The sequence below is a fragment of the Modicisalibacter sp. genome, from assembly GCF_055145905.1.
Map to the genome: position 1 here is coordinate 1 of NZ_JBSREH010000045.1, position 55,404 is coordinate 55,404.

Genomic DNA, 55,404 nt, shown 5'->3' on the forward strand with positions numbered 1-55,404 from the left:
GCTTCGCCTTGTCCCCGGCGCCCACCATTGCTGGAGTTTGGAGGAGATGAGCTCTAAGCGGTGCTAGCGCAACCCACGCAGGACCCCGACGGGACGGCCGAGGCCGTCCCGTCGCTGGTTCAGGGGGCGTCGCCCGCGTCAGTCCTGCCGGGGGCGCACCAGGAACACCGAGGCGCGGGTATGGGTGGCGACCTTGCCGCCGTGAGAGGGGATCACCACATCCAGATGCTTCGGCGGGTGCGTCGGCATGATCACCAGGTCGGCCCCGTATTCGTCGATCGCGTCGATCAGCCGGTCATCCAGGTCGGCGATGGGGTCCGGGCAGATGATGAGCCGGGTGGTGACCGGCTGGCCATGCACCTCGGCGCGCTTCTGGGCAAAGGCGTCGAGTTTCTGCTGATGCTCCTCGGGAGTGCGCGCCACGGCCCCCGGGGTGTTGGCGGCGACCGCCACGTAACAGACCTCCGCATCGTAGAACTTGGCCTGGTCGGCAACCACCTGCAGCGAGGGCTCGATCACGTCGAAATGGGCGAGATCCACTGGCACCAGGATCTTCTTGAACATGCCTGTGCTCCTTGCGGCTTGCGAGAGTATCCACGAATGACCCTCTCAGTGTGGCTGCTGGATGAGGAATCGGGCAATCGCCTTTTCAACGCAAGCCGGCGGCCGGGCCGCTCTCAGATCAGGCCGGCGGCCTTGAGCAGGAAGACCCCCGCGCTGATGGTGAACAATGACACGAAGGTGGTGATGACGATGACGTTGGCGGCGAGCTGGGCGTTGCCGTTCACCGCCTTGGCCATCACGAAGCTGGCGGCGGCGCCGGGGCTGCCCAGGAACAGGAACAGGATGCCCAGCTCGGCGTCACGAAAGCCCAGGGCCAGGGCACCGAGCACGCCGAGCAGGGGGATCCACACGATCTTCCAGAGGCTGGCGTCCAGCGCCAGGCGGCTGCTGCGCTTGACCGACGTGAACGACAGGGTGCCGCCGATGCAGACCAGGGCCAGGGGCAGGGACATGGCGCCGAAGTAGTCGCCGGAGGTCATCAGCCAGGAGGGCAGATCGATGCCGAAATAGGCGAAGGGGATGGCCAGCAGCACGCTCAGGATCAACGGGTTTCTGGCGATGTGCTTGAGTATCGAGCCGATCCCGGATTTCGCGCTGGCGCTGTAGTAGGCGAGAATCGCCGCCGCCAGCACGTTGTAGACGATGATGATGCCGCCGGCAAGGATACCGCCCAGCGACAGGCCATAGTCGCCGTACTGGCTGGCGGCGAGCGCCAGGCCGACGATGCCGCAGTTGCCGCGGAAGGCGCCCTGGGCGAACACGCCGCGATCGGCGAACGGGCAGCGCAGGATGGCCCAGCCCCAGGCCAGAAAGAAGCTGAACGCCGAGAACCCCAGAAAATAGAGGATCACGTCCGGCTTGAAGGCGACATCCAGGTCGGCGCGGACAATACTCAAAAAGATCAGCGTCGGCATGGTGGCCTTGAACACCAGCGTCGAGGCGGTGGAGACGAACTGGGCGTCGATCCAGCCGATGCGCTTGAACAGCACACCCAGGAAGACCATGGCGAAGACCGGCAGGGTGACATCGAGGGTGTGCAGGAAGACCCCGAGAAGATTCATCGAGTCGTCTCCTAGCGAACCAGCCAGAAGCCGACGATCAGCGCCGCCGCGACGGTGGCGATGAACAGGGTATTGCGTAGGCGGGTGGGGCGGGGGGCTCGGGGCACGAGGAGCTCCTGGGTGGGTTTGGAAACAGTGAGGCCGATGCTGGCATGGCCATGATAAACCCGATAGCCTGCTAAACCCAGCTGTTGCCCGTCACTGTGCCATCGAGCACCGTGCCGTGGCGCCGGCGATTTCATACAGTCGTTTGAGGAAGAGCCATGATCTGCGAGGAACTGAGTCTGGCCGACGGCCGGCTGGCGGCGTTGAGCTGGGGGCACGACGGTGCGCCCGTGTGGCTGGCCCTGCACGGCTGGCTGGACAATGCCGCCAGCTTCACGCGGCTCGCCCCGCGCCTGGCCGAAGCGCTGGATATCCGGCTCGTCGCCCTCGACTTCTCCGGGCACGGCCGCTCCCGCCATCACCCGGCGGGGAACGACTATGCCATCTGGGACTACCTGCACGATGTGCTCGATGCCATGGCCGATCTGTCGCTCGAGTCCGCCGTGCTGATCGGGCATTCCATGGGGGCCGGAGTCGCCGGGCTGATGGCGGCGGCCCTGCCCGAGAAGGTGACGCGACTGGTCCTGCTCGATGGCATTGGAACCCTGACCACGCCGGACGAGGCCACCGCCGACCAGCTGCGTCGCGGGCTGCTGGGGCATCGCAGGCCGCCCCGGGGCGTGCCCACCTACGCCGGGCTCGACGAGGCGGTGGCGGCGCGGGTCGCCGGTGGCGTGACCCCCATCGACGCGGCGACGGCGCAGCCGCTGGTCGCGCGCAATCTGGCGCCGCTGACCGAGGGCGGCTATCGGCTGCGCACCGATTCACGGCTGATGCGCCCCTCGCTGGTGCGCTTCAGTCCCGGGCAAGCGCTGGGGCTGCTGGCAAGCATCGAGGCGCCGGTGCTGCTGATCGAGGGCGATCGCGGCATACTGGCGGAGCGGGCCTTCGCGCGTCGGGCGCGGGAGGCCGTGACGAACCTGACACAGTGCGTGATGCCGGGCGGCCATCACCTGCACCTGGAGCCGGAGCGAGTCGATGCCGTCGCCGCGGCTATCATCGATTCGGTGGCAGCGTCGCCCTGAGCAGCTGGCAGGAGGCGGTCATGAGCAAGCGAGTTGCGCTGGTATTGGGCAGCGGGGGCGCCCGAGGCTATGCGCATATCGGCGTCATCGACGAGCTGGAGCGGCGTGGCTACGAGATCGTGGCCATCGCCGGGTGCTCGATGGGTGCGGTGATCGGTGGCGTCCATGCGGCCGGTCAGCTGGAAGGGTACCGGGAGTGGGTCACGCAGCTGGATTATTTCGACGTGCTGCGCCTGGTGGACGTGACCTGGAGTCCGATGGGCGCGATGCGGGCCAGCAAGGTCATGGCCCGCCTGGCCGGCCTGATCGGTGAGCAGCAGATCGAGAGCCTGCCGATTCCCTTCACCGCGGTGGCCACAGACCTGAAGCGCCAGCGCGAGGTCTGGTTCCAGACCGGCTCGCTGCTGCGGGCGATCCGTGCCTCCATGGCCGTGCCCGGCCTGATCACCCCCGTGCACCAGGGCGACCAGGTGCTGGTCGACGGCGGGCTGCTCAATCCGTTGCCGATCATTCCCACCGTGGCGGCGCATGCCGACCTGATCCTGGCGGTCAACGCCACGGCGCAGACCCACCAGCCTGTCACGCTCGAGGAGCTGCTGCCCGACGCCGAGGCGGCCGAGGAGCGTGAGCGCGAGGCGCGGCTGGAGGCCGAGGGTCGGGGTCTCGGCGAGTGGTTCAACGGCGTGCGCGATCGTGCCCAGAAGATGTTCGGCAATGGCAGTGACAACGGCAACGAAGCGGGCTGGAGAGAGGAGAAGGCGCCGCCGGGGCGCGACAGCGTGCGAGCCTGGGGCAAGCTCGATATCATGCTCACCTCCTTCGAGATCACCCAGGCGGCCCTGGCCAAGTACAAGGTGGCCGGCTACCCGCCGGACGTGCTGGTGGAGATTCCCAAGACGGTGTGCGGCGCCTACGAGTTTCATCGCGCCAATGCCCTGATCTGTCTGGGTCGGCATCTGGCCGCCCAGGCACTGGATCGCTACGAAAGCCTCGGTCGCGGGCGTGCCGAGGGCGGGTAAGTGATGGTCAGCGAGCCGGCCACCGGCAAGCCGGCCAACTGACGGCGGTCACTCGCCGCCGCGGCGACGCAGCAGGACATAGACCGCGCCGGTGCCGCCGTCGGCATCGGTGGCCGAGCAGAACGCCAGCACGCTCGGCCATTCGCGCAGCCAGGCGTTGACGTGGCTCTTGATCACCGGGTAGTCGGCCATCCCGGTCCAGGCCTTGCCGTGGACCACCAGCACGCAGCGCTGGCGCTGGTGACGGGCATCGTGGAGGAACTGCTCGAGCTGCTCGCGGGCCTCCTCGAGGGTGTAGCCGTGCAGGTCGAGCCCGGCCTCCCAGGCGATGCGGCCGCGCTTCAGGGCACTGTGGGTGCGATAGGGCAGGTCGGGCACGGCGAAGTCGAGCGGCGAGCTGGGACGAACCGGTTCCACGCGGCCGTCGCTGGTGCGGCTGGGGCCGGCATCGGTCGCGGCGGAGACGGCGGCATCGCGGCGCGCGGCCAGCCGTTTCGGGTCGTCACGGCGCGGCGTGCCGGGGTCGGCGCGATCGCTGAACAGGCGCTGGACGCCGGCGTCCTGCAGGGCCTGGCGGAACAGCGATACTTCGTCGTCTGGCGTGCCGCGTCGACGGCTCATGCGACCCTCTCTGTCCAGTCGGGGGAACGGTTGCTCGAACGGCGCCCCAGTATAGCGGCTGACGCGCGACTGTGAAGCGCGCCGGCGGCCGGTTACAATCGCCGTTCACTCTTGGCACCCCGACAGGTTCTATTCCGTGGATGTTTCCCCGCTTCCCGCCGCTTCCACCCTGACGCTGGACGACCAGCGCCTGGCCGACCAGCTGCTGACCCTGCGCGACTGCCTGCGCTGGGCGACCAGCGAGTTTCATGTCGGTCGGCTGCATTTCGGTCATGGCACGGCCAGCGCCTGGGACGAGGCGGTGGCGCTGGTGCTGGGCGCGCTGCACTTGCCCTGGGATGTCGATCCCGCGGTCCTCGATGCCCGCCTGCTGGACGTGGAGCGGGCGCGGATCGTGGCGCTGGTACGTTCGCGCATCGAGACGCGCACGCCCTTGCCCTACCTGCTGGGCGAGGCGTTCTTCGCCGGTTACCCCTTCACGGTGGACGAGCGCGTGCTGATCCCGCGTTCGCCGATCGCCGAACTGATCGAACACGACTTTGCGGCCTGGTTCCCCGAGCGGCCGCCGGCACGAGTCCTGGACCTGTGCACCGGATCGGGCTGCATCGGCATCGCTACCGCGCTGCACCTGCCGACCGCCGAGGTCGATCTGGCCGACATCAGCCCCGAGGCGCTGGCCGTGGCCAAGGCCAATATCACCCGCCACGACGTCGGCGCGCGCGTGCGTGCCGTGGCTTCGGACCTGTTCGAGGGCCTGGCCGGGCAGCGCTATGACCTGATCGTCGCCAACCCTCCGTACGTGGATGCCCGCGACCTGGCCACCATGCCCGCCGAGTTTCGCCATGAACCGACCCTGGCGCTGGGGGCCGGCGCGGATGGCCTGGATATCGTGCGCCGCCTGCTGCGCGAGGCGCGCGACTATCTCACCGACGAGGGTGTGCTGATCGTCGAGGTGGGCAACTCCGACTCCCATCTCGAGGCCGCCTATCCCGAGGTGCCGTTTCTGTGGCTGGAGTTCGAGCGTGGCGGGCATGGCGTGTTTGCGCTGACCGCCCGGGAACTCGACGACCACGCCGCCTGTTTCGTCTGATCGATAGCGAGGAACGCTGAATGTCCGGCAACACCTTCGGCAAGCTGTTTACCGTTACCACCTTCGGCGAGAGCCACGGCCCGGCGCTGGGCGCGATCGTCGACGGTTGCCCGCCGGGCCTGCCGCTCAGCGAGGCCGACCTGCAGCGCGATCTCGATCGCCGGCGGCCGGGCACGTCGCGCCACACCACCCAGCGTCGCGAGCCCGATCAGGTGCGTATTCTGTCCGGCGTCTTCGAGGGCGAGACCACCGGGACGGCGATCGGTCTGCTGATCGAGAACACCGACCAGCGCTCCAAGGACTACTCCGAGATCAAGGACCGCTTCCGGCCGGCCCACGCCGACTACACCTACCACCACAAGTACGGCCGGCGCGACTACCGGGGCGGCGGTCGCTCCAGCGCCCGCGAGACCGCGATGCGGGTGGCGGCCGGGGCCATCGCCAAGAAGTACCTGGCCAGCCAGGGCATCGTCGTGCGCGGCTACATGAGCCAGCTCGGCCCCCTCGCCATCGACTTCAAGAGCTGGGAGGCCGTCGACGACAATGCCTTCTTCTGCCCGGACCCGGAACGGGTGCCCGAACTCGAGGCCTTCATGGACCAGCTTCGGCGTGACCAGGATTCGGTGGGTGCGCGGATCAGCGTGGTCGCCGAAGGGGTGCCGGTGGGACTCGGCGAGCCGGTGTTCGACCGCCTCGACGCGGAACTGGCTCACGGCCTGATGAGCATCAATGCGGTCAAGGGGGTCGAGTTCGGCGACGGGTTTGCGGCGATCACCCAGCGTGGCAGCGAGCATCGTGACGAGATGACCCCCGAGGGCTTCTTGTCCAACCATGCCGGAGGCGTGCTGGGTGGCATCAGCTCGGGGCAGACGCTGATCGCCCATCTCGCCCTCAAGCCCACCTCGAGCATCACTGTGCCCGGCCGTTCGATCGACGTCGACGGCAATCCCGTCGAGGTGGTCACCAAGGGGCGTCACGACCCCTGCGTGGGGATCCGCGCCACGCCGATCGCCGAGGCGATGATGGCACTGACGCTGATGGACCACCTGCTGCGTCATCGGGCCCAGAATCTCGACGTCGAGGTCGTCACTCCCCGCCTGCGTTGAACGCCGGCCGGGTCCGGTCGAGCGACCGGGCCCGGCTCCCGCCCGACGTTCCTGCACACGCCTCCCGGTCACGCGCCATTCCCCGAAGCGAGCCTGCTACACTCAGGGCAACCCAAAGCGACCGAGTGCTGCCATGAAAATCCATGTCGAATTCGATCTGACCCCCGCCGAGTTTCGTCAGGCGCTGGGGTTGCCCGATGTCGATGCCTTTCAGCGCGAGATGCTCGCGCGCATTCAGGAACAGATGGAAGCCGGGGTCGAAGGCTACGATCCCTGGAGCCTGATGCAGCCCTTCTTCCAGCAGGGCGTGACCCAGGGGATGAGCCATTTCGGCAACTATCAGCAGATGATGCTCGACCTGCTGCGTCGCGCCGGCACGGCGCGTCCCGCGTCCGATGATTCGTCGGGTGGCGGCGAGAGCAGCGCGTCATCCCGGGAGACGGAGAGCCGTGCCCGGGCCACATCGCGACAGTCGCGCCGCAGCAAGGAGTAATCGAGGCGGTCGGTGCATCCAGGGCCGGCGCCCGGACTTTTTCACCGCTGCCTTTTTGCACTGCAGCAAAAGTGCGCTATTGTCATGTTCACGCCGTTTCCAAAGGGAGGAATGCGTGATGTCACAGGATCCGATGTTCGATGCCTTCACCGATCAGACACAGCGCCTGTTCGAGCCCATGCGCAAGCTCAACGGGCTGATGCTGAACAACCTGGAAAAGCTGACCCAGCACCAGCTCGAGTCCATGAAGCGCTATACCCAGATGGGCACCGAGCGCATGCGGGCGGCGGCGGACGTGCAGAACGCCGACGACATGCGTGATTTCGCCGCGCGTCAGGCCGAGCTGATGAATGAGCTGTCCCGGCAGATGATGGAGGACGCCCAGGCAATGACCGAGCTGAGTCTGGCCTTCCGTTCACAGCTCGAGTCCGCCTTCGGCGAGATGTCCGCGATGGCTACCGAATCGGCCGGCAAGGCCGCCGAGTCGGCCGGCAAGACTGCCGAGAAGGCGGCGCCCACTGCGGCGTCCGGCAGCAAGGACAAGGACAAGGAAAAGGACAGTGCCCAGCCGGCCCGATCCAGCAGCCAGGCGTCGCGTGGCAAGTCGAGCTGATCGCGTCTCGGGGTATCAGGTGTAGCGCCCGGCCCCAGCGGGGCGGGTAGAAGAAGACGGGCGATTCGGGGGCCGCTCAGCGTGGCGTCCGGGTCGTCAGCGTGGGGTGAGGGTGTCGAAGGAGGGGCTATGACCTCGGAGTTGCCCAACGATCTGGATGTGCCGGTCGACCCGGAACTGGCCGCACGGCTGGAGTCCATTGGACAGGATTATCACAGTCTGCTGCAGGAGATGCTGACCCGGATCTGGCCGAGCGATGCGGCGGCCGCCGTGTACAGCGACATGCAACGCAGCCTGCTGGAAGGGATCGAGGCGCTGGCGCAGCGCCCGGATGCCCTGCAGAACACCCAGCAGCAATGGTTCCAGGATCAACTCAGGCTCTGGCAGCAGGCCGTGGGCGACATGAGCGGCGAGCTGGGAGAGCCGGTGGTCCAGCCGGATGCCCGCGACCGTCGCTTTCGGGATGACGCCTGGCAGCGCGATCCCTACTATCGCCACCTCCTGCAGCAGTACCTGCTGTTCTCGCGCTATGTCGACCAGTTGCTGGACGCCGCCGACGGCCTGCCCGAGTCGCGCCGCCAGAACCTGGCCTTCTATGCGCGCCAGATCGTCAGTGCCCTGGCGCCGAGCAACTTCATCGCCACCAATCCCGAGGTGATGCGCCTGACCCAGGAAACCCGCGGTCAGAACCTGGCCGATGGGCTTTCCCGGCTGCGTGACGACCTGGCCAACTCGGCCGAGGGCATCAATGTGGCGATGACCGACCGGGAGGCGTTCGAGGTCGGTGGCAACATCGCCGTCACGCCCGGCGAGGTGGTCTACGAGAATGAGCTGATCCAGCTCATCCAGTACGCGCCGACCACCGAGCAGGTGTTCAAGACGCCGCTGCTGGTGATTCCGCCCTGGATCAACAAGTACTACATTCTCGACCTGCGCAGCGACAACTCGATGATGAAGTGGCTGGTGGATCAGGGCCATACGGTGTTTTTGATCTCCTGGCGCAACCCCGGCCCCGAACAGCGCGACCTGACCTGGGCCGACTACATGCAGTCGGGGCCGATCGCCGCCATGAGCGCGATCGAGCAGGCCTGCGGCGAGAAGTCGGTGAACCTGCTCAGCTACTGCGTGGGGGGCACGCTGGCCGCGACCACGGTGGCCTACCTGACCAGCACCCGGCGTGGCCGCAAGGTGCGCTCGGTGACCTACATGGCCACGCTGCAGGACTTCAGCGATCCCGGCGAGATCGGCGTTTTCATCAACGAGCCCGTGCTGGACGGCATCGAACGCCAGCTGGAGGCCGATGGCTACCTCGACGGCCGGGTGATGGCCTTCAGCTTCAACCTGCTGCGCGAAAATGACCTGTTCTGGTCCTTCTACGTCAACAACTACCTCAAGGGCGAGACACCGGCCGCCTTCGACCTGCTCTACTGGAACACCGACGGCACCAACCTGCCGGCGGCGACTCACGGCTGGTATCTGCGTCACATGTATCTGGACAATCGCCTGATCGAGCCCGGCGGCATTGAACTCGACGGAGTCCGGATCGATCTGCGCAAGATCGCCACGCCCAGCTATTTCGTGTCGGCGCGCGACGACCATATCGCCAAGTGGACCTCCACCTACTACGGCACCCGCTACCCCAAGGGGCCGGTGACCTTCGTCCTCGGCGGTTCCGGCCATATTGCCGGCATCGTCAACCCGCCGAGTCGCAACAAGTACGGTTACTGGACCAACGATTCCCTGCCGGACACGCCGGAAGAGTGGTTCGCGGGAGCCGAGGCGCAGGAAGGGTCCTGGTGGCCTCACTGGCAGGCCTGGATGACCGACAACAAGTTCGCGGACCCCGAGCGCATGGTGGCGGCCCGTCAGCCCGGCGAGGGTGAGCTCGCGCCCATCGAGCCGGCGCCCGGGCGCTACGTGAAGCAGAGCATCCCCGAGGTGCTGGCCGAGCAGGGCGTCGGCGACTGACGCCGAGGCTTGCGAGCACGCGACGCCCGCCCCCGTCATTGACGTCGGCGGGCGTCGTGCGTTCGGGCCTCGTCGAGCATGGCGATCATCGAGCCCGCCGCGTTGGACAGGGTCCGGCTCTTGTGGAACAGGTAGCCCAGCGGCCGTTCGATGGGACGGTGCGGAATCGGCAGCACGTGCAGGTCGTCGTCGATCATCGAGGCCGGCAGCACGCTCCAGCCCAGGCCGATGGCGACCATCATCTTCAGCGTTTCCAGATAGTTGGTCGACAGCGCCACGCGGACCTGCAGCCCCTCGCGGGCGAAGGTCTCGACGACGATGCCGCGGGTGAAAGTCAGCGGGCCCGGCAGCACGGCATCATGATCGGTGAGGGCGGTCAGCGGCAGCGAGGTGCGCTCGGCCAGAGGGTGATCCTTGCCGCAGACGAAGTGGAGCGTGTCGATCCACACCGGCACCACGGTCAGCCGCGGGTCGGGCGAGGGGGCCAGGGTCACCACGGCCAGCTCCAGCTCGCCGTCCAGCACGCCCTGGTAGGCCTGTTCCGAGTCCAGAAAGCGCAGGTCCAGGCGTACGTCCGGGTGGGCCCGGGTATAGGTCTTGAGTAGCGGCGGCAGGCGATGCAGCCCGATATGGTGACTGGTGGCCAGCGTCAGGCTGCCGCCGATATCGCCGGACAGATTGGCCAGCGCCCGGCGGCTGTCGTCCACCATCACCAGAATCTCGCGGGCCCGGGGCAGCAACAGCCGACCGGCTTCTGTCAGGGTGACGCGCCGGCCGATGCGATCGAACAGCCGCGAGCCGACCTGATCCTCGAGGGCGGCGATGCGCTTGCTGACCGCCGGTTGGGTGAGAAACAGGGATTCGGCCGCCAGCGAGAAGGATTCCCGGTCGGCGACGGCGACGAAGGCCTGCAGGCTTTGCGTATCCATGACGACTCTCTTTTTCCTATTCCGCTATGGAATGCAAAGAATAAATAACATGAATTGCTTTCATGCGGGCAACTTCTTAGTCTGTGAGCACAGACAAGGCATGCCGACATGCCGCCGACGCCGGCCCGGCCGGCCCCGTGATGCAAGGCTCATCGAGCACGCTGGAGGAGATCCATGGCAGGTCAGACCCTTTACGACAAATTGTGGTCGCAGCATCTGGTCAAACAGCGCGACGACGGCAGCGCGCTGATCTACATCGACCGTCACCTGCTGCACGAGGTGACCTCGCCGCAGGCTTTCGAGGGGCTGCGTCTGGCCGGTCGCAAGCCGTGGCGCCTCGACGCCAACCTGGCTACCCCGGACCACAACGTGCCGACCACCGTGCTCGAGCGCTCCGAGGGCAACGCCGGCATCAAGGACCCGGTGTCGCTGATCCAGGTCCAGACCCTCGACGACAACTGCGAGAGCTTCGGCATCGAGGAGTTCCGCATCAATGACGCCCGCCAGGGCATCGTCCACGTGGTCGGCCCCGAGCAGGGTGCCACGCTGCCCGGCATGACCGTGGTCTGCGGCGACTCGCACACCGCCACCCATGGCGCCTTCGCGGCGCTCGCCCACGGCATCGGCACCTCCGAGGTCGAGCACGTGCTGGCCACCCAGTGCCTGATCGCCCAGAAGATGAAGAACTTGCGCGTGCGCGTCGAGGGCGAACTGGGCGAGGGCGTCACTGCCAAGGATATCGTGCTGGCGGTGATCGGCCTCATCGGCACCGCCGGCGGCACCGGCTATGCCATCGAGTTCGCCGGCAGCGCGATCCGCGGCCTGTCGATGGAAGGGCGCATGACCCTGTGCAACATGGCCATCGAGGCCGGGGCCCGCGTCGGCCTGGTGGGCGTCGACGACACCACCATCGAGTACCTGCGCGAGCGCCCCTTCGCCCCCGCCGCCGACATCTGGGATGCCGCCGTGGCCGACTGGCGCGAACTGGTCTCCGACGCGGATGCCGTGTTCGACAAGGAGGTGGTGCTCGACGCCGCGGAGATCGCCCCGCAGGTGACCTGGGGCACCAGCCCCGAGATGGTGGCGCCGGTGACCGGTGAAGTGCCCGACCCCGCCGCGGAGGGCGATGAAACCGTGCGCGGCGGCATTTCCCGGGCGCTGGAGTACATGGGCCTCGCGCCGCGTCAGAAGATCACCGACATCCGTCTCGACAAGGTGTTCATCGGCTCGTGCACCAACTCGCGCATCGAGGACCTGCGCGAGGCGGCCCGGGTGGCACGCGGCGGCAAGGTGGCCGACTCGGTCAAGCTGGCGATGGTGGTGCCGGGCTCGGGGCTGGTCAAGCGCCAGGCCGAGGCCGAGGGGCTCGACAAGGTCTTCATCGAGGCCGGCTTCGAATGGCGCGAGCCGGGCTGCTCGATGTGCCTGGCGATGAATGCCGACAAGCTGGAACCGGGCGAGCACTGTGCCTCGACCTCGAACCGCAACTTCGAGGGGCGCCAGGGCTACGGCGGTCGCACGCACCTGGTCAGCCCGGCGATGGCCGCCGCCGCCGCCCTGGCCGGGCACTTCGTCGATGTTCGTGAATTCAACCGTCAGCCCGAGGAGGCCTGAGCCATGCACGCACTGAAACAGCACCAGGGCCTGGTGGCGCCGCTCGACCGGGCCAACGTCGACACCGACCTGATCATCCCCAAGCAGTTCCTGAAGTCGATCAAGCGCACCGGCTTCGGCCCCAACCTGTTCGACGAGCTGCGCTATCTCGACGAGGGCTACCCGGGGCAGGACGCCAGCCAGCGTCCGCTCAATCCCGATTTCGTCCTCAACCAGCCGCGCTATCAGGGCGCCAGCGTGCTGCTGGCCCGGCGCAACTTCGGCTGCGGCAGCTCCCGCGAGCATGCCCCCTGGGCGCTCGAGGACTTCGGCTTCCGGGTGGTCATCGCGCCCAGCTTCGCCGACATCTTCTACAACAACGCGTTCAAGAACGGCATCCTGCTGATCACCCTCGACGAGGCCACCGTCGAGCGGCTGTTCCAGGAGGTCGAGGCTACCGAGGGCTACCGGCTCGACGTCGACCTCGAGGCGCAGACCGTGACCACGCCGAGCGGCGAGGTGCTGTCCTTCGAGATCGACGCCTTCCGCAAGCACTGCCTGCTCAACGGTCTCGATGATATCGGGCTGACCCTGCAGCATGAGGACGCGATCCGCGAATTCGAGCAAACGCATCGGCAGAAGCGCCCTTGGCTGTTCCGCCAGGCTGGGTGATTCGGCTTGCGGACAACCGTAAGACGCAAGGGGGCGTCGATGACAAGGTGAAGCGAGGGTCTTTTGCCAAGGATGGCAAAAGTAGCGCCCAAGGACGGGTTCATAGCGCCCTCGCGAAACCTTGCCATCGAGAAAGCCCACTTCAATTGCCGAGTCTGTAGCAGTGTTGACTAAATAACCACAACGCTGGACGCCAACAGGGACGCCGCCTTCGTGCGGCCGCGCAGGGACAGCGCCCCATTCGCGACACTTCGGCCCGCCAGGGCCGACGCCACTCAGGAAACACGCATGAGCCGCAAGATTCTCGTTCTGCCGGGCGACGGTATCGGCCCGGAAATCACCGCCGAGGCGGTCAAGGTCCTCGAAGCCTGCCGTGAGCAGGGCCTCGATGTCGCCCTCGAGGAGGGCCTGGTCGGCGGCGCCGGCTATGATGCCCACGGCGAACCGCTGCCGGCCGAGACGCTGGACAAGGCGAAGGCCGCCGACGCCATCCTGCTGGGCGCCGTGGGCGGTCCCAAGTGGGACAAGCTCGAGGACATCAGCAAGCGTCCCGAGAAGGGCTTGCTGGGCCTGCGCAAGGAGCTCAACCTGTTCGGCAACCTGCGCCCGGCGCTGCTCTATCCGCAGCTCGCCGAGGCCTCGAGCCTCAAGCCGGAGGTGGTCTCGGGGCTCGATATCATGATCGTCCGCGAGCTGACGGGGGGCATCTACTTCGGTCAGCCGCGGGGCATCGAGGAGCGTGACGGCCAGCGCGTCGGCTACAACACCTACGTCTATTCGGAAGCCGAGATCGAGCGCATCGGTCGCGTGGCCTTCGAGATGGCCCGGAAGCGCGGCAAGAAGCTGTGCTCGGTCGACAAGGCCAACGTGCTCGAGGTCACCATGCTCTGGCGCGAGGTGATCGAGCGTCTGGCCGCGGAGTACCCGGACGTCGAGCTCTCGCACATGTACGTCGACAACGCCGCCATGCAGCTGGTGCGCGCACCCAAGCAGTTCGACGTCATCGTCACCGGCAACATGTTCGGCGATATCCTCTCCGACGCGGCGGCGATGCTGACCGGCTCGATCGGCATGCTGCCGTCGGCCTCGCTCAACGAGCAGGGGCAGGGCATGTACGAGCCGTGCCACGGCAGTGCGCCGGACATCGCCGGCCAGGGCAAGGCCAACCCGCTGGCCACCATCCTTTCGGTGGCCATGCTGCTGCGCTACTCGCTCGGCGAGCCGGCGCTGGCCGAGCGCATCGAGCGTGCCGTGGGCAAGGTGCTCGACGACGGCCTGCGCACCGCCGATATTGCCTATGAAGGCACGCGTCAGGTCAGTACCGTCGAAATGGGCGATGCCGTGGTCGCCGCCTTCCGGCAGGTCTGATGGCGGCAGCGAGCAGGGCAATCGCCGTTGGCTCTGACGAGGGCGCCGGGGGCAGGTTGAAGAGGGGGGGCCTACGCCATGGAGGGCGTAGGTAGCGCCTATGGAGGGGTTTACAGCGCCCTCTCGCAAATCTGCCGACGGATCAGCTCGAGTCATGTTGCAGCTATCTGCAATAGCCCTTCGGCAGCGAGTCGATCGCAAGCATAGCGAAAGATTATCTGTTACCATGCCTTTCACTTATCCCGGTTCACGGGGCAACCCCAGAACGTCAGGAGGACAGTTTCATGTTGAAAGTCGGTTTTGTCGGATGGCGGGGCATGGTCGGTTCCGTGCTCATGCATCGCATGCGCGAGGCCAATGATTTCGCCGGTATCGAGCCGATCTTCTTCACCACCTCCCAGGTCGGCCAGCCCGGCCCGGACGTGGGTGTCGAGGTGCCGCCGCTCAAGGACGCCTTCGACATCGAGGCGCTCAAGGCCCTCGACGTCGTCGTCACCTGCCAGGGCGGCGACTACACCGAGAAGGTCTACCAGCCGCTGCGCGAGTCCGGCTGGAAGGGCTACTGGCTGGACGCCGCCAGCACCCTGCGCATGAGCGACGACGCGACCATCGTGCTCGACCCGGTCAACCGCCACGTGATCGACGCCCAGCTGGCCCGGGGTACCAGGACCTTCGTCGGCGGCAACTGCACGGTCAGCCTGATGCTGATGGGCCTGGGCGGCCTGTTCGAGGCCGACCTGATCGAGTGGATGACCTCGATGACCTACCAGGCGGCCTCGGGCTCCGGCGCCAAGCACATGCGCGAGCTGCTCAACCAGATGGGCTCGCTGCGCGATGCCGTGGCCACCGAGCTTGCCGACCCGGCCAGCGCGATCCTCGACATCGATCGCAAGGTCTCCGCGGCGATGCGCGGTGACGGCTTCCCGATCGACAACTTCGGGGCGCCGCTTGCCGGCGGGCTGCTGCCGTGGATCGACAAGCCGATGGAGAACGGCCAGAGCAAGGAAGAGTGGAAGGGGGGCGTCGAGACCAACAAGATCCTGGGTCACGGCGACAACCCGATTCCCATCGATGGGCTCTGCGTACGCATCGGCGCCATGCGCTCGCACAGCCAGGCCTTCACCATCAAGCTCAAGAAGGACGTGCCGATCGACGAGATCGAGGATCGCATCGCCCGGCACAACGACTGGGTCAAGGTGATTCCCAACGACAAGGAAGCCACCCTGCGCGAGCTCACGCCCGCTGCGGTGACCGGCACCATGAACGTGCCGGTGGGGCGCCTGCGCAAGCTGGCGATGGGCGGTGAGTACCTGACCGCCTTCTCGGTGGGCGACCAGCTGTTGTGGGGGGCTGCCGAGCCGCTCAAGCGCATGCTGGCGATCCTGCGCGAATCGCGGTGAAGCTGCCCGTTGCATCGGGCCGATGAACGCATCGAACGCCTCCTTCGGGAGGCGTTTGCGTTTCCGGAGAAGAAAATCGGCCGGTTTCCTGCGTTGTCGAGGCGTTTGCCGCGGCCGCGACATGATAATGATAAAGTGGCACAACGCTGATTCTCGATAATGACGTCGCTTCATGCCGAAAGCGGCGCACCAGGCGTGGGGAACATGATGAGACGTGTATTTTCCTGGGGGGCGCTGGCCGGTCTGGCGGTGGTCAGCCCCGTGACCCTGGCGCTGGGCCTCGGGGCGCCGCAGGTGGCGTCCACGCTTGATGCGCCGCTTCAGGCGCGCCTGCCGTTGACCGGCCTGGGGGGTATCGATCCATCGCTGATCCGGGTCCACATCGCCGATCAGGCCGCCTTTGCCGAGGCCGGGATCCCGCGTACGACACTGGTCGAGAGCATTGCCACGACGATTGCCCGCAAAGCCGGGAGGCCGGCGGTGGTGCTGTCGACACAGCAGCCTGTCCGGGAGCCCTATCTTGATTTTCTGGTGACCCTGGTGTGGCCGGGTGGGCAGCAGCAGCGCGAGGTGACCCTGCTGCTGGACCCGCCGGGCTACGCGAGCATGCCGGCACTGCAGCCGTCGCCGAATGCGACGACGGCCACCGCAAATGCCGAGCCTGCTGCGTCCCGTGCAGCGCCGGCCGAGTCCGCCACGCCGCCTTCGCGGCTGACCGTGGCCCCCGGCGATACCCTGTGGCAACTGGCCGGCCGGGTGCGACCGGACGGGGCGAGCATGGAGCAGACCCTGCTCGCGCTTCAGCAGGCCAATCCCGAGGCCTTCGTTGATGGCAACATCAATGCGCTGCGGGTCGGCGCAACGCTGGACGTGCCCTCGGCCCGCGTCATCCTCGGGCGTGCGCCGGAAGCCGCCGACCGCCGCGTGCGCGAACAGAATCGCCAGTGGCAGGGAAGCAGGGAGGCGATGGCCACGACCACCGGCCAGGCCGGTGCAGCGGACGGCAATTCCCGGGGGGAGACGCCGGGCGAGGCGCGTCGCCTCCAGGTACTCAGCGACCGGGAGCTGGGCGCGACGCCTCCGGAGCCGGTGCTTTCCACGACCAGTGTCGATACAGCACGGCGGCTGGCTCGAGAGGCGCGACTGGGCACGCTCGAATCGCGCCTGCGCACGACGCAACAGCAGCTCGCCGACGCCCGGGCCCAGCGCCGCGAACTCGCCGACCAGCTGGCGGCATTGGGCAACCAGTTGTCCGCCCTGCGTGAACAGCTGGACTCACGGGCCGCGGCACCGGAGAGTCGGGCCGTGGCAAAGCCTGTCTCGACACCCGAAGCGCTGCCGGCATCCCGAAAGTCCGAGGCGCCGTCGGCATCGCCGGGCTGGTTGAGCCGCCTGCGTGACGTCGCGCCGTGGCTGGGCGGTGGAGCCGTCCTGCTGCTGCTCGCCGCCCTGGCGGTTCTGCGGCGTCGTGCACGTCGGGACGCCCGTGACGAGTCCTGGTCGATGCCCTTTCCTGCACAACGTTCAGCAGCGGCGTTCGCGCCGGTTGACGATGGCTCGTCGACGGAAGACGTGGCCGACGCCCCGGTGTCGGACGACACGCAAAGCGAGACACTGCGCGCCGAAGTCATCAATGAGGCCGATATCTACATGGCCTACGGCCGCTATGACGAAGCCCGGGAGTCCCTGCAGGACATGCTGTCTCGCGCCCCCGAGCGCCATGACTTGCGCCTGAAACTGCTGGCCGCACTGGTAGCGTTGGGGGATCGCCCGGCGGCGACCCGGGAGGCACAGCGGCTGCAGCGTGACGGCGATGAAACCCAGCGCCGGGAAGCCCGGGCGCTGCTGGCCCGTGTCGCCCCGGGGGACGGTGCTGCCTTCTCTGACGCCGACCCCGAGGAACGCGAGCCGGAGACGGCCACCGGGCCGGAAGCTGAAGAGTGGCTGGCCGATGCCGTCTCGGCGGCGTCGACTTCTGCCGAGCCCGAGCCCGAGCCCGAGCCCGAGCCCGAGCCCGAGCCCGAGCCCGAGCCCGAGCCCGAGCCCGAGCCCGAGCCCGAGCCCGAACGAAAGCCGTGTGAGCGGCGAGAGGCAGGGCGACGAGTTGGTGATCGATTACGAACCGCCACGCCTCGATCCGGAGGCGGTAACGGATCGGGAGCCACACCTGGAGCTGCCGGTCGTCGATTTCTCGCCGGATGAGACGGATGCGACCGAGGGGAAAGCGGACGCGACCGAGGCCGCCGACGCGGAAGACGCGGGCTGGGTGCTCGAGGAGGTGGCGTTCGATCCGCTCGATCTGGATAATGACCGCTCCATGGCCCCCGCGCCGGCGAGCGGCTCCCGCTTGCGGCATCGGCACGATGAAGCCTGATTCGGTCTGACGCGAGCAAGGCAGCCGGCGACGGGGGCAGTGAGCGAACACCATGGCCCGCGAGCGAGCCCCGATGGGCGGGCTCCGGGTCGATGAATCACGAGCCGTGGTGGACATGCCCCTTTTCGAGTTCCTCGACGAAAAACACCCGCTGACCGGCCGTCTCGCCATGGCGGTCGAATATGACGGGACCGGCTACTGCGGCTGGCAGCGTCTCAAGCACGCCCCATCGGTGCAGGAGGCGCTGGAAACCGCGCTGGGCCGGGTGGCCAGCGCCCCGGTGCGGGTACTGTGCAGCGGTCGCACCGACTCCGGGGTGCATGCCACCCGGCAAATCGTGCACTTCGATTCGCCGGTACCCCGCAGCGAGAAGGCCTGGGTATTCGGTGCCAACGCCAATCTGCCGCGTGATATCGCGGTGCGCTGGGTCAAGCCGGTGCCCGATGACTTCCACGCGCGCTTTCTGGCCCTGGCGCGGCGCTACCGCTACCTGATTCTCAACCAGCCCAGCCGCCCGGTGCTCGAGCGCGCCAACGCCACCTGGTGCCGCGAGCCGCTGGACGCGCCCCGCATGCACGCCGCCGCCCAGACGCTGGTCGGCGAGCATGACTTCTCCAGCTTTCGCGCGGCGGGGTGTCAGTCGAAATCGCCGACCCGCCATGTGCATTTCATCGAGGTCAACCGCTACGGGCCGCTGATCGCCATCGACATTCAGGCCAATGCTTTCCTGCACCACATGATCCGCAACATCGCCGGGGCGCTGGTGTCGGTGGGGCGCGGTGACCGGGGCGAGGGCTATCTCGCCGAGTTGCTGGCCATGCGCGACCGGGCACGCGGCGATGTCACCGCGCCGGGCTGCGGACTGCATTTCGTCGATTCCGTCTACGATGAGCGCTTCGATCTGCCCCGGGAGCCGCTGGGTCCCAACCTGCTGGCCTTTCTCGGCGAGTGGACCGGCGAACGCCCCTTGCCGGACACGCCGATGGTCCGCTACCGCCGCGGCGAGGCCGGAGCCCGGCATCCGGCGGCGGTCGCCAACGGCGCCGGCTGACGCCGCTTACCCCAGCAAGGAGAGTCGACATGCCGCGAACCCGTATCAAGATCTGTGGTCTCACCCGCGAAGAGGACGTCGATGTCGCGGTCGACGCCGGCGCCGATGCCCTGGGCTTCGTGCTCTGGCCGGGCAGCTCGCGGGCCGTCGATATCGATCGCCTGGCCCATCTCGCGGCCCGGGTGCCGGCCTTCGTGACCCGAGTGGGGCTGTTTGTCGACCAGGACCCGGCGTTCGTCGAACGCTGCGCTCCCTGGCTGGATCTGATCCAGTATCACGGCGACGAGACGCCAGAGCAGTGCCGCCGCTCGCCGCGCGACTGGATCAAGGCGTTGCGCATGCGCGACGATATCGACCTGCCGGCCGCCGCTGCGGCCTATCGCGAGGCTCGGGCGCTGCTGCTCGACGCCTACAAGCCGGGCGTGCCGGGCGGGACCGGCGAGGTCTTCGACTGGTCGCGGATCCCCGCAAGCCTGGCAAAACCTGTTATCCTCGCCGGAGGCCTCGGCCCGCACAATGTCGGCGAGGCGATACGCACGGTGCGCCCCTTTGCCGTCGACGTCTCGGGTGGCGTCGAGCGCGAGCGGGGCGCCAAGGATCCCGCCAAGCTTCGTGCGTTCATTCACCAAGTGACCCTGTCTCAAGACTCTTGAGCCCAAGCGACCCTGTGAGGTGTCTTTCGTGACCAAGTTCAGCGACCTGACCCGACTGCCCGATGCCCGCGGCCACTTCGGCCCGTACGGCGGCCGGTTCGTATCGGAGACCCTGAGCTTCGCGCTGGAAGAGCTGGAGAAGGCCTACCAGAGCCTTCGCGACGACCCGGACTTCCAGGCGGAATTCGACCGTGACCTGGCGACCTACGTGGGCCGCCCGTCTCCGCTGTATCACGCTGAACGATGGTCCCGTCAGCTCGGTGGCGCGCAGATCTGGCTCAAGCGCGAGGATCTCAACCACACCGGCGCGCACAAGGTGAACAACACCATTGGTCAGGCGTTGCTGGCCAAGAAGAGCGGCAAGCCGCGGGTGATCGCCGAAACCGGCGCCGGCCAGCACGGCGTGGCCACCGCCACCGTCGCCGCGCGCCTGGGCCTGCAGTGCGACGTCTACATGGGCGCCGAGGATGTCGAGCGCCAGAAGCTCAACGTCTACCGCATGCGCCTGCTCGGCGCCAACGTGATCCCCGTGGAGTCCGGCTCGCGGACCCTCAAGGACGCCATGAACGAGGCGCTGCGCGACTGGGTCACCAACGTCGACGACACCTTCTACATCATCGGCACCGTGGCCGGGCCGCATCCCTACCCGATGCTGGTGCGTGACTTCAACGCCGTGGTCGGCCGCGAGGCGCGCGAGCAGTCTCTGGTGCAGATCGGGCGGTTGCCCGATGCCCTGGTGGCCTGTGTCGGCGGCGGCTCCAACGCCATGGGGCTGTTCTACCCGTTCGTCGAGGACGAGGACGTGGTCATGTACGGCGTCGAGGCCGGTGGCGACGGGGTCGAGACCGGCCGCCACGCCGCACCGCTCACCGCCAATGCGCCGCGTGGGGTGCTGCACGGCAATCGCACCTATCTGATGTCCGACGAGGGCGGCCAGGTGACCGACACGCACTCCATCTCGGCCGGGCTCGACTACCCGGGAGTGGGCCCCGAGCACGCCCTGTGGAAGGACGTCGGGCGCGTCCAGTACGTGGCCGCCAACGACGACAAGGTGCTCGAGGCATTCCGCGAGCTGACCCGGATGGAGGGCATCATGCCCGCCCTGGAGTCGGCGCACGCCCTGGCGCATGCCAAGGTGCTGGCGCCCACGATGCGTCCCGACCAGCACATTGTCGTCAATCTCTCCGGGCGCGGCGACAAGGATATCCTGACCGTCGCCAAGATCGACGGCGTCGAATTCTGAGAGGGTTAGCATGAACCGTATCGACCAACGTTTTGCGGCCCTCAAGGAGCAGGGCCGTACCGCATTGATTCCCTACATCACCGCCGGCGATCCGGCGCCTGCGCACACCGCCGGGCTGATGCACGCCCTGGTCGAGTCCGGGGCCGACATCATCGAGCTGGGCGTGCCGTTCTCGGACCCGATGGCCGACGGCCCGGTGATCCAGAAGGCCTGCGAGCGGGCGCTGCGTCACCATACGCGCCTGACCGATGTCTTCGAGATGGTGCGCGAGTTCCGGCGTGGCGACGCCGAGACGCCGGTGGTGCTGATGGGCTATCTCAATCCTGTCGAGCGTTTCGGTTATGAACGCTTTGCCGAGCAGGCCGCCGCCGCCGGAGTCGACGGGGTGCTGGCGGTGGACATGCCGCCCGAGGAGGCCGACGAGCTGGCGCCGCTGTTCAAGGCGCACGGCCTTCAGGCGATCTTCCTGGTCGCCCCTACCACCTCGCGTGCGCGTGCCGCTACAATATGCGACCACGGTGAAGGGTACCTGTACTACGTGTCCCTGAAAGGGGTCACCGGATCCGCCTCGCTGGATGTCGATGCCGTCAGCGAACAGCTCGACGGCCTGCGCGAGCTGACCGAACTGCCGCTGTGCGTGGGCTTCGGCATCCGTGACGGTGCCTCGGCCGCCGCGGTGGGCCGCATTGCCGACGGCGTGATCGTCGGCAGCGCACTGGTGTCGCGTATCGCCGAGCATGCCGAGCAGCCCGAGCAGATCCCCGATGCGCTGAAGCGCGTGCTTGGCGAGATGCGCCAGGCGCTGGACGCGTGAACGCAGACCCTTCGTAACCAACTCGTCGGGCCCGGTACGCCTGTCCGGGCCCTTGACCGCAGCAGAACGGATAACCTCTGACCATGAGCTGGCTAGACAAGATCGTGCCGTCCATGGGACGCATTCAGCGCAAGGACCGGCGTACCAGCGTGCCGGACGGCCTGTGGCGCAAGTGTCCCAAGTGCGACGGGGTGCTCTATCTCCCCGAGCTGGAGAAACACCAGAACGTCTGCCCCAAGTGCGACCATCACCTGCGCCTCACGGCCCGCAAGCGTCTCGACTGGTTTCTCGATGACGAGGGACGTGAAGAGATCGCCGCCGACCTGCAGCCGGTCGATCGTCTCAAGTTTCGCGATTCCAAGAAGTACAAGGATCGCCTGGCCGCGGCACAGAAGGCCACCGACGAGAACGACGCGCTGATCGCCATGCGCGGCCGGCTCGGCGGCCTGCCGGTGATCGCGGTGGCCTTCGAGTTCACCTTCATGGGCGGCTCGATGGGCGCCGTGGTCGGCGAGAAGTTCGTGCGTGCGGCGACCGCGGCCCTGGAGGAGGGGGTTCCGCTGGTCTGCTTCGCCGCCTCCGGCGGCGCGCGCATGCAGGAGGCCCTGTTCTCGCTGATGCAGATGGCCAAGACCTCGGCGGCGCTCGAAAAGCTCAAGCAGGCAGGGGTGCCCTACATTTCGGTACTCACCGATCCGGTGTTCGGCGGCGTATCGGCGTCACTGGCGATGCTCGGCGATCTCAACGTGGCCGAACCCAATGCCCTGATCGGCTTTGCCGGGCCGCGGGTCATCGAGCAGACCGTGCGCGAGCAGCTGCCGGAAGGCTTCCAGCGCAGCGAGTTCCTGCTCGAGCACGGCACCGTCGACATGATCGTGCACCGTCACGACATGCGCGAGCGGCTCGGCGGCGTGCTGCGCAAGCTGACCGGCTGGCCGGTGGAAGGGGTGCCCGAGTCGGCGGCGGAGGTCGAAGCCGAAGAGCCCGTCGACGCCGAGCCGGCCACGGCGACGGAAGAGGACGAGATGGCGCCGGTGGCCGAGACCCCGGAAACCGCCAGCGACGACACGCCGCGGGACGACCAGCGCTGAATGGACGCATCCGCTCGACTCAATGACTGGCTGAGCCGCCTCGAGCGCCAGCACCCGGTGAGCATCGATCTGGGACTCGAGCGCGTGGCGGTGGTGGCAGAACGCCTGGGGCTGACCGAGCGGCCGATCGCCGGCCGGGTCATCACCGTCGCCGGTACCAACGGTAAGGGCTCCACGGTGGCGATGGTCGAGGCGCTGGCGCGAGCTCACGGCCTGTCGACCGCGACCTATACCTCGCCGCACCTGCTGCGCTACAACGAGCGGCTGCGTTTCGACGGTAGCGAAGCCGAGGATGCCGTGCTCGTCGAGGGCTTCGAGCGCGTCGAGGCGGCCCGTCTGGCGCCGTCGGCGGTGAGCCTGACCTATTTCGAGGCGGGCACGCTGGCAGCGCTGTGGGCGATTGCCGAGCGCCATCCCGACGTGGCGGTTCTCGAGGTCGGGCTGGGTGGGCGGCTCGATGCCACCAACATCATCGACCCCGATGTCGCCGTCATCACCACCGTGGCCCTCGACCATGCCGATTTCCTGGGCAGCGATGTCGAGCTCATCGGCCGCGAGAAGGCCGGTATCCTGCGCCCGGCGCGCCCGGCGGTGCTGGGCCGCGACCTGACCGACAGTGTCTTCCGGGTCGCCGATGAGCTGGGCTGCCCGACCTGGCGGCTGGGTGATGCGATCCGTCGCGGTGACACGGCGTCGGGCTGGCACTGGGAAGGACAGGGCCATCGGGGCGAAGAACTGTCTCTGGCGGCGCTGCCCGATCCGGGCCTGCCGCTCGACAATGCCGCTCTGGCCCTGCAGGCGGTCGCGCTGGCCGCTGTTGCGCTCGACGCCGATGCCTGCCGGCGCGGTCTGGAAAGCGTGTCATTGCCGGGGCGGATGCAGTGGCTGGGCCGCTGGTGTCTGGACGTGGCCCACAACCCCCATGCCGCCACGTATCTGGCGGCGCGCCTGGCCGCGCAGCCCCGCCCGCCGCGGCGCCTCGCCCTGCTGGGCATGCTGGCGGACAAGGATGCGCCGGGCGTGATCGAGGCGCTATCCTCGCAGGTGGATGCCTGGGTGGCCGTCGGCCTCGACGGGCCGCGTGGCCGCAATGGCAAGGAGCTGCGCACGCTGCTCGAGGCCTACGGGCAGACGGTGGTGCACGTGGCGGAGACGCCGCGGGAGGGCGCCGACTGGCTGTCGTCCCGGCTGGCTGCCGAGGAGCAGGCGCTGGTCTGCGGTTCCTTCCTGACTGTCGCCGATGTCCTGGCGTGGCACGAAGACCGGGGGCAGGGACGCTGCCCGTCATGAGGTGAGGCCCGCAACCGGGCCGCGAGGAGGGAGGCATGAAGTACGGAATGCGCGAGCGTGTCAGCGGGGCCGTCATCCTGCTGGCACTGGGGGTCATCTTCATTCCGATGCTCTTCGATGAGCCACCGGCACGCGACCCGCGTCCGGAACCGGCCCTGTCCATCGAGCAGCCCGTCGAGGTCGAGCAGGCCCCGGTGGCCGAGCCGGCGCCGCCGTCGAGCCTGGGTCAGATCCAATCTCCGCAGGCCGGTGGCGAGCCGGCGCCAGCGCCGTCCACGGCCGCCGACAATGACAAGGCATCGCCGGCAAGCACCGGGGGTGAATCTGATGCCGGCGCCGGTAGCGGCGACAAGCCCGACCCGATCGCCGAACTGGCGCGCAATGCCCAGGTTCACCAGCAACCGGCAGCCGGCGAGCCGGCTGCCGAACCCGAGAAGCGCGAGCCGGCGCCACGAGCCGGCGAGTGGGCGGTCCAGGTGGGCAGCTTCGGCGAGCCGGGCAACGCCGAGCGGCTCGAGAAGAAGCTCGATGCCCAGGGCTTCAACGCCTATCGCCGTCCGCGCGACAACAATCTGACTTCCGTGTATGTCGGCCCCTTCGCCACATCCGAGGCGGGTGAAAAGGCGCGCACCGAGCTCAAGGAGAAGGTCAATCTCCAGGGCCTGCTGATCCGCATCCAGGAGGATGAATGACCCTGACCTGGTTGGACTGGGTCTTTCTGGCGGTCCTCGGTGCCTCGATGCTGGCCGGCTTTTTGCGCGGGCTGGTGCGCGAGGCACTGGGGCTGGGGGCATGGGTCGCGGCGCTGCTGGCTTCCCGCTGGCTGGCGCCGCCGGTCGCCGAGCAGCTGGGCGGCTGGATCGATTCTCCGGATATCCGCCTGATCGTGGCCTTCGTGGTCGTGATCTTCGGCGTGGTCCTGGCCTGTGGCGTGGTCATCCGCGGCGTACAGGCGGCCGTCGAGTGGGTGGGCATGGGCTTTTTCAACCGTATCGCCGGGGCCGGTTTCGGCCTGCTGCGTGGCGGGGCGATCCTGGTGCTGGCGACGGTGCTGATCAGCCTGACGCCCCTGATGCAGCTGCAGGCCTGGCAGCAGGCGCGGTTGCGGCCCACCTTCGAGTCGTTGCGTGACCAGGCCATGGCGCGATTCAGCGACTGGCAGCAGCGCCACCCCCAAAAGCTGGATGAATGGCGGACGTTTTCCCTGCCGGAGGGGCTGTCCGGCGGCGCGACCCGCGCCGAATCACTGTTATCGACCGGTGCCGGCGACGGCACCTCAAGTCCATCGCAAGCGAGGTAAGGCGGAATGTGCGGTATTGTGGGCCTCATGGCCACTCAGCCGGTCAATCAGGCGCTCTATGATGCGTTGACGGTGCTCCAGCACCGGGGGCAGGACGCCGCCGGAATGATGACCTGGCACGAGGGACGCTTTCTGCTGCGCAAGAGCAATGGACTGGTGCGCGACGTCTTTCACACGCGTCACATGACGCGTCTCAAGGGCCACCTGGGCATCGGTCACGTGCGTTACCCCACGGCCGGCTCCGCCAGCGAGGCGGAGTCCCAGCCGTTCTACGTCAACTCTCCCTACGGGCTGGCGCTGGCGCACAATGGCAATCTCACCAACGCCGATCAGCTCAAGCAGGAGCTCTACTCCACCGACCTGCGCCACATCAACACCAGCTCGGACTCCGAGGTGCTGCTCAACGTCTTTGCTCACGAACTGGGCAAGCAGGGCCATCATCTCAACCCCGAGGACGTGTTCGATGCCGTGCGTCGTGTCCATCGGCGCTGCCGTGGCGGCTATGCGGCGGTGGCCATGATCAATGGCTTCGGCATGGTGGCGTTCCGTGATCCGCACGGCATCCGTCCGGTGGTATTCGGTACCCGCGAGACGGTGACCGGCCAGGACGTGATGATCGCTTCCGAGTCGGTGGCGCTCGACGTCGGCGGCTTCGAGCTGACGCGTGACCTGGCGCCGGGCGAGGCGATCTTCGTCGATATGGACGGGGTGGTGCATACCCAGCAGTGCGCCGACCGGCCCTCGCTGGTGCCGTGCATCTTCGAGCACGTCTATCTGGCGCGTCCGGACTCGATCCTCGACGGTGCCTACGTCTACGGCACGCGCATGCAGATGGGGCGCAAGCTCGGCGACCGGATCCTTCGCGAGTGGCCGGAGCACGACATCGACGTGGTGATCCCGATCCCCGATACCTCTCGGACCTCGGCGCTGGAGCTCGCCCAGCACCTGGGCGTGACTTATCGCGAAGGCTTCATGAAGAACCGCTACATCGGGCGGACCTTCATCATGCCGGGCCAGACCCAGCGCAAGAAGTCGGTGCGCCAGAAGCTCAATGCCATCGATATCGAGTTCGCCGGCAAGAACGTGCTGCTGGTCGACGACTCGATCGTGCGCGGCACAACCTGCAAGCAGATCATCCAGATGGCCCGCGAGGCCGGTGCCAACAAGGTGTACTTCGCCTCGGCCGCGCCGCCGGTGCGCTACCCCAACGTCTACGGCATCGACATGCCGGCGGCCGGCGAGCTGATCGCCCACGGACGCAGCGAGGTGGAGGTCGGCGAGTTGATCGGCGCCGACCGGATCTTCTACCAGGACCTGGAGGATCTCAAGGCCGCCTGCCGCGAAGTCAATCCGGCACTCGAGCGCTTCGACTGTTCAGTATTCGACGGGCAGTACGTGACCGGTGACATCGACGATGCCTACCTGGCCGCGCTCGAGGCCTCGCGCAACGATGCGGCCAAGACGCAGGATGGCAGCGTGCATGCGGTGGTCGACCTGCACAACGATGTCGAGGACTACGGCTGAGAGGGCCCCACACCATGCAGCAAGACGATTTTCACGCCGACGCCCTGTCGCTGGAGACGCTGGCGGTACGTGCCGGTCACGTCCGCACCGCCGAGCAGGAGCATGGTGAGCCGATCTTCACCACCTCCAGCTTCGTTTATCGCAGCGCCGCCGAGGCGGCGCGCAAGTTCGGCGGCGAGGAGCCGGGCAACATCTACTCGCGCTTCACCAACCCTACGGTGCGGATCTTCGAACAGCGTCTGGCGGCGCTCGAAGGTGGCGAGCGCTGCGTGGCCACCAGCTCGGGTATGGCGGCCATCCTTTCCACGGCCCTGGCGCTGCTGGAAGTGGGTGACGAGATCGTCGCCTCGCGCTCGCTGTTCGGCTCCACGGTCAGCCTGTTCAGCAAGTATCTGGGCAAGTTCGGCATCACCACGCGCTACGTGGAGCTCGGCAATCTCGAGGAGTGGGAGGCGGCGATCACCCCGCGGACCAAGCTGCTGTTCGCCGAGACGCCGTCCAACCCGCTTTCCGAGCTGGTCGACATCGCCGCGCTGGCGGATATCGCCCATCATCACGGGGCCCTGCTGGCGATCGACAACTGCTTTTTGACGCCGGCACTGCAGCGTCCGCTGGCGCTGGGCGCCGATCTGGTGATCCATTCGGCCACCAAGTACCTGGACGGCCAGGGGCGGGCCATCGGCGGCGCCGTTGTCGGGCGCGACAAGGAGCTCGAGGAGGTGTTCGGCGTGGTGCGCACCTGCGGCCCCTGCCTGAGTCCCTTCAATGCCTGGATCTTTCTCAAGGGGCTCGAGACGCTCAGCCTGCGCATGCGCGCCCATTGCGACAACGCCCTGGCGCTGGCCCAGTGGCTCGAGGCGCATCCGGCGGTGGAGCGGGTCCACTACAGCGGCCTCGAGAGCCACCCGCAGTACGCGCTGGCCCGCCAGCAGCAGTCGGGCTTCGGTGCCGTGCTCGGCGTCGAGATTCATGGCGAGCGCGAAGGCGCCTGGGCGGTGATCGACGCCACTCAGCTGATGTCGATCACCGGCAACCTGGGTGACGTGAAGACCACCATCACCCATCCGGCGACCACCACCCACGGGCGACTGTCCGACGAGCAGAAGGCGTCCGCCGGTATCCGCGAGGGGCTGGTCCGCATCGCCGTGGGGCTCGAGGCCCTCGACGATCTCAAGGCGGACCTGGCGCGCGGCCTCGATCGGCTGGTCTGATTACCGGTGCGCGCCTTGAAGTTGTCCGAAACGTCGCCATCTAGGGTGTGAAGTTGAATCCAACCGGATCTAAGGAGACCTCGATGAAGATCCTGATGGTGCTGACGTCCCATGACCGCATGGGTGATACCGGCCACAAGACCGGATTCTGGCTCGAGGAATTCGCCGCGCCCTATTATGTGTTCAAGGATGCCGGCGTCGAGATCACGCTGGCGTCACCCGCTGGCGGCCAACCCCCCGTTGACCCCAACTCCACTCAGGAAGACGCCCTGACCGAGGCGACCCGTCGCTTCGAGGCGGATGAAGACGCGCGCGAGCAGCTGGCCAACACCCGGTCACTGGACTCGGTCAACGCCGAGGATTTCGATGCGGTCTTCTACCCGGGTGGCCACGGCCCGTTATGGGATCTGACCGACAATCCCGACTCCCAGCGCCTGATCCAGGCCTTCCTGGCCGCCGAGAAACCGGTGGCCACGGTCTGCCATGCGCCCACCGTGCTGCTGAACGTGCGCGACGAGGCGGGCAAGCCGATCGTCGAGGGGCGCCGGGTCACCGGTTTCACCAACAGCGAGGAAGCGGCCGTGGGCCTGACCGAGGTGGTGCCGCATCTGCTCGAGGAGGAGCTGGTCAAGCGTGGTGCCCGCTTCGAGCGTAGCGAGGGCGATTTCACCGCCTTTCAGCTGCGCGACGGCCTGCTGATCACCGGTCAGAACCCGGCCTCCAGCGCGCCCACCGCCGAGCTGTTGCTGCAGGTGTTGCGCGGCTGACCGGTACCACCAGGCGCTGGCTTAGGATCGGCCCCGGGAGTCAGGCTCCCGGGGCCGTTTCGTGTCGGGAGGTTGGGCCTCAGTCGATGGCGTCTTTCGTCCGGTAGGTCGCCATGAAACGATGGTCCAGATAGCGCTTGAGCCATAGTGCCGAGCGCCCCCGCCACCACAGGGGGCCGCGTAGCGCCAGTCCGCGGCCGTCGCCGAGATTGAGTATCGACAGGTAACGCTGCTGCGGATGAAAGGATTGCAGGGGCTCGCCGGTCAGCCGGGCCTCCAGGTTGGCCAGCAGCACCGGAGCCTGGCGCACGCCGAACACGCCGAGCTTGGGGTGGGGAGCTGACGTCAGCCAGGCGCAGTCGCCGACGGCGAAGAGACGCGGGTCGTCCGGTGAATGCAGGGTGGGCGTGATCGCCAGCCCCTGATGGGCATCCTGTGGCAGGTCCAGGGTACCGATCAGGTCGGGCGCGACCAGCCCCGTGGCCAGCAGCAGCTGGTCAGCCGCGACCTGGCTGCCGTCGTCCAGATGCAGCGTGCCCGTCTCCCACGCCACGGCCGAGGCGGCCAGCTCCAGCCGGGCCCCGCGTCGCATCAGACGGCGGGCCACCCAGCGCCCGGCACCGCGTGGAGCGTCCGGCAGCAGGCGCTCCTCGCCCCCCACCAGAGTGACGCGTGGCGAGCGACCATAGCGTTCGAACAGGGCCAGCAGGTTGGCGGTGAGCTCGACGCCCGTGGGGCCGCCGCCGATGATCGCCAGCCGGGGCGCGGGGTCGGACGTCGCCAGGGTGCTTTCCAGCTGTTGGCGCAACTGCCAGAGGTGGTGGACCGGCTTGGCCGCCCAGACATCAGGGGCGCCCGACGGGGCGAGGCGTGACGGCCGGTAGACCTCGCTGCCTAGGTTGAGCGACAGCAGATCGTAGGCGAGCGGTTCGTGCCGGGCGAGGTGCAGTTGGCGCTGCCGGCGGTCGATGCGCACGACACGATCCTGCACAACGTCGCCGCCGTGGGCGTGCATCAGGGTCGTCGGGTCGAGGCGATCCTCGTCGTCGCGGTAGTCGCCGCCGAGCATGCCGCTGGCCATGCCCGAGTACCAGAAGGCGCCCGGCGACACGAGGGTAACGTGGGCGCCACGGGCGATGAGCCGGTCGGCGTTCGCCGCCAGATGCAGGTGGGCGTGACCGGCACCGACCAGCACCACTCGAGTGATCTCGTCCATCGGAATGTCCTCGCGGGAGCCTCGCCATCAACCTACCATCCCCCGGCGGCGGGAGGGGATTTTCGTGAATCGAACGCGGAAAACATTGGTTAGAGGCCTAACGGGCTTGAAATGCCGGGTCGTCGGCCGCAGGACATGGATCGGGTGGCCGCTTCCGGCGCGCCCCGATCCACGCAACGAAAGGAGTCCCGCATGGCCTCGTCAATCATTCCGCAGCCGGGTATCGGAACCTTCCGACTCAAGGGACAGGATGTCATCGACTCGGTGACTTCGGCACTGGCGCTGGGCTACCGGCATGTCGACACGGCGCAGATGTACGACAACGAGGAGGCGGTCGGTGAAGCGATCCGCCGCAGCGGCGTGCCGCGCGACGAGCTGTTCGTGACCACCAAGGTGTGGTGGGATCGTCTGCAGCATGACGCGTTGATCGACAGTCTCGAGGAAAGTGTCCGCAAGCTGGGCGTCGACCATGTGGACCTGGCGCTGATCCACTGGCCGTCGCCCGGTGACGAGGTCGCCATGTCCGAGTATATCGGTGCCCTGGCCGAGGCCCGCGAGCGCGGTCTGACCCGGCACATCGGAGTGTCGAACTTCACGATTGCCCACCTCAACGAGGCCCTGTCGGTGCCCGGCGGTGAGCACATCGTCACCAACCAGATCGAGGTGCACCCCTTCCTGGCTAATCACAAGCTGGCCCGGCACTGCCAGGACAAGGGCCTTCAGGTGACCGGTTACATGCCGCTGGCGGTGGGCAAGGTCATGGACGATCCGGTGTTGCAGCAGATCGCCGCCAATCACGACGCCACGCCCGCCCAGATCGCGCTGGCCTGGGTGGCCGCCCGCGATATCGTGGTCATTCCCTCCTCGACACGCCGCGAGCACCAGCAGGCCAACCTGGCTGCGCTGGACATCACCCTCAGCGACGATGAGATGGCACGTATCGAGACGCTGGATATCGGCGAACGGATCGCCAACCCCGATTTCGCACCCAAGTGGGATACTTGAACGCCTTTGCCGCGTCGGCATGACGACGGGGTCGGCCGAGCCGGCCCCGCTGCGTGTCGCCTGCCGGTCGTGTTGGGTTGTGTCGATGGACATGACAGAATGCGCGCTTTTCCCGGATAGGAGAGGCCGTGTTGTCTCCACTGGCTCGTCAACTCTGGCGACAGACCTGGCCGATGGCGGTCGGGGTGCTGTCCCTGCTGGGCTTCCAACTGGTCGATAGTGCCTTCATCGCGCGGCTGGGCACGGCACCACTGGCAGCGCAGTCCTTCACCTTCCCGCTGTCGTTTCTGATCATCGGCGTTCAGGTCGGTATCGGCATCGCCATCGCCGCCCTGATCTCTCGTGCGCTGGGCGCCGGCGAATCGGAAAGGGCCCGGCGTCTGGGCGCGCTGGTGTTGCTCGGCGGAAGCGCCCTGATCGCCTGCCTGGTGGTGGGGTTGCATGTCGCCCAGACGCCGCTGTTCCGCCAGCTCGGTGCGCGCCCGGCGCTGCTGCCGCTGATTCGCGACTACTGGACCCCCCAGCTGCTGGCGGCCTGGTTGGGCGCCGTGCTGTATTTCGGCTACAGCCTGTTTCGGGCGCACGGCGATACCCGCCTGCCGGGCAAGCTGATGGTGCTGACCAGCCTGCTCAACCTGCTGCTCGACCCCCTGCTGATCTTCGGTGTCGGCCCCTGGGCGGGGCTGGGGCTGCCCGGGGCGGCCTGGGCCACCAGCCTGGCCTTCGGCAGCGGGCTGGCCATCGTCGGCTGGCGCCTGGGCGGTTCCGGCTGGCTGACCGGCAAGGGGCTCGTGGCCGAGGCGCGCCAGTCGACGCGGCCCTTCCTGGCCATTGCCATGCCGGCCATGATCAGCCAGCTGATGCCGCCGCTGGCGGCCATGCTGGCCACGGCGGTGGTCGCCACGCTGGGCGAGGAGAGAGTCGCGGCCTGGGGGCTGGCCAGCCGGCTGGAGACCGTGTCGCTGATGGTGGTGCTGGCGCTGACCATGTCGCTGCCGCCCTGGCTCGGGCGCTGCTACGGGGCGGGGCACTGGCAGGAGATCCGCCGGCTGATGGCGCTGGCCTTCCGGGTCGTGGTGGTCTGGCAGCTGGCGCTGGGCGTAGTCATGGCGCTGCTGGCCCCGTGGTTGGCCGCCGTGCTGTCGGGCAATCCCGAGGTGCGCGACGGGCTTGAGGCGTTGATCCGGGCCCTGCTGCCCAGCTATGCGCTGCTCGGCGTATGCATGGTCGTGGTGTCCGCCGCCAATGCCCTGGGCTGGCCGCTGCGGGCCATGCTGATGTCGGCGGCTAGGCTGTTCGTCTGCTACCTGCCTTGCCTGTGGCTGGGCACGCAATGGGGCGGCGACATCGTCGGCACGGCCTGGGGGGCGGCGTTGGGCAACCTGCTGGCAGGCGCGCTGGCCTATGCGCTGTTCCGGCACTCGCTGGGCGAGCGGGGAAAGGTAGTGGAAAGTGCTGTATAAAGACGTTTTGTTTTTATGTTCACCTGAAGTGGTGGTGAAAATTATTGCTATGAGCAATAAACAGGATAATTTCCTAAGGGCTACAGCCTGACCGTGCCGGTCAACGACGACGGCAGGCTGGGCATTTCACACTACGCGGCCTGAGATCGCCACTTGCCAGACTCATGATGCCCCCGTTTTATCGGGGGCATCGTCGTTGGGGCGTGGAGAGTCAGGGGCGCTGGGCCAGTGCCAGCTTGACGCCGAACAGCACCAGCACCGAGCCGGTCACGGCGTCGAGGGTGCGCGACAGCCAGCGCTTGGCCAGCCAGTGCCCGGCGCGCCCGACCATCAGGGCGATGCCGATCTGCCAGAGGTTGGCGATCACGAAGTGTACGCTCGCCAGCCACAGCGACTTCAGCAGCGCCGGGTCTCCGGGGGCGATGAACTGCGGCAGGAAGGCCATGTAGAAGACCACGGTCTTGGGGTTGAGCACGTTCGACAGCAGGCCTTCGCGGATCGGCTGCCAGAAGCCGACCCGGCGCTGCGCCCCGGTTACCCCGGCGACCGGCAGCGGGTTGCCGCGTCGTGCGCTGAGCAGGCTCTGGATGCCCAGCCAGACCAGATACGCGGCCCCGGCCAGCTTGAGCGCGCTGAACGCCCAGGCCGACTGCAGCAGGATCAGCGAGATACCCAGTGCCGACACCGTGGCATGCACGAACAAGCCGCAGCAGATCGCCAGGCTGGTGAGAATCCCGTCGCGCACGCCGCCGCGGGCGGTATTGCGGATCACCAGCAGGGTATCCACCCCCGGGGTGATGCTCAGCAGGGTGATGGCCAGCAAAAAGGGCAGGAACTGGGTATCGAACAGCATCAAAACCTCGTTGTCGACAAGCGTCAGGGTCAGGGCAGCAGCCAGCGCCAGATCACGAAGGCGCCGATCATCACCACCGCCAGGCCGAACAGCATCAGCAGGCCGTCCTCGGCGGCCAGCCCCAGCCCCATGAGCACGATGGCCAGCGCCGGCAGGGCGGCGGCGAAGGGCAGCAGCTCCAGGGGCATCATCGACAGGCCGAGAAGCACGGCCAGCAGGGCGATCAACCGCCGGGAAACCGGATTCACCAGTGCCCGGAGACGCACCTTGAGCAGCCGGTCGAAGCGCTGTGTCCAGGGACGCAGGCGCGTGACAACGGCGTGCAGGCGGTCATGGTCGATGCCGCGTTCGCGCAGCCGGCGCGGCAGCCAGGGGCTGCGCTTGTCGAGGGCCAGCTGGCCGGCCACGGTGGCGATGAACAGGCCGCACAGCGTGGGCACGCCGGGGATGGCGCCGGTGGGCAGCGCCGCGATCAGTGCCGGGGCGACCAGCAGCGGGCCGAAGCCGCGGGAAGCGAAGGTGTCGATGATGTCCTGCAGGTGAATGGTGCGCCCGGCGTTGGCGTCGTCCATGCCGTCGAGCAGCTGGGTCAGGGTCATGCGTTCGGCCATCGTGAAACCTCCCTGGATGGATGGCGGGCAGCTCCGTTGCCCGTGCCGTGCGCGATCAGAGACCGCGACGGGCGTTCTTGTAGGAGATCTGGTCGTTGAGCGTCCAGAAGTCGTAGAGAATGCCCACCAGGAACAGCCCGCCGGTGAGCAGGTAGAGCAGGCCGGTCAGCCATTTGCCCATGTACATGCGGTGGATGCCGAACACGCCGAGAAAGGTCAGCAGCACCCAGGCGACCGTGTAGTTGATCGGCCCGGCCCGGAAACGGATGTCGGCCTGGCGATCCATCAGCGGAATCAGGAACAGGTCGATCAGCCAGCCGATGCCCAGCAGGCCCAGGGTCAGAAACCAGATCGTCCCGGTGACCGGCTTGCCGTAATAGAAGCGGTGGGCGCCGGTGAAGCCGAAGAGCCACAGCAGGTAGCCGATGGCCTTGCTGTGAGTGTTCGAGGAGGCCAGTTGTGTCACGCCAACTCCTGTTGTCGTTTCGCGGTTTCGAGGGGCGAGCCCGCGGCGGCGTCGCCCGTGAATCGGGGTCACGACACCACGCCCAGTTCCCGCAGGCGCTCCTGCAGGTAGGCGTCGGCCGTGTATCGCTCGGACAATACCACGTCCGGGCGCGGATGGAGGAACAGCGGCAGCGACAGACGCCCCCGATGGCGGCTGTCGTCGCCGGGGTTGATGACGCGGTGCGTGGTCGAGGGGAAATAGCCGTGCGAGGCCTCCTGCAGCATGTCGCCGACATTGATGATCAGCTGCCCGGGGTCGCAGGGGATCGGGTGCCAGCCGCCGTGGCGGTCGCGAACCTCGAGGCCCGGCGCGTTGGCCGCGGGCAGCACGGTCAGCAGGTTGATGTCCTCGTGGGCGGCGGCACGCACCGCGCCCTCGGGCTCGTCGCCGGCCAGCGGCGGATAGTGCAGGACCCGCAGCAGCGTCTGCTCGCTGCCGTCGATCATCCGTGACAGGGGCTCGTGAAACCCCTCGGCGACCTCGGCCGGGGCCTCGCGCTCGATCCAGCCGAGCAGGGTCCGCGCCAGGCGCTCGGCACGGCGATAGTAGGCGAGGATGTCGTCGCGCAGGGGCTCGGGGAGACGCCCCCACGGGTAGACATGGTAGTACTCCTTGAGGTCGCGCTGGCCATGGCCCTTGGCGGTCTCCGAGATCTCGGGCGGGAAGTAGCCATCCTGGCGCTGCGGGTCGAAGTGCCACCGGTACTTGTCGGGCGAGGCGAAGAAGGCTTCCCAGCGGGCGTAGATCGTTTCCACCTGCGAGAAGGGAATCGGGTGGTTGCGCAGCACCGCGAACCCCGTCTCCTTGAGCGATGTCATGAAACGCTGCGGCGCATCGGACGAGGTGTAATCGACATTCTGGACGTGCATGGTTTTTCCATCTATGTTGCGTATTGCGGACGTCGCGTGATCGGCGAGATCCCGTTCAGCGTAGCTTGACACGGTTCGAAACGATGATGCATGATCCGCTGCGTAGGTTAGCAAGTTGAATGGCGTCGGTTGGTTGTCGATTCTCGAAACTCTTCAGTGCGCATTCCCCCCTTGTCTTACCACGCACTTCGGGCCCGAGGCGAGACGGTCTCGTCCACCCGGTATCATATTTAGCTAGTTAAGGAAATCGACAATGGCAACTGGCACTGTCAAGTGGTTCAACGACACCAAAGGCTACGGCTTCATCTCTCCGGACGACGGCGGTGACGATCTGTTCGCTCACTTCTCCGAAATCCAGGCAGACGGATTCAAGAGCCTGCAGGACGGTCAAAAAGTCTCCTTCGAGGTGACTCAAGGCAAGAAAGGCCTTCAGGCTGCCAAGATCAAGGCTCTCTAAGTCTTGATGGCAGGGCCGACGAGTCGTCGTCGGCCCAAGCGATCCAGAATCGCGAGACCCCGGTCAATTGACCGGGGTTTTTTCGTTTCAGCATGTCGTGTCAGCGCGACTGGGTTGTGGCCAGGTGACGATAGAGTTCGCGGATGCCGAAGGTCCAGGGCGGCAGGGCATCGCTGCGATCGACGCGATTGACCAGGGCGCCGAGGCTGGGCGTGGCGATGGTCACACGGTCACCGATGTGGTGAGTGAAGCCCTGGCCTTCGCCGTCACGGTCGAGAATCGGCGAGAACATCGTGCCCAGAAACAGCATGAACCCATCGGGATACTGATGGTGGGCGCCCAGCGTCTGTGCCACCAGGTCGAGCGGGTCGCGGCTGATCTGACGCATGTCGCTGGCATCCTCGAGCAGGAAGTCGTCATCGCTGCCCTCGATACGCAGGGACACCTGGGCCTCACGGACCGTGTCCATGGTGAAGTGCTCATCGAACAGTCGCACGAAGGGACCGATCGCGCAGGACGCGTTGTTGTCCTTCGCCTTGCCCAGCAGCAGCGCGCTGCGTCCCTCGATATCGCGGAGGTTGACGTCGTTGCCCAGGGTGGCGCCGCGGGCCTGCCCCTGGCTGTCGACGGCCAGCACCACTTCCGGTTCCGGGTTGTTCCACTGCGAGGCCGGATGCAGCCCGACCCCGCGTCCGAAGCCGACCGCCGACAGCGGCTGTGACTTGGTGAAGACTTCCGCATCGGGCCCGATGCCCACTTCCATGTACTGCGACCAGGCGCCCCGGGTCTGAAGCTCGCGTTTCAGCGCCTGGGCGTCAGGCGAGCCGGGGCGAATACGCGACAGGTCGGTGCCGATCAGTGACTGCAGCTCCTCGCGCAGGGCGTGGGCGCGCGAGGCGTCGCCGCCGGCCTGTTCCTCGATGACGCGCTCCAGCATCGACACGGCGAAGGTCACCCCGCAGGCCTTGATCGCCTGCACATCGCAGGGTGCCAGCAGATAAGGGGCGCTGGGCTCATCGGTCAGCGAGTTAGCCAGCAGCGTCTCCACGCTGCCGAGGACCTCGCCGTCGGCCCCGGCGACGAGTTCATGGGCCCCGGGGTGCTCCAGCAGGTCGGCGAGGGTGGCGACGTGGCCGGAAAGATCGACCACGTTTCCGTCGCGAACGGCGATGACGACGGGGCCGGGGTGCGGAGTGTCGCGCCAGGCACGGCCGACCAGCAGGGCACGTGCGTGATCGGCGGGCAGATAGCGCTCGCTCAGGGGTGACGACATGGAAAAGTCTCCTTTTCGGATGAGATGACCGACAAACGTCGCACTGACGTGTCGAAACGATGGTCTATCATTGTCAGCATGTATGACAGGTATGCCAAGTGTGAGCCAATCCGCTTCCGCTGGCGACCCCTTCATCAGGAGCCTTTCAACAGGAGAGCGTCATGTTCGAATCCATCGCGGGAAAACGCGTTCTGATCACCGGCGCCAGCCGGGGAATTGGCGCAGCCGTGGCCACCCGTCTGGGGGCGCTGGGCGCCCGGGTCGGCGTTCACTATCATGCCAGCGAGGCGGCGGCACGTCAGGTGGCCGAGGCCATCGAGGCCGCGGGCGGCGAGGCGCACCTGATCCGGGGGGATATCAGCCGCTCGGCCACGGCGGTGTCGGTGGTCGACCAGGCCGCCGAGGCGCTGGGTGGCCTGGACGTGCTGATCAACAATGCCGGTGACATGCTGGGGCGGGTATCGCTGGCCGATATGGACGACGACCAGTATGACCGGGTGATGGATCTCAACGTGCGCTCGGTGGTGATGGCCAGCCGGGCTGCGGTGGCCCACTTCCGGCGTCAGGGCGGCGGCAACCTCGTGCACACCACATCTATCGCCGCGCGCAACGGGGGCGGGCCGGGCGTCGGCCTGTATGCCTCCGCCAAGGGCTGCGTGAGCACCCTGACCCGGGCCATGGCCAAGGAGCTGGCGGCCGACAACATCCGGGTCAACGCCGTGGCGCCGGGCGTCATCGCCACCGATTTTCACGGGCGCTATTCAAGTGACGAGCAGCTCGAGGCGATGCGCGGGACCATCCCCATGGGGCGGTTGGGCACGGCCGAGGACTGCGTCGGCGCCTACCTGTTCCTGGTCAGCGATGCGCTCAGCGCCTACGTGACCGGCCAGGTGATCGAGGTCAACGGCGGGCAGCTGATGCCATGACCGAGCCACGTCATTACCCCCTCGTCGTCACCATGGGTGACCCGGCCGGCATCGGCCCGGAGATCATCTGTCGTGCGCTGGTCGCGATGACGCCGGACCAGCGCCGCGAGACGCTGCTGGTCGGCGATATCCCCACCTTCGAACGTGCCGCCGACCTGATCGGCGCGCCGTTGCGCTTTGGTGAACTCGATACGTCAGGCGTTGACGATATCGTCGCCGTGGCCTCCATCGCGCGTCCCGCCGGCCCCATCATCGACGGCCGGGTCACGGCGGCGGCGGGGGAGACGGCCTTTCGCAGCGTCGCGCGGGCGGTGGAATGCGTGCAGGCCGGTCGTGCCGGGGTCATCGTCACCGCGCCACTCAACAAGGCAGCGCTCCATGCGGCACAGCGTTTCTATGACGGCCACACCGGCATGCTGGCCGCGCTGACCGGCGCGCCGTCCTCGTTCATGCTGCTGGCATCGGCCACGCTGTCGACGATTCATGTCTCGACCCATGTTTCCCTGGCCGAGGCCATCGAGCGTGTCACCGAGGCGCGCATCGTCGACACCGTACGGGCCGGGCATGCCCACCTCGAGGCGCTGGGCGTGGCGCATCCACGCATCGCCGTGGCCGGGCTCAATCCGCACTGCGGCGAGGGCGGCATCTTCGGCGATCAGGACGAGCGCATCATCCGGCCCGCCGTGAGCGCCCTGCAGCGGGAAGGCTACACGGTCCAGGGGCCGATCTCGGCCGACACCGTCTTCTACCGTGCCCATCGTGGCGAATTCGACCTGGTGGTCGCCCAGTACCACGACCAGGGGCATATCCCCGTCAAGCTCATTGCCTTCGATACCACCGTCAACGTCAGCCTGGGACTGCCGGTCCAGCGTACCTCGGTCGACCACGGCACCGCCTTCGACATTGCCTGGCAGGGACGGGCCGATGCCACCAATCTGGAGGCGGCAATGGCCTACGCCCGGCGGCTGGCCGAGGGAGGCGGGCATGCGTGAATGCCGGGTGGTGATCGTTGCCGATGACCTGACCGGTGCTCTCGATGCCGCGGCTCCGTTCGCCGGGCGGGGCGCGCGAACTCGAGTGGTGGTGTCGCCGACGGCGCTCGCTGCGGTGCTGGCCGACGCCGGCGACTGCGACGTGCTGGCGGTCAACACCGAGACGCGCCATGCCCCGGTCGCCGACGCGGCCGCACGGGTGGCCGAGGTGTTCAGCGCGCTGATGGCGCTGTCGCCGTCGCTGGTGATCAAGAAGGTCGACTCCACCCTGCGCGGCCATGTGGTGGCCGAGAGTCTGGCGGCGCGGCGCTCGCTCGGCCGTCCGCTCGTCGTGGCGCCGGCGGTGCCGGCACAGGGGCGTACCGTGCGACAGGGACGGGTGCTGGTGCATGGCCGCCCACTGGCCGAGAGCGATTTCGCGCGCGACGCCCGCTCGGCGCCGCCCGATGGAGCGCTGCCGGAACTGTTCGCGGCTGCCGGTTTGACGGTGGCCTGCCGCGGCGTGAACGACACGCGCCTGGAGGGCGACATCGTCTGGGATGCCGAGGACGAAGGGGCGCTCGATGCCCTGGTGCAGGCACTGGACAGCGCGCCTGCCGCCGGGATTGTGGTGGGTGCGGCGGGGGTGTGTCAGGCCCTGGCGAAGCGGCATTTCCGCGGGCGAGGGCCCACGCCCGAGCCGGGTGATAGCTGGCTGCTGGTGGTCGGGTCGCGTTGCGAGCAGGCCCGGCGTCAGATGGCGCGAGTGCGGGAACGGCCGACCGGCTGGCGAGAGGCCGAGGCGCCCGCGGCTCAGGCACCCCCGGTGGGCTGGCAGGGCGCCACACTGCTGCGGCCGGGGTGCGGTGTCGGCCCCGAGTGGACGGCGGATGACGTGGCCCGGGCGCTGGCGGTGCAGGCACAGGCCTGGCTGGTACGGGCGGCATCCCCGCCCTGGCTTTTCCTGACCGGCGGCGACACCGCCACGGCGTTGCTGCAGCACCGAGGGGTGCGGACGATCGAGGTGGCCGGCGAGTGGGAGCCCGGCATCGCCTGGGGCTGGCTGGACGGCGAGCGTCGGCAGCCCGTGGTGACCAAGGCCGGCGGCTTCGGCGACGACGCCCTGCTGACGCGACTGCTGGACGCGTCTACGACCAGAGGATAATACGCAAGCCGTTGCGTCATGGCGCGAGCACGGCTAGGTTTCCTTATGATGGTATGACACGTATACATTTGCGCCATCAAACCATACCGGGCAATGAGCTGCCCCATCTTTCAAGGGAGAACAATAAATGGGCAACACGCGCACCCGCCACACCCGCATCAACCGCTGGATCTCGACCGCCATGCTGCTGGCCGGCATCAGCGCGGCCGGCATGGCCAGTGCCGAGACACTGCGCTTCGCGCACGTCTACGAGACCTCCGAGCCGTACCACAAGTGGGCCGTGTGGGCCGGCGACCAGATCGAGAAGCGCACCGACGGGCGCTACACGGTCGAGGTGTATCCGGCGTCATCGCTGGGCAAGGAGGCCGACATCAACGAGGGGCTGTCGCTGGGCACCATCGATCTGATCTTCACCGGCAACCAGTTCGCCGGCCGTTCCTACGGGCCCATCGGTATCGCCGGGGCGCCCTACATGTTCCGCGATTTCGAGCACTGGAAGGCCTACGCGCACAGCGACCTGTTCAAGGAGATCGCCAAGGGCTACCAGGATGCGACCGGCAACGTGCCGCTGGCGCTCAACTACTACGGCAAGCGTCACACCACGTCCAACAAGCCGATCAACACCCCCGAGGACATGAAGGGGCTGAAGATTCGCGTGCCCAACGCGCCGATGTACATGATGTTCCCGGAAGCCGTCGGCGCGAATCCGACGCCGATCGCCTTCTCGGAAGTCTATCTGGCGCTGCAGCAGGGCGTGGTGGATGCCCAGGAGAACCCGCTGCCGACCATCAAGGCCAAGAAGTTCTATGAGGTCCAGAACACCATCAACCTGACCGGCCACATCACCGACTCGCTGCTGACCATCGCCGGCGGGCCGCTGTGGAACCGGCTCTCCGACGAGGACAAGACGATCTTCCGCAATGTCTATCAGGAAGCCGCCGAGCACATCACCCAGGATGTCCGTCAGTCCGAGAAGGAGCTGGTGAGCTGGTTCGAGGACCAGGGCGTGACCGTCAACAAGGTGGATACCAAGCCCTTCCGCGAGGCCGTGATTCCCTATCACAACGGCGACGCTGCCACCTGGGACAAGGAAACCTACGACCGTCTGCAGGCGCTCGGCCAGTAACGCCGTCGTCTGAACGTCGATCCCACCTTTACCCGCCGCCCGGAGCATGGCCTCCGGGCGGCGTTCGGAGACCGCGATGACGGAACAACCCCAGCCCCACGACAGCGAGGCGCTCGAGGCTCTGGCCGATCTCGACGAGGCCCCGTTCGACCCGCGCGACTATCGGTTCGAGGACTATGTCACCCTGGCCATCTTCTGGGTGCTCGCCCTCGATGTCTTCCTGCAGTTCTTCAGCCGCTACGTCCTCGGCGACTCGGTCGCCTGGACCGAGGAAATGGCCCGCTACCTGCTGATTCTGGTCTGCTTCATCGGTGGTTCCATGGCGGTGCGCCGCAACTCGCACATCATGGTCGAGTTCTTCTACCGCTACATGCCGCCGGCGATGGGGCGACTGCTCTCGACGCTGGTCGACCTGGCGCGGATCGTCTTCTTCGCCGCCGCCGCCTGGATCACCTACGGGCTTGCCGGTCGCACGCACTCGATGATGGTCTCGGTGGATATTCCCAAGAGCTATCTCTACTACGCCGTCATGGTTGGCTTTTTGCTGATGCTGCTGCGGGCCGTGCAGGTGGCGATTCGTCACTGGCGGGACGGTACCAGCGAGCTGTTGATTAACGACGACGACCGATAACCTTCCTGGAGCTGCGCGACAATGTCCTCCACGCTGTCACTTCGCCACGGGCGATTCATGGTTCCCCCGGTCGTCGCCATTCTGGCGGTGGCCTTCTGTGTCGTGCTGGCCCTGCAGGGTCAGTACATCGGCTTTCTCTTCGCCACCCTGTTCACGCTGCTGGTGATGGGCGTGCCGATCGCCATCTGTCTGGCGGGCTCCTGCCTGCTTTATGTCTATCTCAGCGGTCAGGTGCCCGACATCATCGTCGCCCACCGCATGATCAACGGGGTGGACAGCTTTCCGCTGCTGGCCATTCCCTTCTTCATCCTGGCCGGCAACCTGATGAACAACGGCGGGATCACCAACCGCATCTTCGATTTCGCGCTGGCACTGATGGGCTGGATGCGCGGCGGCCTGGGCCACGTCAACGTCGGGGCGAGCATCGTCTTTTCCGGCATGTCCGGGGCGGCGGTGGCCGACGCCGGCGGGCTGGGCACCATCGAGATCAAGGCCATGCGCGATGCCGGCTACGATCAGGAATTCGCGGTCGGCATCACCGCCGCCTCGTCGACCATCGGGCCGATCATTCCCCCCAGCCTGCCGATGGTGATCTACGGCGTCATGGCCGGTGCCTCGGTGGGGCAGCTGTTCGTGGCCGGCCTGGTGCCGGGGCTGCTGATGGGCGTGGTGCTGATGGTGATGATCGCCATCCTGGCGCGTCGTCGCGGCTATCAGCGCGACACCACCTTCGCCCTGAAGACGCTGCGGGTCACCTTCGCCCGGGCCTTTCTCTCCCTGCTGACCCCGGTGATCATCGTCGGCGGCATCATTTCCGGCATGTTCACGCCCACCGAGGCGGCGATCGCGGCGGTGGTGTACGCGCTGTTCCTGGGCACCGTGGTCTATCGCACCCTGACCTGGCAGCGTCTCGTCAAGGTCAGCATGGAAACCATCGAGACCACCGCGATCATCCTGCTGATCGTCGCCGGCGCCTCGATCTTCGCCTGGATCCTGACCAGCAATCAGGTAACCCAGCAGGTCATGGCCCTGTTCGGCCCGATCGCCGACAGTCCGGTCGCCGTGCTGCTGCTGATCAACCTGGTGCTGATCATCGTCGGCTGCTTCATGGAAACCATCGCCGCCATCACCATTCTGGTGCCGGTTCTGCTGCCGGTGGCGGTCAACGCCGGCGTCGACCCCGTGCACTTCGGCGTGATCATGGTGCTCAACCTGATGATCGGCCTGCTCACGCCGCCGGTGGGCATGGTGATCTACGTGCTGTCGCGGGTGTCGAACATTCCCTTCGAGCGCTGCATGCGTGGCACGCTGCCGTTCCTGGTGCCGCTGTTCCTGGCACTGCTGCTGGTCACCTTCATCCCCGCGCTGTCCATGTGGCTGCCGACATTGATCTATCGCTAGGAGAGCTTTGCTCATGACCCAGGATATCGCCGCCCGCGTCCCCGCCGAGGAACTGCGCCGCTTCATGCACGAGGCACTGCTGCGCTGCGACGTCGACGACACCTCCGCCGAGGCGGTCGCCCGGGCCCTGCTGACCGCGTCCCGCATGGGAACCGACAGCCACGGGCTGCGTCTGCTGCCGCATTACATCCGGGCGCTGCAGGGCGGGCGCATCAAGGCCCGCCCGGCCATGCGCTTCACGCAGCGTCTGCCGGCGACGGGCTATCTGGACGCCGACGACGGGCTCGGCCATCCGGCGGGGTATCAGGCCATCGACCGGGCGATCGCGATGGCCGAGGAGACCGGCATGGGGGCGGTGGCGGTGGGCAACTCGTCGCACTTCGGCGCTGCCGGCTGCTACGCGCTGGAAGCCGCGCGGCGGGGCTACATGGGAATGGCGTTCTGTACCGCCGACGCCCTGGTGAACCTGCACGACGGCACCAATGCCTTCCATGGTACCAACCCCATCGCCTTCGCGGCGCCGGTGGCCTCGGGCCAGCCCTACCTGGTCGACATGGCGACCAGCTCGATCCCCTGGAATCGCGTCCAGCAGTATCGCGCCATCGACCGGACTCTGCCGCCGAACGTGGTGGTCGATGAGCACGGCGGCCTGACCACCGACCCTCACACGGCCGCCTCGCTGCTGCCGCTGGGCGGCGCCGACTTCGGCTTCAAGGGCGCCGCCCTGGCCGGCATGGTCGAGGTACTCAGCGCCAGTCTGTCGGGCATGCTGCACGGGTTCCGCCTGCTGCCGATGATCGGCGAGGACATGCACACGCCGCGGGGCATCGGGCATTTCTTCCTGGTCATGAATCCCGGAGCCTTCGTGGAGCGCGAGGTCTACGAGCGGGCCATCGCGGCCTACCTCGAGGACCTGCGTGCCCAGCCCGCCGGCGAAGGCAGCGAGGTGCTGGCGCCGGGCGACCGTGAGTGGCGTTGCCAGGCGCAGCGGGACGCCGAGGGGATTCCGCTGGACTCGGCCAACGTCGCGGCCTATCGGCAACTGGCCGAGTCGCTGGGCGTGACGGCGTTGCCGCTGACCTGACCGGGCGGCAATGCAGTACCATAGGGGCGCAGACACGGTTGGCGAGGAGTCGCAGCGAATGACGAAATACAAGGTAGAGCGCAAGACGCTTTCCGAGCAGGTGGCCGAACAGCTCGAGAAGGACATTCTCGAGGGACGGCTCAAGGCGGACGATCAACTGCCCGCCGAGCGCGAGCTCATGGAGCAGTTCGGCGTCGGCCGACCGGCGGTGCGCGAGGCGCTGTTCTACCTGCAGCGGCTGGGGCTCATCGCCATCAACAGCGGCACGCGTGCCCGGGTCATTCGGCCCACCGCCGAGGCCGTGATGGCGCGGCTGTCCGGCGTGACCCGGCAGTTGCTTGCCCAGTCGGAAGGGCAGCAGTACTTCCAGGAGGCGCGTGCCATGTTCGAGATCTCCATGGCGCGTTATGCGGCACAGCATGCCAGCGCCGAGGATATCGCCAGCCTGCGCCGTGCCCTGGACGAGAACCGCGAGGCGCTCGACGACGATACCCGCTTCAAGCGCAGCGACAACGACTTCCACGGCGTGCTGGCCGCGATCGCCCGCAATCCGATCTTCAACGCCGTGCACGAGGCCCTGTCGGAATGGCTCGATGACCGTCGGGCGCATGTATTGCAGCGCGAGGGCGAGGATCATGCCGCGCTGCAGGCGCATACCGAGATCGTCGAGGCCATCGCCTCCGGCGACCCGGATGCCGCCGAGGCGGCGATGCGTCGTCATCTCGATCGCCACTACGGCACCTATCGGCAGCTGAAGGAGCGCCTGTCCGACGAGGGCTGATTCGGCGCTGCGCCGGCCAGAATCGCCGGTGCAGACGGCCTGGACACCAAGGGCGCCGATCGGCGCCCTTTTTCATGTCTCCACGCAGGTTCACGTCGCCGCGTGGCGGCGGTCCATCTACAGCGAGACGCCGCGTTTCCACGGAATGAAGTCGTACTGTGCCAGGCGCACGGCCCGGGGCTGGTAGCGTCCGGATGCTGTGTCGATGCACAGCTGCAGCAGTTCCTCGGCCAGCTCGGCGATCTGGGCCTCGCCGCGGATGATGGGCCCGGCGTCGAAGTCGATGATGTCCGGCAGACGCTGTGCCATTTCGCTGTTGCTGGCGACCTTGAGCACCGGCGCGATGGGGTTGCCGGTGGGTGTGCCCAGACCGGTGGTGAACATCACCAGGTTCGCCCCGGAGCCGACCAGCGCGGTGGTGGATTCCACGTCGTTGCCCGGCGTGCACAGCAGGTTGAGCCCCTGGCGCACGCTCGGCTCGGTGTAGTCGAGCACGTCGACCACCGGGCTGTCGCCGCCCTTCTTCGCCGCACCGGCGGATTTCATGGCGTCGGTGATCAGTCCGTCACGGATGTTGCCGGGCGAGGGATTCATCGAGAAGTGGGCGCCGACGGCGGCGGCATGGCGCTGGTAGGCATCCATCAGTTCGCGGAAGCGCTCGGCGACACGGTCGTCGCGGCAGCGGGCGATGAGCTCGTGCTCCACGCCGCACAGCTCGGGGAATTCGCTGAGGATGCCGCTGCCTCCCAGGGTGACCAGGCGGTCGATGACCGCGCCCACCAGCGGGTTGGCCGACAGGCCCGAGAAGCCGTCGGAGCCGCCGCACTCCACGCCGATGGTCAGTGCCGACAGCGGCGCCGGCTGGCGCGTGACCCGGTCGGCTTCCTTCAGGCCGTCGAAGATGGTGGTCAGGGCCTCGCGGATCAGGGCGTCCTCGCCCTGGGCGGCCTGCTGCTCGAAGTAGTGCACCGGGCGCAGACCCTGCGGGTCGCGCTGTGCCACGACCTGCCGGAGCATCTCGATCTGGGCCTTCTGGCAGCCCAGGCTGAGCACGGTGGCGCCGGCGACATTGGGGTGGCAGATGTAGCCGGCGAGCAGCTGGCACAGGGCCTGGGCGTCGTCGTCGGTACCGCCGCAGCCCAGGGTATGGGTCAGAAAACGCACGCCGTCGACGTTGGGAAAGAGTGCCCGCGAGGGCGCGGAGTCCGCGGCGGGGGACGCCTCGCCATGCAGCAGCTCGCGTGCCATGCGCTTGTAGTCGCGGTACGGGTCCTCGCCCAGTGCATCGGCGACGCACTGGCGCAGCACCTCGACGTTGCGGTTTTCGCAGAAGACCAGCGGCACCACCAGCCAGACGTTGCTGGTGCCGACCCGGCCGTCCGGACGGTGGTAGCCGTCGAAGGTGGCGCCGCTGAAGCGGGTCACGTCCGGGGCGCTCCAGCGGTCGCGGTGGGCCTGGGCGGGGTGGCTGTCGGTGGAATGTTCGGTGTTCTCGGTGGTGATCGCGGCGCCTTCGGCGATCGCCCGGGTGGCCCGACCCACGGTGACGCCGTACATGATGACCAGCTCGCCTTCCGCCAGCGGGGCGAGGGTGAACTTGTGCTTGTGGCGCACGGCCTCGGTCAGGCGGACGGTCCGTCCGTCGTCGTCGATCTCGGTGCCGGCCGGCAGGTCCTTGAGGGCGACATGCACGTTGTCGAGCGCATGGACGCGCAGGCTGGGACGCTGGAAGGTGTCGCTGATGATGGTCTGGCTCATTGCAGGTTGCTCCGTCCCGGGGCGGTCATGGCGCCGCCCCGGGTAGTCTCGTTCAGTCGGCCACGACGCGCTGGCGCTGCTCGCCCAGGCCGTCGATGCCCAGGCGGATGGTCTGCCCGGCGCGCAGGTAGGTGGGCGGTGTCTGGCCCATGCCCACGCCCGGAGGCGTGCCGGTGGAGATCACGTCACCCGGTTGCAGGCTCATGAAGCGGCTGAGATAGCTGATCAGGAAGGGCACCTTGTAGACCATGGTGCGTGTCGAGCCGTCCTGATAGCGCTTGCCGTCGACCTCGAGCCACAGGTTCAGGTCATGCGGGTCGGCGATCTCGTCGGGCGTCACCAGCCACGGGCCCAGCGGGCCGAAGGTGTCGCAGCCCTTGCCCTTGTCCCAGCTGCCGCAGCGCTCGAGCTGATACTCGCGTTCCGAGACGTCATTGACCACGCAGAAGCCGGCGACATGCGCCATGGCATCGGCCTCTTCGATGTAGCGTCCGCCCTTGCCGATCACCACGCCCAGCTCGACCTCCCAGTCGGTCTTCTGCGAGCCGCGCGGCAGGCGCACGTCGTCGTCGGGGCCGCAGACCGCGCTGGTCCACTTGTTGAAGACCACGGGTTCGGCGGGGACCTCGGAACCGCTTTCGGCGGCGTGGTCGGCGTAGTTGAGGCCGATGCAGATGAACTTGCCGATCCGGCCCACGCAGGGACCGATGCGGGTGTCGGTCTCGATCACCGGCAGGCTGTCGATCGGCAGTGCCGCCAGCTCGCGCAGTCGCGCGGCCGCCAGCACGTCGCCGGCGAGGTCGTCGATCTGCCCGGACAGGTCGCGAAGGGTGCCGTCCTCGGCGAGCAGGGCGGGTTTTTCCTGGCCCGAGGGGCCGACGCGCAGCAGTTTCATGCGTTGGGATTCCTTGTGGTCGAGCGTGTAGTCGAGAGAGGTCCAGCGGGATCAGGCCAGCCAGCCGCCATCGATGACCGAGAAGGTGCCGGTGGTGTAGGCCGACTCGTCCGCGGCGAGGTAGGTGGCCAGCGCGGCGATCTCCTCCGGCGTGCCCAGGCGCCCCAGGGGCTGGCGCGCGATGAACTCGGCATGCACGTCGGCCTCGCTGCGCCCCTGCTCGGCGGCCTGGTCGGCAATGCGCTGCATCAGCGAGGGCGAGCTCACCGTGCCCGGGCAGATGGCGTTGCAGCGAATGCCCCGGGTCAAATAGTCCACCGCCACCGATTTCGTCAGGCCCAGCACGGCGGCCTTGGTGGTGCCGTAGGCGAAGCGGTTGGGCACGCCCTTCAGGCTCGAGGCCACCGAGGCCATGTTGATGATGCTGCCGTGCTCCCGGTCCAGCATGCCGGGCAGGAAGGCGCGGATCATCCGATACATGGCCGTGACGTTGAGCGACAGGGAGCGCTCCCAGGCGTCCTCGTCGCAGTCGAGCAGCGAACCGCTGGCGACATGGCCGGCACAGTTGAACAGGATGTCGATCCCGGGCAGGGACCGGGCCAGTTGCGCGATGGCCCGGGCATCGAGCACGTCGAGCCGGTGGATCTCGATACCGGGCACGTCCGCCAGGCTTTCCAGCTTGTCGGTGGCAATGTCGGTGGCATGCACGCGGGCGCCCTCGGCCGCGAAGCGGCGCGCGGTCGCGTTGCCGATACCCTGACCGGCGGCGGTCACCAGGGCGGTCTTGTCTCGAAGTCGCATGGCGGCCTCATGGTGGCGGTGTCATTGGCTGACATATTGTATGACAGGTTAACAGCGTGACTGTCATGTCGAGTATGGTACAGCCGGTGACGACTTGCCATACCCGGCGGTGCGGCGGGCATTGGCTTTTCGTCGAGGGGCGCGAAAACGAGGGGAAAGTGGGAGAAGAATGGGCGGCATGTCCCGGATGCCATGCCGGCACCCGGGAAGCCAGGTGAAGATTTCAGTGACGCCGGGGCAGGATGCGCCCGGGACTCATCAATTCCTTGGGGTCGAACAGCTGCTTGATGCCCTCGAGCAGTTCACGCTCCACCGGGGCCAGGGCGGCCAGGTAGGGGACCTGCTTGACTCGGCCGATGCCGTGTTCGGCACTGATGCTGCCGTGGTAGACGTCGACCAGCGCGAACAGCTCGGTTTCCAGGTCGTGCAGCAGGGCCTTCTTGTCAGCCAGCTCGAGCTCGGCCGGCGGCAGCAGGTTGAAGTGCAGGTTGCCGTCGCCGATGTGGCCGTAGGCGATCACCGTGGTGTCCGGCGAGTGGTCGGCCATCAATTGGCTGGCGGCCGTGAAGAAGTCCGCCAGGGTCGAGATGGGCAGGGCGATGTCGGTGCGCAGGTGTTCCCCGCGCAGCTGCTGGCCCTCGACCATGCGCTCGCGGATCTGCCACAGGCGCTCGGCCTGGGTGTCGCTGCCGGCCAGCACGCCGTCGAGAATCTGTCCGGCCGCCATGCCGGTCTCGAAGAGATGTTCGATCATGGCGTCGAGATCCAGCGGGCCGCTGGCGGCGACCTCCAGCAGCACGTAGACGGGATAGGGGCTGTCCAGCGGATCGGGCAGCGAGGGATCGGCCTCGAAGGCGAGTTCCAGGCAGGCGCGCGGGATCAGCTCGAAGGCGCTGAGCAGGTCGCAGCAACTGCGTCGCGCCTGGCCGTAGAGGGCCATCGCCGCGTTCACGTCGGGCACGGCCACCAGGGCGGTACGCGTGTTGTGCGTCCGGGGAGAGAGCTTGAGCACCGCACCGGTGACGATGCCCAGGGTGCCCTCCGCGCCGATGAACAGCTGCTTGAGGTCGTAGCCGCGGTTGTCCTTGTGCAGGGCGTGCATGGCGTTCCACACGCGGCCGTCGGGCAGCACCACCTCCAGGCCCAGCACCAGCTGGCGCATCATGCCGTGGCGCAGCACGTTGAGGCCGCCGGCGTTGGTGGCGACGTTGCCGCCGATCTGGCAACTGCCCTGGGCGCCGAGGCTCAGCGGGAAGTCGCAGTCGTGCTCGGCGGCGGCGTCCTTGACCGTCTGCAGTACGCAGCCGGCGTCCACGCTCAGGGTGAAGTTGAGCGGGTCGATGGCGCGAATCCGGTTCAGCCGCTCGAGGCTGATCACCAGCTCAGGGCGTTCGGCGTCGGGAAGGGCGCCGCCCACCAGCCCGGAATGCCCGCCCTGGGGCACCATGGGGATGCCGTGGCGGTGGCAGTGGGCGACGACCGCCGCCACCTCGTCGGTGGTGCGTGGCCGGGCGACGAGCAGCGGTTCGCCACGTCGGTCACCGGCCCAGTCGGTGGTGTAGCGGGGCAGGTCGGCCGGGTCGTCGACCACCCCGGCATCGCCGATACGCTCGACGAGGAAGGCCTTCAGGGACGCGGGATCGAGGGGCATGGCGGGCTCCTTTGCAGCGTTACCGATACCAGAGAATCAGGTCAGGGAAGATCAGGAAGGCGGCCAGCAGCAGCAACAGGGTCAGGTAGAAGGGCAGCAGGCTCTTGACCAGATGTTCCATGCCCACCTTGCCCACGCCGCAGCCGACGTAGAGCACCGTACCCACCGGCGGGGTGATCAGTCCCAGACCGAGGATGAACGACATCAGCACGCCGAAGTACACCGGGTCGATGCCCAGCTTGACCACCACCGGCGTCATCAGCGGCGCCAGGATCACCATCGCCGGCGTCAGATCCATGAAGAAGCCCACCACCAGCAGGAACAGCGACAGCAGCAGGAGCAGCAGCAGCTTGTTCTCGGTGATCGCCGACAGGCTGACGACCAGTTGCTGCGGAATCATGTTGGCGGTCAGCAGCCAGGCCAGCACGCTGGCGAAGGCCAGCAGCAGCATGACCACGCCGGTCAGCCGGCCGGTGGCGATGCACAGCTGGAAGAAGCGTTTCAGGGACAGGCTGCGGTAGATGAACATCGACACCGCGATGGCGTAGATCAGGGCGATCGCCGCACTCTCGGTGGGGGTGAACACCCCGGAGAGGATGCCGCCGACGATGATCACCGGCAGCAGCAGCGCGAGCAGCGAATCCTTGAGTGCCAGCCACAGCTCGCGGAGCTCGAAGGGCTGGCCCTTGCCGGTCTTGCGGGCCTGCAGGAAGGTGGTGACTGCCAGCCCCAGGGTGATCAGCACGCCGGGCACGATGCCGGCCATGAACAGCTGCGAGATCGAGGTATTGGTGACCACCCCGAACAGGATCATGGGGATCGACGGCGGAATGATGATGCCCACCACCGAGGCGGCGACCACGATCGCCGTGGCCAGCGGGCCGCTGTAGCGGTGCTGCTTCATCGGCTCGATCATCATGCTGCCCACCGCGGAGGCGTCGGCCACCGCCGAGCCGCTGATGCCGCCGAAGAACATCGAGGTCAGCACCGCCACCTGGCCCAGCCCGCCGGCGACGAAGCCCACCAGGGCGCTGGCCAGCCGTACCAGGCGCTGGGCGATGCCGCCCTGACTCATCACCTCGCCGACCAGGATGAACAGCGGAATCGCCAGCAGCGGAAAGGAGTCGAGCCCGTTGACCGCCTGGGCGACGATGGGTGACAGCGAGTAGTCGGCGGCGAAGAAGATGAACAGGCTGATGGCCGCCAGCCCGAACGAGATCGGTAGGCCGATGACGATGCAGATCGCCAGCCCGACGAGAATGCTCCAGAGAATCATGAGGCGGTCCCCCGCAACAGCTTGACGAGCGCCAGGGTATTGGCGATCAGGGTGAGCACGGCCATGACCGGCATGGCGCTGTAGAGCACGGTTCTGGGTATCTGCAGCATTGGCGTGGCGCTGGTGAAGCCCGACAGCTGGTCACGGAAGCCGAGCAGGATGCACACGCAGACGATATAGATCACTGCGATGCACAGCAGGGCGAACAGCTTGCGCAACGGCGCCGGGGCCTTGTCCTGAAAGTAGGTGACCGCGACGTGCTCGCGGTCGATGCTGCCCAGTCCGGCGCCGAGCAGCACCAGCCAGATGAACAACACGCGGGAGAGTTCCTCGGCCCAGGCGTAGGAGTAGTTGAGCACGAAGCGGCCGAAGACGTTGGCCGCCACGCAGAACACCACGCCCAGTACCAGCAGGCCGACGGCGATTTCCAGGGTGGTCTTGAGCAGGGCGAGCGCACTGCGGGAAGAATGGGATGCGTTCATGGCGCCCTCCGAATACGGCGCGTCGGGCGAGCGTCAGCGCCCGCCCGACGCCGGTCGGTGATTACTGGGAGACCGCGCGGACCTTGTCGATCAGCTCGCCGCCGATCTTGTCGCGCCAGTCGTCGTAGACCGGGGCCACCGTCTCCTGGAAGGCCTTCATCTGCTCGGGAGTCAGCTCGGTGATCTGCATGCCCGAGTCGGCCAGCTCCTGCTTGATCTGGTCGTTCATGGAGCGGCTGACGTGGCGTTCGTAGTCGCCCATCTGCTTGGCGGCGTCACGCAGCAGCTGCTGGTACTCCGCCGGCAGCTTGTTCCAGAAGCGCTCCGACACCAGGGTGATGAACGGCGTGTAGACGTGGTTGGTCTCGGTGGCGTAGTCCTGCACCTCGTTGAACTTGGAGGACTGGATGGTGATCCAGGGGTTCTCCTGGCCGTCGACCACGCCCTGTTCCAGCGCGGTGAACAGCTCGGCGAAGGACATCGGCGTGGGGTTGGCCCCGAGGGTGCGCCAGATATCCAGGTGGATGGGGTTCTGCATGGTGCGGATCTTGAGGCCGTCGAGATCCGCCGGCGAGCTGACCGGGTGCTGGCTGTTGGTCAGCTGGCGATAGCCGTTCTCCGCCCAGCCGATCGCCACCAGGCCGTTGGTCGAGGCGTCCTCGAGCATCTGCTGGCCGATCTCGCCGTCCAGCACCTGGTCGGCTACCTCCGGGGTGGGGAACAGGAAGGGCAGGTCGAAGAGGGCGAACTTCGGGAACATGCTGACCAGCGGCGAGGTCGACGGCGCGGTCATCTCCAGGGTGCCGGACTGCAGGGCGCTGACCGCCTGCAGGTCATCGCCCAGCTGCGCGCCGGGGAACAGTTCGACCTTGATGTGGCCGTCGCTGCGTTTCTCGACGATCTTCTCGAAGTACTCGAGGCCGCGATACTGGGCGCCGGACTGGGTAGTGCCGATGCTGAACTTGATCTTGAAGTCGCCGTCGGCCTTGACGACGTCGCCCTTGACGTCGGGGATCGGCGGCATCTCGCTGGCGGCGCTGGCCTGCAGGGCGGTCAGGCCCAGCAGGGCGCCGCCGATCAGCGAAGTCACGCGGGTCATTGTGGTTGTTTTCATGCTTGGCTCCTTGGAGTGGCTGACGTGTGCGAGACACGTGGCGTGTGCCGGGCGGGCCGGGCCCATCCCGGGCGGTCATGCGCAAACTATGTGGCTTAATGTCTGCTTCTTTTTTGTCTATGTTGAACCTACACGACTTTGGCGCTCGACGAGACTTGGCCGTTGGTCGAACATGGCCTGAGGGGAGCGCTCATGACTGCCAGGCTTCACCCTCGGGGAAGACATGGCGCTCGAGTGACTCGGCGTGCATGGTGATGCTGTAGCCCGGGGCCTCGGGCAGCCGGTAGCGGCCGCGCTCGATGCGCACCGGATCGAGGAAGTGCTCGTGCAGGTGGTCGACATACTCGAGCAGCCGCCCCTCCAGCGAGCCGGACACGGCGATGTAGTCGAAGGCCGAGATGTGCTGGGTGTACTCGCAGAGCCCCACACCGCCGCCGTGGGGGCAGACCGGCACGTCGTACTTGGCGGCCAGCAGCAGCACCACGATCACCTCGTTGAGGCCGCCGAGTCGCGCGGCATCGAGCTGGCAGTAGTCGATCGCCCCGGCCTGCAGCAGCTGCTTGAACATCACCCGGTTGTGGCAGTGCTCGCCGGTGGCGACGCCGATGGCCGGCGCCAGGCGTTCGCGGATCTCGGCGTGGCCGAGGATGTCGTCCGGGCTGGTGGGCTCCTCGATCCACAGCGGATCGAACTCGGCCAGGTCGCGCATCTTGGCGATCGCCTCGTCGACGTCCCACATCTGGTTGGCATCCATCATCAGGCTGCGCTGCCAGCCGATCTCCTCGCGCAGGATCTGCGCCCGGCGGCGGTCTTCCGCCAGGTCGCCGCCGACCTTCTGCTTGAAGTGCTCCCAGCCTTCCTCCAGGGCCTCGCGGGCCAGGCGGCGCATCTTGTCTTCCGAGTAGCCCAGCCAGCCGGCGGAGGTGGTGTAGCCTGGGTAGCCCGACTCGCGAAGGTGCGCGATCCGTTCGGCCTTGCCGGCCTCGTTGCGCTTGAGGATGGCCAGCGCCTCCTGGGGCGTGAGGGCGTCGCTGACGAAGCGGAAGTCCAGGCAGCGCACCAGCGCCTCGGGCGTCATGTCGGCCAGCAGCTGCCAGACCGGCTTGCCCTCGCGCTTGGCCCACAGGTCCCAGACGGCGTTGATGATCGCGGCGCTCGCCAGGTGGATCACGCCCTTCTCCGGGCCCAGCCAGCGCAGCTGGCTGTCGCCGCTGGTCAGCTCGCGCCAGAAGACGCCCATGTCGGCGGTGATGGTTTCCAGACGCTGGCCGACGATCCGCGAGGCCAGCGAGCGCACGGCCGCCACGCACACCTCGTTGCCGCGGCCGATGGTGAAGGTCAGTCCGTGGCCTTCCAGGCCGTCGCCGGCATCGGTGGTGAGGATCACGTAGGTGGCCGAATAGTCCGGCGCCGCATTCATCGCGTCCGAGCCGTCCAGGTCGCGCGAGGTGGGGAATCGAATGTCGCGCACGTCGAGGTGGGTGATGGTGGTCATGCCTGCTCCTTGCCATGTTGCCGGTCGTCGCCGGGACTCAAGCCTCTTGGCAAGGTAAGCGGGAATTGCGATAACCTTCCAATCAAAATTTTGTTACTGCGATTTCTTCTGGTTATCAAAAGGCGCGCCTTGCCGTGCCGGGGAGCGACGTCCATGGACCCCCTGTCATCTACCCATCTTTTTGGCTGGCTGCGCTTCAAGCATCTGGTGCTGCTGACCACGCTGGATCGCAGCCGCAACCTGCATGCCGCGGCACGTGCCATGCACCTGAGCCAGCCGGCGGCGAGCAAGATGCTGCGCGACCTGGAAGGCTTCTTCGGCTTCGCGCTGTTCGAGCGGCTGCCGCGTGCCATGCTGCCCACCGAGCTGGGCGAGCCGGTGATCCGCCATGCCTGGCGGCTGCTCAACGAGGCGGACCGACTGGTCAGCGATATCAATGACCGGCGGGCGGGAGGCTACGGACGCCTGCTGATCGGCGCGATCGCGGCGGCGGCACCGGAGATCCTGCCGGCGGCGATCGCCCGCTTGAAGCGCGAGCGTCCGCGGCTTTCCGTCCACCTGCAGGAACAGACCAGCGACCGGCTGCTGGTCGAGCTCGAGTATCGGCGGCTCGACCTGGTCATCGGCCGTCTGACCCATGTCAGCCA

The 55,404-nt window shown here is 67.4% G+C and carries 54 protein-coding genes (1 of these 54 only partly in view); 36 read left to right on the forward strand and 18 right to left on the reverse strand.

Annotated features, from left to right (window positions below; genetic code table 11):
• Positions 1-138 precede the first annotated feature (138 nt).
• Entirely contained in the window at positions 139-564 is a 426-nt protein-coding gene (locus ACTCB7_RS13420) for a universal stress protein (RefSeq protein ID WP_463007044.1), read from the reverse strand.
• Positions 565-677: 113 nt separating this feature from the next.
• Positions 678-1,625, reverse strand: a complete 948-nt coding sequence (locus tag ACTCB7_RS13425; RefSeq protein WP_463007045.1) for an AEC family transporter — start codon at positions 1,623-1,625, stop codon at positions 678-680.
• A gap of 263 nt (positions 1,626-1,888) precedes the next feature.
• Here ACTCB7_RS13425 and ACTCB7_RS13430 point away from each other — a divergent pair, with 263 nt between their 5' ends.
• Together ACTCB7_RS13430 and ACTCB7_RS13435 are read left to right on the forward strand one after the other, a co-directional pair.
• Entirely contained in the window at positions 1,889-2,755 is an 867-nt protein-coding gene (locus tag ACTCB7_RS13430) for an alpha/beta fold hydrolase (protein WP_463007046.1), read from the forward strand.
• 20 nt (positions 2,756-2,775) lie between these two features.
• A complete protein-coding gene (locus tag ACTCB7_RS13435; RefSeq protein WP_463007047.1) occupies positions 2,776-3,774 on the forward strand; it encodes a patatin-like phospholipase family protein in 999 nt (332 codons plus the stop codon).
• A 48-nt stretch (positions 3,775-3,822) separates the two neighbouring features.
• On the opposite strand, the gene ACTCB7_RS13440 is transcribed toward ACTCB7_RS13435, so the two are convergent.
• Positions 3,823-4,395 (reverse strand): Smr/MutS family protein, encoded by a 573-nt coding sequence (locus tag ACTCB7_RS13440; RefSeq protein WP_463007048.1) that lies wholly within the window; start codon positions 4,393-4,395, stop codon positions 3,823-3,825.
• A 136-nt stretch (positions 4,396-4,531) separates the two neighbouring features.
• Here ACTCB7_RS13440 and prmB point away from each other — a divergent pair, with 136 nt between their 5' ends.
• From prmB to phaC, 5 genes are all read left to right on the forward strand, one after another.
• A complete protein-coding gene (gene prmB / locus ACTCB7_RS13445) occupies positions 4,532-5,485 on the forward strand; it encodes a 50S ribosomal protein L3 N(5)-glutamine methyltransferase (RefSeq protein WP_463007049.1) in 954 nt (317 codons plus the stop codon).
• A gap of 20 nt (positions 5,486-5,505) precedes the next feature.
• Positions 5,506-6,591 (forward strand): chorismate synthase, encoded by a 1,086-nt coding sequence (gene aroC, locus ACTCB7_RS13450; protein WP_463007050.1) that lies wholly within the window; start codon positions 5,506-5,508, stop codon positions 6,589-6,591.
• 133 nt (positions 6,592-6,724) lie between these two features.
• Positions 6,725-7,084, forward strand: a complete 360-nt coding sequence (locus ACTCB7_RS13455) for a hypothetical protein (protein WP_463007051.1) — start codon at positions 6,725-6,727, stop codon at positions 7,082-7,084.
• A 118-nt stretch (positions 7,085-7,202) separates the two neighbouring features.
• Entirely contained in the window at positions 7,203-7,697 is a 495-nt protein-coding gene (locus ACTCB7_RS13460) for a phasin family protein (RefSeq protein WP_463007052.1), read from the forward strand.
• 129 nt (positions 7,698-7,826) lie between these two features.
• Complete coding sequence (gene phaC, locus ACTCB7_RS13465; RefSeq protein ID WP_463007053.1) at positions 7,827-9,665, forward strand: class I poly(R)-hydroxyalkanoic acid synthase; 1,839 nt, start codon at positions 7,827-7,829, stop codon at positions 9,663-9,665.
• Between the two features lie 35 nt (positions 9,666-9,700).
• Here phaC and ACTCB7_RS13470 read toward each other — a convergent pair whose 3' ends face one another.
• A complete protein-coding gene (locus ACTCB7_RS13470; RefSeq protein WP_463007054.1) occupies positions 9,701-10,594 on the reverse strand; it encodes a LysR family transcriptional regulator in 894 nt (297 codons plus the stop codon).
• Between the two features lie 174 nt (positions 10,595-10,768).
• Between ACTCB7_RS13470 and leuC the strand changes: the two genes are divergently transcribed.
• From leuC to ACTCB7_RS13555, 17 genes are all read left to right on the forward strand, one after another.
• Complete coding sequence (gene leuC / locus ACTCB7_RS13475) at positions 10,769-12,208, forward strand: 3-isopropylmalate dehydratase large subunit (protein ID WP_463007055.1); 1,440 nt, start codon at positions 10,769-10,771, stop codon at positions 12,206-12,208.
• Between the two features lie 3 nt (positions 12,209-12,211).
• On the forward strand, positions 12,212-12,859 hold the full coding sequence (leuD, locus tag ACTCB7_RS13480) for a 3-isopropylmalate dehydratase small subunit (RefSeq protein WP_463007056.1): 648 nt from the start codon (positions 12,212-12,214) through the stop codon (positions 12,857-12,859).
• A gap of 288 nt (positions 12,860-13,147) precedes the next feature.
• Positions 13,148-14,227, forward strand: a complete 1,080-nt coding sequence (gene leuB / locus ACTCB7_RS13485; protein WP_463007057.1) for a 3-isopropylmalate dehydrogenase — start codon at positions 13,148-13,150, stop codon at positions 14,225-14,227.
• 284 nt (positions 14,228-14,511) lie between these two features.
• Positions 14,512-15,627 carry an aspartate-semialdehyde dehydrogenase gene (gene asd, locus ACTCB7_RS13490; RefSeq protein WP_224421447.1) on the forward strand — a complete coding sequence of 372 codons (1,116 nt, stop codon included), beginning with the start codon at positions 14,512-14,514 and terminating at the stop codon, positions 15,625-15,627.
• Positions 15,628-15,831: 204 nt separating this feature from the next.
• A complete protein-coding gene (locus tag ACTCB7_RS13495) occupies positions 15,832-17,829 on the forward strand; it encodes a type IV pilus assembly protein FimV (protein ID WP_463007058.1) in 1,998 nt (665 codons plus the stop codon).
• Positions 17,735-18,001: a hypothetical protein gene (locus ACTCB7_RS13500; RefSeq protein ID WP_463007059.1), complete on the forward strand. Its 267-nt coding sequence runs from the start codon at positions 17,735-17,737 to the stop codon at positions 17,999-18,001. The genes ACTCB7_RS13495 and ACTCB7_RS13500 overlap by 95 nt, the downstream gene beginning before the upstream one ends.
• Positions 18,002-18,116: 115 nt before the next feature.
• Entirely contained in the window at positions 18,117-19,052 is a 936-nt protein-coding gene (gene truA, locus ACTCB7_RS13505; RefSeq protein ID WP_463007089.1) for a tRNA pseudouridine(38-40) synthase TruA, read from the forward strand.
• A 29-nt stretch (positions 19,053-19,081) separates the two neighbouring features.
• A complete protein-coding gene (locus ACTCB7_RS13510; RefSeq protein WP_463007060.1) occupies positions 19,082-19,705 on the forward strand; it encodes a phosphoribosylanthranilate isomerase in 624 nt (207 codons plus the stop codon).
• Positions 19,706-19,733: 28 nt separating this feature from the next.
• The gene (gene trpB / locus ACTCB7_RS13515) at positions 19,734-20,948 is read left to right on the forward strand and encodes a tryptophan synthase subunit beta (protein WP_463007061.1); all 1,215 of its coding nucleotides are present in this window, start codon (positions 19,734-19,736) and stop codon (positions 20,946-20,948) included.
• Positions 20,949-20,958: 10 nt separating this feature from the next.
• Positions 20,959-21,762: a tryptophan synthase subunit alpha gene (gene trpA / locus ACTCB7_RS13520; RefSeq protein ID WP_463007062.1), complete on the forward strand. Its 804-nt coding sequence runs from the start codon at positions 20,959-20,961 to the stop codon at positions 21,760-21,762.
• Between the two features lie 83 nt (positions 21,763-21,845).
• Positions 21,846-22,853, forward strand: a complete 1,008-nt coding sequence (accD, locus tag ACTCB7_RS13525) for an acetyl-CoA carboxylase, carboxyltransferase subunit beta (protein WP_463007063.1) — start codon at positions 21,846-21,848, stop codon at positions 22,851-22,853.
• Complete coding sequence (folC, locus tag ACTCB7_RS13530; protein WP_463007064.1) at positions 22,854-24,143, forward strand: bifunctional tetrahydrofolate synthase/dihydrofolate synthase; 1,290 nt, start codon at positions 22,854-22,856, stop codon at positions 24,141-24,143.
• A 35-nt stretch (positions 24,144-24,178) separates the two neighbouring features.
• Complete coding sequence (locus tag ACTCB7_RS13535; RefSeq protein ID WP_463007065.1) at positions 24,179-24,835, forward strand: SPOR domain-containing protein; 657 nt, start codon at positions 24,179-24,181, stop codon at positions 24,833-24,835.
• Entirely contained in the window at positions 24,832-25,443 is a 612-nt protein-coding gene (locus tag ACTCB7_RS13540; protein WP_463007066.1) for a CvpA family protein, read from the forward strand. The genes ACTCB7_RS13535 and ACTCB7_RS13540 overlap by 4 nt, the downstream gene beginning before the upstream one ends.
• A 6-nt stretch (positions 25,444-25,449) precedes the next feature.
• Complete coding sequence (gene purF, locus ACTCB7_RS13545; protein ID WP_463007067.1) at positions 25,450-26,967, forward strand: amidophosphoribosyltransferase; 1,518 nt, start codon at positions 25,450-25,452, stop codon at positions 26,965-26,967.
• A gap of 14 nt (positions 26,968-26,981) precedes the next feature.
• Positions 26,982-28,178 carry an O-succinylhomoserine sulfhydrylase gene (locus ACTCB7_RS13550; protein ID WP_463007068.1) on the forward strand — a complete coding sequence of 399 codons (1,197 nt, stop codon included), beginning with the start codon at positions 26,982-26,984 and terminating at the stop codon, positions 28,176-28,178.
• An 83-nt stretch (positions 28,179-28,261) separates the two neighbouring features.
• Positions 28,262-28,945 carry a type 1 glutamine amidotransferase domain-containing protein gene (locus ACTCB7_RS13555; RefSeq protein WP_463007069.1) on the forward strand — a complete coding sequence of 228 codons (684 nt, stop codon included), beginning with the start codon at positions 28,262-28,264 and terminating at the stop codon, positions 28,943-28,945.
• A 79-nt stretch (positions 28,946-29,024) separates the two neighbouring features.
• Here ACTCB7_RS13555 and ACTCB7_RS13560 read toward each other — a convergent pair whose 3' ends face one another.
• Complete coding sequence (locus ACTCB7_RS13560; protein ID WP_463007070.1) at positions 29,025-30,161, reverse strand: NAD(P)/FAD-dependent oxidoreductase; 1,137 nt, start codon at positions 30,159-30,161, stop codon at positions 29,025-29,027.
• A gap of 192 nt (positions 30,162-30,353) precedes the next feature.
• Between ACTCB7_RS13560 and dkgB the strand changes: the two genes are divergently transcribed.
• Together dkgB and ACTCB7_RS13570 are read left to right on the forward strand one after the other, a co-directional pair.
• Positions 30,354-31,166 (forward strand): 2,5-didehydrogluconate reductase DkgB, encoded by an 813-nt coding sequence (gene dkgB / locus ACTCB7_RS13565; RefSeq protein WP_463007071.1) that lies wholly within the window; start codon positions 30,354-30,356, stop codon positions 31,164-31,166.
• 173 nt (positions 31,167-31,339) lie between these two features.
• A complete protein-coding gene (locus ACTCB7_RS13570) occupies positions 31,340-32,629 on the forward strand; it encodes an MATE family efflux transporter (protein WP_463007090.1) in 1,290 nt (429 codons plus the stop codon).
• A gap of 211 nt (positions 32,630-32,840) precedes the next feature.
• Here ACTCB7_RS13570 and ACTCB7_RS13575 read toward each other — a convergent pair whose 3' ends face one another.
• The 4 genes from ACTCB7_RS13575 to ACTCB7_RS13590 all read right to left on the reverse strand — a co-directional run bounded on the left by ACTCB7_RS13575 (position 32,841) and on the right by ACTCB7_RS13590 (position 35,470).
• Positions 32,841-33,482, reverse strand: a complete 642-nt coding sequence (locus ACTCB7_RS13575) for a LysE family translocator (RefSeq protein ID WP_463007072.1) — start codon at positions 33,480-33,482, stop codon at positions 32,841-32,843.
• Between the two features lie 29 nt (positions 33,483-33,511).
• Positions 33,512-34,093, reverse strand: a complete 582-nt coding sequence (locus ACTCB7_RS13580) for an exopolysaccharide biosynthesis protein (protein ID WP_463007073.1) — start codon at positions 34,091-34,093, stop codon at positions 33,512-33,514.
• A 55-nt stretch (positions 34,094-34,148) separates the two neighbouring features.
• Positions 34,149-34,559, reverse strand: a complete 411-nt coding sequence (locus tag ACTCB7_RS13585; RefSeq protein ID WP_463007074.1) for a TM2 domain-containing protein — start codon at positions 34,557-34,559, stop codon at positions 34,149-34,151.
• Positions 34,560-34,627: 68 nt separating this feature from the next.
• Complete coding sequence (locus ACTCB7_RS13590; protein ID WP_463007075.1) at positions 34,628-35,470, reverse strand: isopenicillin N synthase family dioxygenase; 843 nt, start codon at positions 35,468-35,470, stop codon at positions 34,628-34,630.
• A 253-nt stretch (positions 35,471-35,723) separates the two neighbouring features.
• Between ACTCB7_RS13590 and ACTCB7_RS13595 the strand changes: the two genes are divergently transcribed.
• Positions 35,724-35,927 (forward strand): cold-shock protein, encoded by a 204-nt coding sequence (locus ACTCB7_RS13595; protein WP_163648509.1) that lies wholly within the window; start codon positions 35,724-35,726, stop codon positions 35,925-35,927.
• A gap of 100 nt (positions 35,928-36,027) precedes the next feature.
• Here the strand turns inward: ACTCB7_RS13595 and ACTCB7_RS13600 are convergent, their stop codons facing one another.
• Entirely contained in the window at positions 36,028-37,200 is a 1,173-nt protein-coding gene (locus ACTCB7_RS13600; protein WP_463007076.1) for a fumarylacetoacetate hydrolase family protein, read from the reverse strand.
• Positions 37,201-37,361: 161 nt separating this feature from the next.
• On the opposite strand from ACTCB7_RS13600, the gene ACTCB7_RS13605 reads away from it, so the two are divergent.
• From ACTCB7_RS13605 to nanR, 8 genes are all read left to right on the forward strand, one after another.
• Entirely contained in the window at positions 37,362-38,126 is a 765-nt protein-coding gene (locus ACTCB7_RS13605) for an SDR family NAD(P)-dependent oxidoreductase (protein WP_463007077.1), read from the forward strand.
• On the forward strand, positions 38,123-39,118 hold the full coding sequence (gene pdxA, locus ACTCB7_RS13610) for a 4-hydroxythreonine-4-phosphate dehydrogenase PdxA (RefSeq protein WP_463007078.1): 996 nt from the start codon (positions 38,123-38,125) through the stop codon (positions 39,116-39,118). Before ACTCB7_RS13605 ends, pdxA begins: the two co-directional genes overlap by 4 nt.
• Positions 39,111-40,262, forward strand: a complete 1,152-nt coding sequence (locus tag ACTCB7_RS13615; RefSeq protein ID WP_463007079.1) for a four-carbon acid sugar kinase family protein — start codon at positions 39,111-39,113, stop codon at positions 40,260-40,262. Before pdxA ends, ACTCB7_RS13615 begins: the two co-directional genes overlap by 8 nt.
• Before the next feature lie 127 nt (positions 40,263-40,389).
• A complete protein-coding gene (locus tag ACTCB7_RS13620; protein WP_463007080.1) occupies positions 40,390-41,388 on the forward strand; it encodes a sialic acid TRAP transporter substrate-binding protein SiaP in 999 nt (332 codons plus the stop codon).
• Positions 41,389-41,464: 76 nt separating this feature from the next.
• Positions 41,465-42,019 (forward strand): TRAP transporter small permease, encoded by a 555-nt coding sequence (locus ACTCB7_RS13625; protein ID WP_463007081.1) that lies wholly within the window; start codon positions 41,465-41,467, stop codon positions 42,017-42,019.
• A 57-nt stretch (positions 42,020-42,076) separates the two neighbouring features.
• Positions 42,077-43,420, forward strand: coding sequence for a TRAP transporter large permease (locus ACTCB7_RS13630; RefSeq protein WP_463007082.1), 1,344 nt, complete (start codon positions 42,077-42,079; stop codon positions 43,418-43,420).
• Positions 43,421-43,433: 13 nt separating this feature from the next.
• Positions 43,434-44,504, forward strand: a complete 1,071-nt coding sequence (locus ACTCB7_RS13635; RefSeq protein ID WP_463007083.1) for an Ldh family oxidoreductase — start codon at positions 43,434-43,436, stop codon at positions 44,502-44,504.
• A gap of 58 nt (positions 44,505-44,562) precedes the next feature.
• Positions 44,563-45,285, forward strand: coding sequence for a transcriptional regulator NanR (gene nanR, locus ACTCB7_RS13640; protein ID WP_224414485.1), 723 nt, complete (start codon positions 44,563-44,565; stop codon positions 45,283-45,285).
• 117 nt (positions 45,286-45,402) lie between these two features.
• Here the strand turns inward: nanR and ACTCB7_RS13645 are convergent, their stop codons facing one another.
• From ACTCB7_RS13645 to ACTCB7_RS13680, 8 genes are all read right to left on the reverse strand, one after another.
• Positions 45,403-47,043, reverse strand: coding sequence for a UxaA family hydrolase (locus tag ACTCB7_RS13645; protein ID WP_463007084.1), 1,641 nt, complete (start codon positions 47,041-47,043; stop codon positions 45,403-45,405).
• Positions 47,044-47,095: 52 nt separating this feature from the next.
• Positions 47,096-47,938: a fumarylacetoacetate hydrolase family protein gene (locus ACTCB7_RS13650; RefSeq protein ID WP_224414487.1), complete on the reverse strand. Its 843-nt coding sequence runs from the start codon at positions 47,936-47,938 to the stop codon at positions 47,096-47,098.
• Positions 47,939-47,989: 51 nt separating this feature from the next.
• A complete protein-coding gene (locus ACTCB7_RS13655; RefSeq protein WP_463007085.1) occupies positions 47,990-48,739 on the reverse strand; it encodes an SDR family oxidoreductase in 750 nt (249 codons plus the stop codon).
• A gap of 223 nt (positions 48,740-48,962) precedes the next feature.
• Positions 48,963-50,390, reverse strand: coding sequence for an FAD-binding oxidoreductase (locus ACTCB7_RS13660; RefSeq protein ID WP_463007086.1), 1,428 nt, complete (start codon positions 50,388-50,390; stop codon positions 48,963-48,965).
• Between the two features lie 19 nt (positions 50,391-50,409).
• Positions 50,410-51,666 carry a TRAP transporter large permease gene (locus ACTCB7_RS13665; protein ID WP_163648522.1) on the reverse strand — a complete coding sequence of 419 codons (1,257 nt, stop codon included), beginning with the start codon at positions 51,664-51,666 and terminating at the stop codon, positions 50,410-50,412.
• Entirely contained in the window at positions 51,663-52,148 is a 486-nt protein-coding gene (locus ACTCB7_RS13670) for a TRAP transporter small permease (protein ID WP_163648523.1), read from the reverse strand. The genes ACTCB7_RS13665 and ACTCB7_RS13670 overlap by 4 nt, the downstream gene beginning before the upstream one ends.
• 61 nt (positions 52,149-52,209) lie before the next feature.
• A complete protein-coding gene (locus ACTCB7_RS13675) occupies positions 52,210-53,262 on the reverse strand; it encodes a TRAP transporter substrate-binding protein (RefSeq protein WP_463007087.1) in 1,053 nt (350 codons plus the stop codon).
• Positions 53,263-53,452: 190 nt separating this feature from the next.
• Complete coding sequence (locus ACTCB7_RS13680) at positions 53,453-54,757, reverse strand: L-fuconate dehydratase (RefSeq protein ID WP_463007088.1); 1,305 nt, start codon at positions 54,755-54,757, stop codon at positions 53,453-53,455.
• Between the two features lie 153 nt (positions 54,758-54,910).
• On the opposite strand from ACTCB7_RS13680, the gene ACTCB7_RS13685 reads away from it, so the two are divergent.
• Positions 54,911-55,404 carry the 5' portion of a LysR family transcriptional regulator gene (locus ACTCB7_RS13685; RefSeq protein WP_163648526.1) on the forward strand. It continues 478 nt past the right edge of the window, so 494 of the gene's 972 nt are visible here — the first part of the coding sequence; the start codon lies at positions 54,911-54,913; the stop codon falls past the right edge of the window.

What these genes read in the sequence shown, in the direction of transcription:
- trpA (WP_463007062.1), top strand. Translation starts at nt 20,959, where the DNA reads ATGAACCGTATCGACCAACGTTTTGCGGCCCTCAAGGAGCAGGGCCGT.
- ACTCB7_RS13680 (WP_463007088.1), bottom strand. Translation starts at nt 54,757, where the DNA reads ATGACCACCATCACCCACCTCGACGTGCGCGACATTCGATTCCCCACC.
- ACTCB7_RS13650 (WP_224414487.1), bottom strand. Translation starts at nt 47,938, where the DNA reads ATGAAACTGCTGCGCGTCGGCCCCTCGGGCCAGGAAAAACCCGCCCTG.
- ACTCB7_RS13550 (WP_463007068.1), top strand. Translation starts at nt 26,982, where the DNA reads ATGCAGCAAGACGATTTTCACGCCGACGCCCTGTCGCTGGAGACGCTG.
- ACTCB7_RS13430 (WP_463007046.1), top strand. Translation starts at nt 1,889, where the DNA reads ATGATCTGCGAGGAACTGAGTCTGGCCGACGGCCGGCTGGCGGCGTTG.
- ACTCB7_RS13560 (WP_463007070.1), bottom strand. Translation starts at nt 30,161, where the DNA reads ATGGACGAGATCACTCGAGTGGTGCTGGTCGGTGCCGGTCACGCCCAC.
- purF (WP_463007067.1), top strand. Translation starts at nt 25,450, where the DNA reads ATGTGCGGTATTGTGGGCCTCATGGCCACTCAGCCGGTCAATCAGGCG.
- leuB (WP_463007057.1), top strand. Translation starts at nt 13,148, where the DNA reads ATGAGCCGCAAGATTCTCGTTCTGCCGGGCGACGGTATCGGCCCGGAA.
- ACTCB7_RS13660 (WP_463007086.1), bottom strand. Translation starts at nt 50,390, where the DNA reads ATGCCCCTCGATCCCGCGTCCCTGAAGGCCTTCCTCGTCGAGCGTATC.
- ACTCB7_RS13655 (WP_463007085.1), bottom strand. Translation starts at nt 48,739, where the DNA reads ATGCGACTTCGAGACAAGACCGCCCTGGTGACCGCCGCCGGTCAGGGT.
- nanR (WP_224414485.1), top strand. Translation starts at nt 44,563, where the DNA reads ATGACGAAATACAAGGTAGAGCGCAAGACGCTTTCCGAGCAGGTGGCC.
- ACTCB7_RS13440 (WP_463007048.1), bottom strand. Translation starts at nt 4,395, where the DNA reads ATGAGCCGTCGACGCGGCACGCCAGACGACGAAGTATCGCTGTTCCGC.
- phaC (WP_463007053.1), top strand. Translation starts at nt 7,827, where the DNA reads ATGACCTCGGAGTTGCCCAACGATCTGGATGTGCCGGTCGACCCGGAA.
- ACTCB7_RS13615 (WP_463007079.1), top strand. Translation starts at nt 39,111, where the DNA reads ATGCGTGAATGCCGGGTGGTGATCGTTGCCGATGACCTGACCGGTGCT.
- ACTCB7_RS13665 (WP_163648522.1), bottom strand. Translation starts at nt 51,666, where the DNA reads ATGATTCTCTGGAGCATTCTCGTCGGGCTGGCGATCTGCATCGTCATC.
- leuD (WP_463007056.1), top strand. Translation starts at nt 12,212, where the DNA reads ATGCACGCACTGAAACAGCACCAGGGCCTGGTGGCGCCGCTCGACCGG.
- ACTCB7_RS13630 (WP_463007082.1), top strand. Translation starts at nt 42,077, where the DNA reads ATGGTTCCCCCGGTCGTCGCCATTCTGGCGGTGGCCTTCTGTGTCGTG.
- ACTCB7_RS13595 (WP_163648509.1), top strand. Translation starts at nt 35,724, where the DNA reads ATGGCAACTGGCACTGTCAAGTGGTTCAACGACACCAAAGGCTACGGC.
- ACTCB7_RS13420 (WP_463007044.1), bottom strand. Translation starts at nt 564, where the DNA reads ATGTTCAAGAAGATCCTGGTGCCAGTGGATCTCGCCCATTTCGACGTG.
- ACTCB7_RS13455 (WP_463007051.1), top strand. Translation starts at nt 6,725, where the DNA reads ATGAAAATCCATGTCGAATTCGATCTGACCCCCGCCGAGTTTCGTCAG.
- ACTCB7_RS13625 (WP_463007081.1), top strand. Translation starts at nt 41,465, where the DNA reads ATGACGGAACAACCCCAGCCCCACGACAGCGAGGCGCTCGAGGCTCTG.
- truA (WP_463007089.1), top strand. Translation starts at nt 18,117, where the DNA reads ATGCCCCTTTTCGAGTTCCTCGACGAAAAACACCCGCTGACCGGCCGT.
- ACTCB7_RS13580 (WP_463007073.1), bottom strand. Translation starts at nt 34,093, where the DNA reads ATGGCCGAACGCATGACCCTGACCCAGCTGCTCGACGGCATGGACGAC.
- ACTCB7_RS13425 (WP_463007045.1), bottom strand. Translation starts at nt 1,625, where the DNA reads ATGAATCTTCTCGGGGTCTTCCTGCACACCCTCGATGTCACCCTGCCG.
- ACTCB7_RS13590 (WP_463007075.1), bottom strand. Translation starts at nt 35,470, where the DNA reads ATGCACGTCCAGAATGTCGATTACACCTCGTCCGATGCGCCGCAGCGT.
- ACTCB7_RS13635 (WP_463007083.1), top strand. Translation starts at nt 43,434, where the DNA reads ATGACCCAGGATATCGCCGCCCGCGTCCCCGCCGAGGAACTGCGCCGC.
- ACTCB7_RS13540 (WP_463007066.1), top strand. Translation starts at nt 24,832, where the DNA reads ATGACCCTGACCTGGTTGGACTGGGTCTTTCTGGCGGTCCTCGGTGCC.
- ACTCB7_RS13460 (WP_463007052.1), top strand. Translation starts at nt 7,203, where the DNA reads ATGTCACAGGATCCGATGTTCGATGCCTTCACCGATCAGACACAGCGC.
- aroC (WP_463007050.1), top strand. Translation starts at nt 5,506, where the DNA reads ATGTCCGGCAACACCTTCGGCAAGCTGTTTACCGTTACCACCTTCGGC.
- leuC (WP_463007055.1), top strand. Translation starts at nt 10,769, where the DNA reads ATGGCAGGTCAGACCCTTTACGACAAATTGTGGTCGCAGCATCTGGTC.
- ACTCB7_RS13620 (WP_463007080.1), top strand. Translation starts at nt 40,390, where the DNA reads ATGGGCAACACGCGCACCCGCCACACCCGCATCAACCGCTGGATCTCG.
- dkgB (WP_463007071.1), top strand. Translation starts at nt 30,354, where the DNA reads ATGGCCTCGTCAATCATTCCGCAGCCGGGTATCGGAACCTTCCGACTC.
- ACTCB7_RS13675 (WP_463007087.1), bottom strand. Translation starts at nt 53,262, where the DNA reads ATGAAAACAACCACAATGACCCGCGTGACTTCGCTGATCGGCGGCGCC.
- ACTCB7_RS13600 (WP_463007076.1), bottom strand. Translation starts at nt 37,200, where the DNA reads ATGTCGTCACCCCTGAGCGAGCGCTATCTGCCCGCCGATCACGCACGT.
- accD (WP_463007063.1), top strand. Translation starts at nt 21,846, where the DNA reads ATGAGCTGGCTAGACAAGATCGTGCCGTCCATGGGACGCATTCAGCGC.
- folC (WP_463007064.1), top strand. Translation starts at nt 22,854, where the DNA reads ATGGACGCATCCGCTCGACTCAATGACTGGCTGAGCCGCCTCGAGCGC.
- ACTCB7_RS13570 (WP_463007090.1), top strand. Translation starts at nt 31,340, where the DNA reads ATGGCGGTCGGGGTGCTGTCCCTGCTGGGCTTCCAACTGGTCGATAGT.
- ACTCB7_RS13575 (WP_463007072.1), bottom strand. Translation starts at nt 33,482, where the DNA reads ATGCTGTTCGATACCCAGTTCCTGCCCTTTTTGCTGGCCATCACCCTG.
- ACTCB7_RS13645 (WP_463007084.1), bottom strand. Translation starts at nt 47,043, where the DNA reads ATGAGCCAGACCATCATCAGCGACACCTTCCAGCGTCCCAGCCTGCGC.
- ACTCB7_RS13605 (WP_463007077.1), top strand. Translation starts at nt 37,362, where the DNA reads ATGTTCGAATCCATCGCGGGAAAACGCGTTCTGATCACCGGCGCCAGC.
- ACTCB7_RS13435 (WP_463007047.1), top strand. Translation starts at nt 2,776, where the DNA reads ATGAGCAAGCGAGTTGCGCTGGTATTGGGCAGCGGGGGCGCCCGAGGC.
- ACTCB7_RS13555 (WP_463007069.1), top strand. Translation starts at nt 28,262, where the DNA reads ATGAAGATCCTGATGGTGCTGACGTCCCATGACCGCATGGGTGATACC.
- ACTCB7_RS13535 (WP_463007065.1), top strand. Translation starts at nt 24,179, where the DNA reads ATGAAGTACGGAATGCGCGAGCGTGTCAGCGGGGCCGTCATCCTGCTG.
- pdxA (WP_463007078.1), top strand. Translation starts at nt 38,123, where the DNA reads ATGACCGAGCCACGTCATTACCCCCTCGTCGTCACCATGGGTGACCCG.
- asd (WP_224421447.1), top strand. Translation starts at nt 14,512, where the DNA reads ATGTTGAAAGTCGGTTTTGTCGGATGGCGGGGCATGGTCGGTTCCGTG.
- ACTCB7_RS13670 (WP_163648523.1), bottom strand. Translation starts at nt 52,148, where the DNA reads ATGAACGCATCCCATTCTTCCCGCAGTGCGCTCGCCCTGCTCAAGACC.
- ACTCB7_RS13495 (WP_463007058.1), top strand. Translation starts at nt 15,832, where the DNA reads ATGATGAGACGTGTATTTTCCTGGGGGGCGCTGGCCGGTCTGGCGGTG.
- ACTCB7_RS13510 (WP_463007060.1), top strand. Translation starts at nt 19,082, where the DNA reads ATGCCGCGAACCCGTATCAAGATCTGTGGTCTCACCCGCGAAGAGGAC.
- ACTCB7_RS13470 (WP_463007054.1), bottom strand. Translation starts at nt 10,594, where the DNA reads ATGGATACGCAAAGCCTGCAGGCCTTCGTCGCCGTCGCCGACCGGGAA.